This is a genomic window from Polyangiaceae bacterium, from assembly GCA_020633205.1.
Taxonomy (GTDB): domain Bacteria; phylum Myxococcota_A; class Polyangia; order Polyangiales; family Polyangiaceae; genus JAHBVY01.
Genome location: JACKEB010000021.1, coordinates 173,015 through 230,685, shown reverse-complemented (window position 1 = coordinate 230,685; position 57,671 = coordinate 173,015). Strand labels below are relative to the sequence as shown.

Sequence of the window (57,671 nt, the reverse complement as noted above, 5' to 3'; positions counted from 1 at the left end):
CAGCGCCAAGCGCGAGAACCCACTCGAGCTGCTCGACCTGAGCGAGCTCGTCAGGGATGTTCTAGCGGAGCGCCGCCCACACCTTGAGCGCGCGGGGGTGGTGTGCGACACGAGCCTCTCCGAAGCCTGTGAGGTCGTCGGGCGGCGTCACGACCTAAGAGAAGCCGCGCTGGCCCTGCTCACGAACGCCGCCGAGCGTTGCGCTGGAGGCGGCGGAAAGCTCCAAGTCTCCGTCAGCAACACCCCGAGCGGCGTGGCGTTCAGCGTTGGGGACAACGGCTCGCGCCTGTCCCTTGAGGAGCAGCGCAGCCTCGCCTCGGGAGAGCACCGAGCGTGGCTGCAAAAGCTACGCGTGGTTCACGACGTCGTGCGAGAGCTCGCAGGTCACCTCGAGGTGCGCACAACTCGCGGGTATCCGGTCATCCTCACCCTACTGCTACCTTCTGCAAGCGCGGACAGTGGCGTCTTCCAAGTCCCTGACAGTTCGCCAGTGCGCGTAGTGCGGCGAGCCGAAGTGCTGGTGGTTGACGACGATGACGTCTTCACGCGCACGATGCGGCGAGCCCTCAAGCCCCACAGCATCCGCACCGCTAGCAGCGCATCGGAAGCGGAGATCGCGCTGCTCGATCCGTCGTTCATGCCTGACCTGGTGCTTTGCGATATCTTCCTGCCCGGCAGTAATGGCGACGAACTCCATGCCCGAGTGGCCGAGCGGCGCCCAGACGTTGCCGCGCGGTTCGTCTTCATCACCGGAGGCGCGCTGACCTCCTCTCAAGCAGGCTACCTACGCAGCTCCGGTTGCCCAACCCTGCACAAGCCACTCGACATCAATCAACTGCGCGATCTGTTGGTCGAGCGTTGCCCCATGGACGCAGCCAGCGTGCGCACACTGAGTCCTCAAGAGGCGCCGCGCTCACGTCGCGATAGTCAGGGCTGAGCGCACCGGCGCCGCTCCGAGCCGCGCGCGAACCCGCGTTGCTTCTTCACAACTCGAACGCGCGCTGTCCGGCGAGTCTCAACCATCCGCTGACGAGCCCCAGGAACACCGACCGCACCGCCTCTTCGCCACGAGCCACGCCATCCTGGGCCAAGCTCTGGAACAGTTGGCGCAATGTCGACGCGGCGTCGGTGAATTCGAGCACGAGCGCTTCCGGGGCGTGCGTTTGGCGAAGCAACTGCTCCGCGCCCGCGTGGTGGCTGCGCTCGACCGCGCAATCCAACCAAGGCGCGAGGAGCCCCTGGATCTCCTGAAGCGAGAAGCACTCCCGCACGACCCGCAGCCAGACGGATTCATCGGGCGCTTGGCCAACCAGGTCGGGAGACAAGGGCGTACCGGCATAGAACGCCGCGTGTCCGCTCCTCCAACGCACCCCGTCGAGCAGCCGTTCTTCCACTTGAAGCGACACGGCCCTGAGCAGGATTGGTGGTCGCACCGCGTTCATCAGCACGAGTTCCTCGCCCAAGCGTCGGCCGCTCTGGGCGGAGCGCACGAGCGCTTGCTCCAGAATCTCCGGGCGTATGTCCCCCTGTGCGACGAGACGCGCGCCGAGCAGCTCTCGCTGAGCGTTTCCAAGCACACAAACCGCTCTGCCTTGCTTGAAGTAGATGTGCTTGATTCGTGGCGAGAGCGAGGCTGAGTCCTTGAGTTCGACCAGGCCGGAGGCACGTAACGCGGCGATCTCGAACAGCCGAGGTAGTAACGACGCACCAGAGATCTCGATTGACCAGGTTGGCGCCACGTGGGGCGGCTCCAGGCGGTACTCACGCCGGCCAACGATACGGCCGAGCAGGGGCTGCGCTTCCACGGGAGAAAACGCACCGCCATCGAACGCGACACGGCTGCCGCGCGGAATGTGACCCGTAGCCGCCATACCGAGCAACTGCGGCAGACTCAACGGTCCGACCGGAAGCTCCCCAGGCCGCGCCAAGCGCAGCTCCGGACTCTTCGAGGCGGCGTTGAAACGAAGCGGCCCCGCGCCGCTCACTGGACGCGGCGGACGCGGCCGAGAAGCTCCCGACGGTGGAGGTGCAGTACGTGACCGGGCGAGTGCCGCAGACACCTGTTGCTGACTTCGCGGCGCGCTGGAGGACGGCGGAGTCATTTCGGAGCTGGCCGCGAGCTCGCGGCGCACGCGCGCCAGGGCGCCAACAGGCAGCGTCGGCCGTGCCGACTCGCGACGAGAGCTTGGCGGGGGCGGTGGTGGCAAGCGAGCCTCCCGCTCCCCGAACTGCTGACGCCGCGCCCGTGGTGGGAGCGACGGAGCGACGGGACGGAAGCTCGGGCGGGGACCTGATTCTGGCGGCCCGGCGCTGCGTGGCCCACTAGGCGCAATCTGCGCGCTCTCCGCTTCAGGCTGCGCCATCGGGGCCGGCGCCAACGGATCGAACTCCAGGGGAGTGCGATCGGGGTCGAGTGGTTCTGGGTTCGGCAGCCGCGGGCGAGGAACACGAGCTGCGTCCGCTGACACGCGGGGCCTCGTTCCACTCTGGTTCGGTAGCACCCGCGCCTCATGGAGCCAGGGCAGGAGAACGGTGTCGTTCGGCGCCAACCCAAGCCGCGCCATCGCCGCGTGCACTTCCTCCCGGAACTCCCGGGCGCCCGCGAAGCGATCCCGCGGATCCCGCGCTAGGGCGCGCCGCAGTAGCTCATGCAACACCGGAGGCAGCGCGGAGCCGTGGCGCTCAAGCACCCCTAGATCACCGTCGTAGATTCGACTCAGCACGTCCAACTCGTTCCGTCCAGGGAAGAGCGGTCGCGCCAGTAACATTTCCGCGAGGACAATCCCGAGAGTGAACAGGTCACTGCGAGCGTCGACCTCCCCACCGATGACTTGCTCCGGGCTCATGTAGCCAAGCTTGCCCTTGAGCTCCCCTGGCAACGTGCGACGATCAAGCACTTCGCTCTTCAAGATGCCGAAGTCAGTGAGCTTCACTTCGCCGGTTCGCCCGATCAGGATGTTGCCGGGCGACACATCTCGATGCACGAGACCGAGCATCCGACCTTGTTCGTCACAGTGCTCATGAGCGTAGGCGAGACCGCTCAAGACCTCGCCCGCAATATACAGGGCGGCTCCGTGTGGAAACCGCTTCCCCTTGGCGGCCACTGCCCTCAAGAGCTTCGCGCAGGACAGGCCGTCGACGTACTCGAGCGCCATGAAGAGGCGTCCGTCCACTTCCCCAAAATCCAGGACCTGAACCAAGTTCGGGTGGTGCAACGAAGCCATGACGCGGGCTTCATCGCAGAACATCTCCACGAAACGCGTGTCCTGAAGGAGCTCCGGCAACATGCACTTCAGAGCAACGCGCTTGACGAACCCGTGGGGCCCCGAACGAGTCGCGACGTAGACTTCCGCCATGCCGCCGACCCCAAGCCGCTCGAGCAGCTGGTACTCGCCTAGCCGGTCATAATCGACCGACTGACGCGCCACAGATCGAGGCGATGCTGCCGCGTGCGCGCCACGATCGGGTGAAACTACAGAGTAACCCCCAGCGACACTTTCGCGTTCCCCGATGCCAGCACCGTCCAGACGCACACCCACGCCTCGAACACCGACCTCAACCGAGCGATCGCGCGGCTCAGGACCAGTGGAGGGAGGCTGGGAAGGGCGCGGGTGACCCATAGGTTTGGAAGCTGACTTACCTAGTGTGGGTTGATGCGGTTACTTGCTGCGGCCGCTCGCCAGGGTGACTTAACCGTGTCGAACGGCCTGCGACGAATTGATCCAGTCTTATCCTCGCGGATTGAGGCGCGAGGAGCGGTTCTTCCCGCCGGCTGGGAAACTGCGCCGGCTGGGAAACTGCGCCGGCTGGGAAACTGCGCCGGCTGGGTCGTAAAGCGTGATGACCAGGTCACCCAACCAGCAAAACTGGACAGGCCTTAAATCGACCCGGTCTCAAGCATATAGGGTACCGAGCGCGCGTTGTGCGTGCACCCATATTCGCGGTATGCTTTCAAGGTTTGTGGTCGGTCTGCGCACACTCTCGCACGCTGGCCGTCCGCGTGGAGCGCCCCCAAGACCGGATCCCGGAGGAAACTGAACGAGGGGGTGCGGCGAGACCAAACTCGACGACTGGACCAGCGACAACAGCGCCGCTCCAGGGAGCGACTGCCCATCACCGTCGAGCGAGCGTTCCGACGCGAGCGACGATCGCAGCCAAGAATGGCTGGGAGCGCGGCCACGACGCCGGGTGTTGGACGCACGCACCGGACGCTTGTTTGGTTGCAGTGTTTAGGCCTGAATGCGCCCAACCTGGGTGTTCTCTGCCAGCTGACAGCATTGTTGGCCGCAGAGCCGGACTGGCGCGCTATAGGCGCTGCATATGTCACCGCACGGGGTGCTGATCGTCGACAAGCCAACTGGGCCCACCTCCCACGACGTAGTCGCGCGCGCGCGGCGAGTGTTCAAGACGCGCGCCGTAGGTCACGCTGGCACCCTGGACCCGCTTGCGAGTGGTGTTCTGTTGGTGCTCGTCGGCGAGGCCACGAAGCTGTCATCGTGGCTGACCTTGGCGAGCAAGCGCTATCAAACTCGCATGCGCCTCGGCGCTGAGAGTGACACCTTGGACGCCCAGGGGACGCTGCGTGAGGTGCGTTATGCGCAGCCAACTGAGGAGCAAGTGTCTGCGGCGTTGGCCGAGGAAAAGCTGCGCACGAGCCAGGTTCCGCCGAGCGTGAGCGCTATCAAGGTCGATGGTCAGCGCGCGTATGACCTCACCCGCAAGGGCGAGGCTCCGGAACTCCCACCACGAAACGTCAGCGTTCAGGAGCTGGAGCTACTGAGCGCAGACGAGCGGGAGCTGGAGCTCAGACTGACGGTGTCGAAGGGCTACTACGTGCGCGCCTTGGCGCGCGATCTCGCGCAGCGGCTCGACACCGCCGGCTACTTGACGGAGCTGCGGCGCCTCGCAAGCGGGCCGTTCGGGATTGAGGAGGCGGTGGGCTGGCCGCCGGAGGAGCCGCCGGCGCTGTTGAGCGTCTCCGAAGCCGCTCGGCGTAGCTTGCCCGTCGCCGAGCTGAACGAGGAAGGCAACGCCCGGGCCGCTTGCGGTAAACGCCTCGATGGCACCTGTTTCACCTCTCCCCCACCCCTGCACCCAGAAACACCCAGTGCCAGCGAGCCGCCGGTGGCGTGGTATCACGCTTCGCGCTTGGTCGCCCTTGGGCGCGCCGAAGGAGAGCTTTTCCGCGTGGTAAGAGGCTTCAATCCGGAGCTCTGCGGCGAACTCAGCTCACCTCTAGCGCTTCCAGGTTGAGGCCCCGCGCCTCTAGGCGTTGACGTAGGCGCGCTTGCCAGGCGTCGGCATCCTCACCGCCAGGCAACTCCAGGCTCACGCTGACCTGTCCCCCCTCAGCACCAAGTAACAACACCGCGCCCCGCATGCTCCCTCCGAGCTCGAGGCGCAGGGTGCTGCGTCCATCGCTCTTGCCCCAAGCGACCCTGCGGATCATTTCCGCGAGGTTTGGATCGAGCTGAAGAAGGTTCCGTGGGGTTTCGGGGTTTGGGGGAGGCGCGCCGAAGCTGATGGGGTACGCCTGGGCGAGGCTCCTCTCGAGCGGGTCGCGCAGCGGGGGTTCAAGAGCAGGTTGCCTCGACTCACGCCGGGGAGCTTCTTCGCCCGCGTCGAGCGTGGCCAAACCGCGCGCATCGAAGCGCTCCTGGGCGTCGCGCTCAGCGGTCGCTGCGGGAAGCGCGCTTTCATGGCTCGCGGCGCCGGATTTTTTTGCGTGGGGGCTACTGCCCCGAGGCGAGCTGAGTAGAGGTTCGGAGCCTGCCCTGAGCAGCGCGGCAAAGCTGGCGGAGTCATTGCGCTTTTGCCCTCGAGCCGGGACCGTTCGGTGGTCCGACTCGCGGGCTCTTGGACTGGCATGAGGGGGACGGGTGGCGGGTTCAGGCACGCCCTGGCTTCGGCAGAGCCCGCCGTGGGTTGCGTCGGTCGTTTGGGGTCCGCTAGATTTTCGGACGAAGAAAGGGGCGGAAGCGCGTTGGACCCGGCTCCACCACCACATCAGGCTCTCAGTTTAGTCGACGTCATTCTCACTCTGATCCCTGCGCTCGCAGCCGCGGTGTTCTCCGCAGCGTCCGCAGGTATGAACGCGTTGACCACGGCCCGCATTGGAGCGCTCGCCGAGAAGCTGGGAGGAGCACGCGGAGCAGCGTTGTTGCGCTATCGCGCGCACGGTTCGTCGATCCGCACGCGTTGGCTCGTGTGTCGAGTGCTCGGCATCGCGGCTACGGCGATCCTGGCTGCGCGTTGGGTGCCCCTCGAAGGGCCGAGGCTCACCCTCGGCGCGACGCTGTTGTCCTTGGTGTTGTACGGGGTGCCAGCGGAGATTTTCCGTGGTCTCGCGGAGCGCACTGCAGAACGCAGCGCGCCACACCTGTTGCGCGTGCTGCGACCCATCGAGCTCTTGATCTCACCGCTGGCGTTGCCCTTCTATCTGCTTGGCCGCATCGCGACGGGCAGCATCGAGCGCCCGACGCAGCAAGAGGGCGTCACGGAGAGCGAAGTCGAGATCATCGTCAAGGAAGGCGAGGAGAACGGCTCGCTTGGGCATGAGCAGTCGGAGATGATCCGCAACGTCCTCGACTTCAGCGATCTGATGGCCGCGGATGTGATGGTTCCCCGCACTCGAGTGACGACGCTGCCCATTGAGTGCCCCCTCGACGAGGTGCTGCGCATCGTGGGCGAAAAGGGCCACTCCCGTTACCCGGTCGTGCGCGACCGCGTCGACAACGTCGTGGGCTTGCTCCACGTCAAGGACCTGATCCGTTTCCTCTCGGATAACAGCCCCGAGGACTTCCGCGTGGAGCATGTGACTCGCAAGCCCATCGCGTTCGTGCCTGAGGGCCAGGCGTGCTCCAGCGTGCTCGCGGACATGCGCGCCGGGCGCCATCACATGGCGATCGTGATCGACGAGTTCGGCGGGATGAGCGGCATCGTCACGCTCGAAGACTTGATCGAAGAAATCGTCGGCGACATCCGCGATGAGCACGACCAGGAGGAGGCACCCATCGTCGACCTCGGCGACGGCCGCCTGATGGTAAACGCCAGTGTGCCGATCGGCGACTTGAGCCGCTACCTGGGCGTCGAGTTCGAAGATGGCGACTACCACTCCCTCGGCGGCTTCATCATCGACCGCCTGGGTCGCGTGCCTGGAGAAGGCTCCATGGTCAGCGAGTTCGGACTCGACTTCATCGTGCGCGAAGCGGACGAGCGCCATGTGGTGAAGGTGGAGATCATCCGCGAGGCGCCCTCTCCCGACTCGCTGATGCCCCGCAGCAGCAGCCGCAGCCAGTCTGCCGCCTGAACGATGGCGAGCCCTCCCTTCGAGCCTGGCGCGACGGCGCGCCAGCTGGTTCAGGCTCGAGTCAGCGAGACCTGGCCAAGCCATGGCATCGGTTCGTGTAGCGTCATCCAGCGCCAGCTGCCGGAGCTCTCGAGCCTGCCGAGCGGTGCCTGGATTGGCGTCACCGGCGGCCAGCGCGAACGCTCGGGGCTGTGGGCGAAGCTCTTCGACCGCGAGCGCGGCGCTCGAGTACACCTCGCGGTGCGCTGCATGGCCCTACAGCTCGCAGGCTACCGCGATGTGTGCGCAGCGGACGATGTGGCCTTCGGCCGCGTGCCTTGAGTCAGCGAAGGTGTGTGGATCCGCGCGGTAAGCGCGGGAGATAACTACAAACGCAATACGGGAGCTGCCTCTCGGCGGCTCCCGTATTGCGCTTTTGGTTCGCTGCGGCCTACTCGGCGTGGGCGCCGATGGCCTTCAGCTGCTCAACCAGAGACTCGCCCAAGCTGATGAGGCCTGGCTTCTCTTGGTCGGCGGTCTCGCCGGTACGCCCCTTGAGGATCTCTTGCATGCTAGCGACCTCACGGCGCAGTTTGGTCATGGTGTCGTTGGGACACACATCGCCCTGACTACCGGGGTCGACTGGGATGATCTGGGGCTCGCCGCCGCCCTTGGTGGGGTCGCCACCGGTGTAGCGCTTGAGCTTGTAGGCCTTCCCGTCCTGCTTGATCTCGAACTCCTTCGGCCAGGTGTAGTCCTTGGCCTTCTTGTCGTTGACCGCAAAGGAGGCAGGCAGCGGCTGCATCACGGCCCAAGGGCCACGGCCACCGTTGCCCATGTAGACGCTCCAGCGCACCTTGGGGTCGGTCTTCTCTGCCAAGAGCTCGGAGATGACCTTCTTGCTGCCGCCAAGGATCGACTGCAGCGCTTCCTTCTGGTCGTTCGCCTCTTGAGTACGGCTCGAGTACTCGACGAGCTGGGTCACGAGCTGCGGTTTGAAGCGGCCGATGTTGGAGCCTGCCAGGTTCGCGCCTGTGAAGTTGATGCGCAGCTCGCCGAGCTTCGACACCTCTTCGTCGGGGAACTTGTTGGAGCCGAGCTTGGTGCCTGCCGCCTGAAGGACGTCCGCGAGCTGACTCGCTTGGGCGTTGGAGTCGTCGATTTCCTTCGCGAGTCGCGCGGCGTCTTCGATCGCCGCCATCGCACCTTGGTTCTTCGCGGTGCGGTCACCGATGGTGAAGCCGAGCAAGCCACCAATCGCAGCGCCCACGACGCCGATCACCACGAGGACGACCTTGCCCTTCTTCTGGGCAGCGACGACCTCCTCGCTCATCTCGACCTTGATCGCCTGGGGCTCAGCGCGCACCGGCGCTTGATCCGCCTCGATCGCTGCGTACGGATCCGACGCATCAACGCGCGGAGCAGGCCGCGAGGGCGCTGACGCAGGAGCCGCGAAGGGCGGCGCGGGCACGCCTACGGGCTTGGGGATCCCCACGGGCGGCGGCACCGCGCTGGGCGCGCTGCCTCCAACCATGGTCTTTTTGCCAAGGCGGGCCTTGAGGTCGATTTTCGGCTTCTTTTCTTCGGCCATTTGGGCTCCTCGCCAGTCAGAGAGCTACTGCGCGAGCACGGGGGGTGCGGAGTGGGTTGGGGAGTACGAAGGACTGGGCCCGAGCGTCCGACCTACGGCGGCTCGGGGGCGCCACAGTACAGGCCACATTACAGCTCGGCAAGATTGAATGCGCGGGCATAAGCGCGCTCCAGTGGGGCGCGTAAGCGGGCGTTTGAAGCGACAATCGAAGAGCAAGAAGGCTTGGGTGCGCTTGAACTCGAGGAGCATCGCATCTGCCCCACACCGCGCGTCAACCAGGTTTCTCGAACGTCTCCTAGAGGCACGACAAGCGCTTCCCTCCCCCCAAAATCAAGCCGCGAGGTAGCGCTCGATACGCGCTCGATCGGCGTCGTCGATGCCGACGAACTCGAGAGCCTGGTCGGCTTGCTCGCTGCGCACGGCTCGTGCCCAGATCCACACGCTCTCCGGGTCGCCGGGTAGCTGCAGCTCAACCGGGAACGCATCGAGCGTGCTCACCGGCTCCGAGAGCCGCAGCACCTTCATGCCTGTACGTGAGAGGTCGACCGACCTGCAGAGGTAGGGCTGTCCCTCGAGGTACTTGTTGAAATAGACGTCGAACGGCTGGCGAGCGGCCGCCCGGCGTTCCGACTGAGTGAGTTCCGGCATGAACGCGATCGTATCGGAGCGCGCCGTAGATTGAGAAATTGCTGAATGCTCCCCGCCGTGTGGTTGCCGCGAGGCGCGTTGACCCGGTGCCTGCTGGGTGCGAGGCTCCGCGCGTGACCGCCATCCTGGTGATCGACAACTACGACTCGTTTACCTACAACCTGGTGCAGTACCTGGAGACGCTGGGCGCGAGCTGCGACGTGCGACTCAACGACCGCATCAGCGTCGAGGAAGTGCTCGCCCACGAGGCGCGTGGCGTCTTGCTCTCTCCGGGGCCAGGCACGCCGGACGACGCTGGCGTCACCCTCGATGTGATCGCCCAAGTCGGCGGCAAGAAGCCGCTCTTCGGCGTGTGCCTCGGGCACCAGTCGATTGGTCAGCACTTCGGCGGCGACGTGGTGCGCGCGAGCCGTCTGATGCATGGGAAGACATCGCCCATCGAGCACACCGGAGTCGGCGTCTTCAAGGAGCTGCCGAATCCCTTCGAGGCCACGCGCTACCACTCCTTGTTGGTCGAGCCGTCGAGCTTGCCCGACGTGCTGGAGGTGACGGCGAAGACCGCAGAGGGGGAAATCATGGGCCTCCGGCACAAAACGCTGCCCATCGAAGGCGTGCAATTTCACCCGGAGTCGATCCTCACGGAACACGGCATGAAGCTGGTCGACAACTGGCTGAGGTCCCTATGACCACTGAAGAACACGTGCGCTTCGCCGATGCATTCCACGAGCTGGAGCGTAGCGGGCCAGGGCCTGGCAGCGTGGAACGCGTCTTCTCGGCGATCCTGGCGGGCGCATGGACACCGGCCCAAATCGCGGGGTACATCGTCGCGCTACGTATCCGCAAGGAATCCGCCCAGACCATCGCTGAGGCCGCGCGCGCGCTGCGCAAGGCGATGATCCCGGTGAATCACGGGCACCGCGTGGTGCTCGATACCTGCGGCACCGGCGGCGACGGTCAGGCAACGCTGAACATCTCGACGGGCGCCGCGATCATCGCTGCAGCTCACGGGCGCGAAACAGGCCGCTTCGTCGTGGCGAAGCACGGCAATCGCGCGGTTTCGAGCCGCTCCGGTAGCGCTGACGTGCTGGAGTCTCTCGGCATCGACCTTGGCGCTGGCGACGAGATCGCGACCAAGCTCCTCGACGAAGTCGGTATCGCCTTCTTGATGGCTCCGAACCACCACCCGGCGATGCGCTTCGCAGCGCCCGTGCGCCGGGAGCTCGGCGTGCGCACGGTGTTCAACTCCCTGGGTCCACTGGCGAACCCAGCGCGCGCGACGCATCAGCTACTGGGCGCCTACGCGGACGACTTACTTCCAATCCTCGCGGAAACTCTGAGTAGTCTAGGCAGCGAGCGCGCCTGGGTGGTGCGCAGCCAAGATGGCCTGGACGAGCTGAGCCCGTTTGCGCCGACCCGCGTCGTGGCTCTCGACCAAGGGAAATTGCAGGAGTTCAGCGTTTCGCCCGAGGACTTCGGCCTGGAGAAGAGCGCTCCAGGCGCGATCGACGGCGGTGACGCGAGCTTCAACGCCGAGGTGTTGAGGCGCGTGATTGGGGGGGAGGTGCACCCTTCTCGCGATGCGTTCCTCTTGAACGCCGCTGCTTCCCTGGTGGTCGCGCTGGGGCTCGAGCCGCGCGCCGCTACCGCTGCGGCTCGCGCGACCCTCGACTCAGGCGCCGCACGGAAACTCTTGGAGAGCTGGCAGGCGCTGTCCAAGGTCGGCGGCCATGGCTAGCGGAGTGCTCGACGGCATCCTCGCGCAGAAGCGCGAAGAGATCGCACGCATGCAGGCAGCACCAACGCCTGCACCCGGCCCTTTGCCACGACCGCTCCAGCTTGCGAGGCGCGGCGGACCGCTGCGCTTGATCTGCGAGATCAAGCGTCGTTCGCCCTCCGCTGGCGAGCTAGACCAGACGCTCTCCGTCGTGGAGCGCGCCGGGCGTTACGCTGCGAGCGGCGCCGATATGCTGAGCGTGCTGACGGACGAACGCTTTTTTGGCGGTTCATTTGCGCACATCCAGCAAATCCGCGCGGCAACCCCCGAGGTCCCCATCCTGTGCAAGGAGTTCATCCTCGACGAGATCCAGCTCGACTACGCGCGGCACGCGGGGGCTGACGCAGTGCTGCTCATCGTGCGCTGCCTCGGAGAGCGGACCGCTGAGCTCCTGAGGGCTGCGCGGGCGCGCGGCTTGGGCGCGCTGGTCGAGATCGTGGACGAAGCCGAGCGGAGCATTGCGCTCGAAGCCGGCGCTGACTTCATCGGGGTCAACTCCCGCGACTTGGACAAGCTGAACATCGACGTGGGGCGCGCCGCTCGGCTGATCGACACGCTACCGCCGCATGTGGTGGCCGCGCAGTTGTCTGGGTTGCGTAGTGCGGAGGATGTGCGCGCCGTCGCGGAGGGACGCGCCGACGCCGCGCTGATTGGCGAAGCGCTGATGCGTCAACCGGATCCAAGCGCACTGCTTGGTGCAATGCGCGAAGCCGCGGACGGCTGAGCCTCAGCTGCCGCTAGTTCGCGAAGTGGCGGCTCCTCGGGTTAGACTGCGTGAATGCGCTGGGACGCGCTCACGGATCTCTACCTGGACCACTTACGAGTGGAACGCGCGCTCAGTCGCCACACGGTGGCGGCGTACGCCCGCGATTTGACCAAATGGTGCAGCTTCGCGGCAGAACAAGGCCGAGACGAAGCCGAGCAGGGCGATCTGAAGCTAGTCGCTGAGTGGCAGCGCGCGCTGCACCTCGGCGGCCTGGGGCCGCGCAGCAGCGCGCGCCACCTCTCGGCTTTGCGAGGCATGGCTCGCTTCGCCATTCGAGAAGGCGTGCTGCAGCACGACTTCACGGCACTCGCGACGCGCCCCAAGGTACCTCGCCCCCTACCCCACCCGCTGACGGAGAGCGAAACGCTGGAGCTACTGGATGCGCCCGATGGGTCGACGCCGAGCGGACTGCGCGACCGTGCAATGCTCGCGCTGGCTTACGCCGCGGGGCTCCGGGTGTCCGAGCTGGTGAGCCTGCGTCTCGGTGATCTGGACCTGCAGCGAGGCGTAGTCAGCGCCTTGGGCAAAGGCAACAAGCGTCGCCTGGTTCCCATCGCGGATCTCGCGCTCCAGCGCCTCGCGGAGTACCTCGCAGCGCGCAAGGCGCGTCCGCGCGACGGTGACTGGGTGTTCATGTCGCCCCGAGGCGGCGCCCTCACCCGCCAAGCGTTCTGGAAGATCGTGCGCCGCCATGCGCTTTCCGCGGGGCTCAGCCAACGGGTGCATCCCCATCAGCTGCGCCACTCCTTCGCGACCCATTTGCTGCGCGGCGGAGCCGACTTGCGCAGCGTCCAGACGTTGCTCGGTCACGCAGACGTCTCGACCACCGAGATCTACACCCAGGTCACCCGCGATCACGTGCGCGAAGCGCATCGCCGCAGCCATCCCCGCGGCTGACCGCGAGAAAGCCTTCAACTCTCGAGTTGGGGAGTGGTAGGGCGAGTCCCCCTCGGCTAAGGATCCAAGCTCTGTGTCGTCGCTCATCGCCCGCTTCTGTGTGGAGGAACCCACCACCACCGAGACACCCGTCGTGGTGGAGGTGCCCCATGCCGGGCTGCAAGCGACCGCCGAAGAGCTCAACACGTTGATCGCGCCAGCCGGCGCGCTGGCTCGCGACGCCGACTTGTACGTTGACGAGCTATACGCCGACGCCACCAGCGCCGGAGCAACGCTGATCTATTCACGGGTCAGTCGTTACATCTGTGATTTGAATCGCGCGCCTCAGGACATTGACGCGCTCGCCGTCGTGGGCGGAAGGGCCCCAGCAGCTCCTCACGGCTTGGTCTGGCGAAGCACCACGGATGGCACCCCCGCGTTGGTGCGTCCCCTCACGGCTCCAGAACTCGAGCGGCGCCTCGACGAAATCTACCGGCCCTACCACGATGCCCTTGGACGACTGCTTGAGCGCAAGCGCTCCCAGTTTGGCTACGCGATCTTGCTTTGCGGCCACTCAATGCCCAGCCGTGGCCGCCCGGACGCCCTGGGCCGAGCGCCCGAGCGCGCCGATGTGGTTCCTGGCAGCCGCGGTGGCACCAGCGCGCACCCCAGCGTGATCGACCTAGCGGAGCAAATCGCACGTGGGCAGGGCTTCAGCGTCGCTCACGACGATCCGTATCGGGGTGGCTTCTCGACTGCACACTACGGTCGACCAACCGTCAATGTGCACGCCCTGCAGATTGAGCTCGCCCGGCGGCTCTACATGGATGAGCGAACCCTCGCCAGAAAACCCAATGATTTCGAGGCGACCCGCGACTTCTGCAACACCTTGGTGCGAAGTTTGGGCGAGCTTCGCCTGACTTGAGCTGTGCGCGATCGCGCGAAGTCCTTGTGTGAAGCCGCGGAGCGCGCTTAGCTGATGTCACTCCCAGACCCCTTGGGAGTCGCCACGCAGCCTGGTTTTGAGTCGCAGCCTGGTTTGAAGTCGCAGTGTGGTTTGAGTCGTTTTGCGCCGCCGCCATGGCAGTCACCAATCCAGCTCCAAAGCGGGGCCCCACTTCGGGGATCCACAGCGCAGCCAAAGCTCGTGAGAAGCCGATGTTGGCGTCGGAAGCGTTGCGGGAAGATCTCGCGCCTTCGGAGCCTGGCAAACGCCAGTTCCGCTTCTGGCTGATCGGCATTGCGTTCGCATTGGTTGGCCTCGGCTTCGCCTTTCGCAACGGCATCGGCAATCCAGAGCTGCGCTGGCAGGCGGCCACGGTCTCCTTCTCTGCTGCGGGTGCGCTGATCGCGACGGCGGTCCTGCCGTTTGGCTACGGGTTGCGTGCAGCGGTGAGCTTCGTCATCGGCATTGGCCTGATGGCAATGGGGCTGAAAGGTAGCGGTCCGCTCAGCGGCATCGCACTGGACGGCGGCTTCCTGCGGGATCTCACGCGGCTCATCACGCTCACCTTGCTGCCGGCCGCACTGCTATTTCGCGCGCACTATCGCGCCTATCGCCGCGCCCGCTACATGCTGGCGACGGCGCTCGTGCTGGCGTTGCCCTTCGTCGTCACGGAAGGTTTGTTGCTGTTCAACCAGTCAGCCGAGTGGGTCACCCGAATTGCCGCGGGGGTGAACGTGCTGATCGTCGTGTGCAGCCTGTTTGGTTTCACCAGCTCGGCGACCAGCGGCGGCGGCTCCTGGTGGGCGATGTTTGTGCTGTTTCTCGTGCCAGTGGAAATCGGGCTGCGCCAGTTCACGCCCCTAGCAGACGCTGAGACGGGCTACCTGCTCTACCCGGCTACGGCGCTCGGCGTGCAGTGCGCGTCCATGCTCGCGGCGCTGGGGCTGTTCCAGGTGGTTGCGGCGCGGTTTGGTCCCCATGCTCGGGACACCAGCCTGCCCCCGCCGACGAAGCTCACTCCAGTGCCCGTAGGTCCGAAGCCAGAGGCTGAGCTAGCAGCGCCTCATCCGCACCCCGCGCCCGCAGCAGACGCCCCCAAAGCGCTCCGCCAAACCCACTGAACAATTTTTGTGTGGGCGCGCTTGAACAGCCGAAACCCTTGAGCTAGGTTCCGCGCCCTCCAATGGCTAGAAGTGATTTTACCGGCAAGCGGCGGATGCGCGCTCGCAACGTTTCGCACTCCAACATCAAGACCCCCCGCTGGCAGCACGTCAACGTGCAGCGTCGTCGGCTGTGGGTGGCCGAGCTCGGTCGCTTTGTGACGCTCAAGCTCACAACCAGCGATCTACGCACGATCGACAAGATCGGCGTGCTCGAGTACGCGAAGCGCCACGGCGTCAAGATCGCCTGAGCGACGCTGCGTTCTGAGCGACGCTGCAGCCAAAGCACGGGCGGCCACTCCCCTGGCGGAGTGAGCCGCTTTTCGTGTTTCCGCAAGAAAGCGAAAATCCGCATTCAGGACGCGCACCCCAGCCCTACGCGCTGACGTCGGAGCGCAAGTGCCCTTCGGATTCGGGGGTGAGGGGCGCCGCAGCGCTATTTGACGCGGTCCACGCGACGGGTGCCAGCGTCTCGAGTCAACATCAGGCTCGGCACGTCCACCCGCGCCGCCGCCGGTTGGGCGACGACCGACGTCACGGCGCCATTCTCCCCGAGCAAAAGGCCGATGGGCGCGGGTGCGCTGAGCGCGCTCCCCGGCTTCACCCGGGGCACGCCGCGCATCACTGGCTGAGCACCAAGCGGCGCCCGTAGGTCGAGGCCCTCTAGCATCGGCCCCTCGGCGCGCTGAAAGCTGAGCGCCGCGAACCCGCCGTGGACATCGATTGCCAGGACGACTCGGGTGTTTTCGCTCGGCGCCGCGAGCGCTTCGTCTGTGACCCACGGTGGCTCTTGGACGCGTCCGCACTCGGCGTCTCGAACCGACAGCGGAACGTCCAGGCCCTGCTGCGGGACCAGATCCTCGATGGAGACCACGCCGCCTTCCGTCGGCCCCGCCAGCAAGGTGAAGGCGCGCGCGAACAATGGGTCGCGCAGGGCGTTGCCGCCGAGCTGTTTGACGCGCTCGAGGGCATCGATGCGCGCGCCCTCTTTCTTCGCGATCTGCAGCGCAGGCCGCAACACGGTGCTCATGCTGGTGCCTGCCTGGTACGCGCAAGCCACCGCGGCGGCTGCCAGGCCGCAGGGAATAGCAATCCGTGCGGCAACGGGAACTTCGGCCTCGTTGATGAAGCCGCGGGGCCGCTTGACGCCAAGCCCTGGCTGGCGGAGCCGCCCATCGAACGCGCGACCACCCGTGCCCACTCCACCAAGAATGATGGTAACAGGCGAAAACAAGCCTTCTTCGCTCTTCGCAGCCGCCGCAAAGAAGCCGGCGAGGCACGCCCCAAGGGCGCTCTGGCCGGCACTCAAGGCCTCCGCTGCAACCTCATCAACCAGCGCGTCGTTCGCGCATGAGAGGGAGCGACGACTCACTCTTCCTCTCCGTCGTCGTCTTCGTCATCCACTTCGACGCCATCGAACTCGGCCCAGGCCCCAGCGTCGCTCAACAACTCGTGGCGCAGTCCCTTGGCCAGGCTCTTGGCGCTCGCGCCTTCCACCACCACGAACGCCTCCTCGGCATCCGCGAGGCGCTCAGCAATGCGATCTGCCGCGCCGCTCGTGATACGACCGCCCGCCCCCAGCGCACGCACGCGGGAGTAGATCACGTCGGTCGCGGCCGCGGCCTCGAGACTCAAATCGGCCACCAAAGTCATGCTGTGCTCGGCGCAGAACTCCGCGGCCTGTGCGGGCGCCCAAGGGCCGCGAGGCTCCCAGGCAACTCGCACGCCCCACGACTTCGCTTCCTCCACCAACTTGAGCAAGCGCTCGCGGCCGCGCGCACTGGGGGTCACGCCTGGGCCCGTCTGAAGCACGAACCACTCGGCTTCGAGAGAGGCGATTGCACGCTGCGTGTACGCCCGTGCCTTGTCGTGCTCCTCCCCTGGCTCGAGGCTGAGCAACGCCTTGGGTGACAACACGCTGAACACGAAGTCTTCAGGTACGGACACCTTCCACTCGCGCAAGCGCGGCGGACGCGGGAGCGTGCCGACGTCGGCGCGCAGCTCCAGCAGGTTGAAGCTCTGTGCGTAGCGCGCGAGCTTGCCCATCAGGGCTGCTTGACCGATGCATAGGCGCATAAGGTCGCGAGTTGTGCCAAAGACTCCCGCGCCGCGCCAGCTCAGAGCGGCTTTTCAGCTCGAGAGACGCGATTCCTCAGCGCGTGGGCGCGTGGTCCCGAGGCGCGAAGTCGAACCACTGCGTGGGGTAGCGACGGATCCATTCGAGCAGAACGCCGAGCATCCGTTCGCGCTCTGCGGCCAAGTCACTCCGCGCCGCGCGCCGCGGGTAGCGCCGAGGCGCCTCGATTTGCAGGCGATAGTCGAATACGCCCGTGCGCGCCGCAAACACCGCGACCAGTGGCGCTCCCGTGAGCGCGGCGAGCCGGAAAGGACCTTCGGGCACGCTCTCTGGCAGCCCAGAACTCTCAAAGCGGTCGAGCTGAAACGCCAGCGCTCGGCCCGGGCCGAGCGCACTGCGGAGGTTCAGCGCCTCGAGCGGATCGCCGCCTACGTGGAGCACGCGCACGCCACCACTGGCCCGCAAGTCATCGTGGAACGCTCGCGCCGCGCCGTCGCGCTCTCGACGCATCACGATGCTGACCTCGAGATCCCGGCGCCGCGCCAAGAGCGGCGCCGCCGCATCCCAAGGGCCCACGTGCGCCGTCACGAGGATCACGCCCCGCCCGTCTGACAGTGCGTCATCCAGGTGCCCCGCTCCCTCGACGTCGACCCGTGGGCTCACTTCACGCCCAGCAGCCAACGCCATGCCCTCGGCCAAGCACGCCGCGTAGCTGGCGAATGTGCTGAGCGTAGCGATTCGGGAGCGTACCCCAAGCGTCGCCAGGTTCGCGGCGATGTGGCGACGTTGCTCCGGCATCAGCGCGGCGAAGGCGACCCCGATCAGCGGAGGACTGTAGCGAAGCCACCAGTCGGGACCGTGACGCGCACCGAGCAGCGCCAAGCGCCGCAAGCTAAGTGAATCCGCAGAGAGCACGGGCCTATCGTCTATTCGCAGCTTCCGCCGCGATTTTTGGGGGGGAGGAGCGCCGCATGCCTCCAACCAGCAACGCGAAGCACCGCAACTACTCGAGCCACGCAGCTTCATCAAGGACCGTCAGAGGCGCTGTGGGCGGTGGGCGCTCGCGACTCACGTCAAGAACCAGGAGCACTAGCGATGGCGACTCAACTGCTAGCCGCTTTGACTCCAAGGCACTACTTCAGCGCCGCCAGCTTGCGCTTCACGTCCGCCTTGTCGACTGGGCCCTGGGCGCTGAGCGCTCGCTTGTAGGCAGCGCGAGCGGGCCCCTTGTCCTTTTGAGCCACAGCGGTGTCCCCAGCGATCACCCACGCGGGTCCCCACTTCGGGTACTCCTGAGTCGCGCGCTCCGCAAACGCGCGTGCAGTCGTAGGTCGATCGTGCTCGAGACAAGCTTTCGCCGCGTGAACCAAGGGCCGAGGGTCCTCGTGAGCGTAGCCGTAGGCAAGCTCATAGGCTTCGATGGCCACGTCGATATCGCCCAGCGCTGCCAAGGCATCCGCCTCGAGCAGCTTGGCCGCCGCGTCGTTCTTCACCAGCTTCTGCGCTGCCTGAGCTGACTTCAGCGCCGCTTGGTGTTCTCCCTTTTCGAGCTCCACGCGCCCGAGCGCAACTCGCCAATCGCTCCGCTTGCTGTCGAGCTTCAGCGCTTCCGTCAGGCTCTTCTGCGCGTCGTCCAGCTTCTTGAGCGCGAGCAAGGAGACCCCCCGCCCAGCCAGTGCCTCGCCGTAGGTCGGCCGAATCTTCAGCGCCGCAGCGAACAGCCCTTCGGACTCGCTGCCGGGCTTCAAAGCTTCACCCAGCTCCACCAGCACCTCAGGCACGTCCCCGTCAGCCTTCATTGCCGCACGGAACGCCGCGACGGCCTTGACACGGGGCTTGTTCTCTTTGACGTAGAGCTGTCCCAGCTCGTAGTGCGCCTCGTATCTGGCAGAGTTCGCAGCGATCGCGCCCGCCAGCGTGGTTTCAGCTTCGTCCGGCTTTCCGGAGAGCTTCTGTGCACGTCCGAGCGCCACCTTCGCGTCATAGCTTCCGGCGTCCGCGGCGACGGCCTTCTCGGCCTCCTCTAGGGCAAGGCTGGCACGCTTCCACATCAGCTGCGCTTCCGCGCGGCAGACCCGAAAGGTGACCTCATTGCCCTTTAGACCGGCGCACTCCTTGAGAGCACGCTTGTACTCGCCTTGTGACTGCAAGCTACGCGCGGCTTCCAGGCGCAGGCTAGCGCTGCTCGGGGATGGCCGAAGATAGGCCTTGCGCAGCACCTGGTACGACTCATTGAAGAGCCCAGCCCGACGCAGCGCTATCCCCAACTCGAGGGCTTTTTGCGGGTCTTTGGGCTGAGCTTTCGCGGCGTCTCGCAGCTCCTTTTGACTGTACGACCAGAGCTGTACGCCGTTCAAACCAGCTGGGCTCGCGGCTGCGGATACCGCTCCTACGCCCATGCCGAGGGCCAGCGTGAGTAGGCTCACGATCAGCTTGCGGGGGTGGGATGAAGTAAGCATGGGGTCTCCACGAGGCAGCTTCAAAGCCTTGGGGCTGTGTGTTGGACGCAAACCGCCCAGAGAATCATCACTTTGCCAAAGGCGCAGCCCTTTCACTACCCCTTCTGCGCCCAACATCGGTCTTTCGAGGTGATTCCGCACGCGATCGGAGCCTCTCGGTATGTGAGATGCAGGGTGGTGTGTGGCGGAGCTGAGGAGGTGTTCGGTCGTTCATGACGCGTGGTTGCTGGCTTTTTTGGGGAGCGCTCTTCTGTTTTGAGCCGTGTTTTGCTGAGCCGTGTTTTGCTGAGGCGTCGTTTGCGCCGCTTCTTTGGTCGCTGGCGTCAACCAGGCAAGACGTGATCTGGCAGGTCGATATCGGCCTGAAACTCCACGGCTTTCGTCCTCGCCGGCGACTGCGCTGCTTGCAAGAGCCGCTGCAACCATCGCGAGCTTGCAGCCGTCGCGAGCTGTAGCTGCCGCAAGACTCAGCCACCGCGAGCTGCAGCCGTCGCGGGAAGCCGTTGTCAGGCGCGACCGCTGCAGGATGCGGTCATCGCCAGGCGCGGTCGTTCCCAACCGCAGTCGTTCCAAGGCGCGACTTTTGCCAAGTGCAGTTGCCCAGAAGTCGTGATTGCCAACGCCCGCCGTTTCCAAGAACCCGCTGTCGCAGAATCACGGGTTGCGACATTGAGGCGCCAGCGCTCGCCAGGCGCCGGATCGGCGTTCCATCGCCCCCCGCCGCAGACCACTGCGCGCCCACCCCGCCGCCGGAGTGTTCAGGACCGCACATCCACGCGGAAACGGCCCAACTGACCTCACGATGACCCAAGCGGGCCCGACGCATGCTTCTCGCTGGGTCGCTCCGGGCCTCACACGGCCGCTTCAGCTCCTGGATGACTCCGCCCTAGCGTCCGCGACGTCAGCTGCGACGTTCGCGCCTCGCGCCTCGTCTCGGGCCGCGCCCACACCCGAGTTTCGCTGGCGGGTACGGGGCGCCCCGCTCGAGCGTTTTCCACTGACGCGGGCTGCCGCCCGCGCTCGCCCGTGTCTTCTAGCTCCCTCGGCACCCGTGGGCCGTGTCTCCCGCGCCTCGCCCCGACTCTGACGCTCGCCTGCGCCCCGCGTGCGCTTGCGCGGGCGAGCATTCGCTGCTGCCACGGGCTGTTGGGCGCCTTTGAGCGACTACTTCGCTCAAGGCGGGGACGACTCAGCGGGGTTCAAGAGCGCCCGTTCGTCAGCCATGGCGCGCCCTCCCCCCCAATCAAAAGTAGCGAGGACGAGACGCCGAGATCGCCCACGCAGGCCCCAGCAAAGTAGCCCTAACGCGACGCACAAAGTCGTTCGCAACTAAACCAACCAAATGTTCATGCGAGCCGTGGGACGTTTGGGTTAAGTTCCAAATCCGGGTCTGCGTCCGACGCCGACCGCTTTTGCGCGCTTGCGCAATGAATCTCGAACACGAACTGAAGGTGGAACTCATGCGCTTTGGCTTTCTCTGGCTTGCTCCCGCGCTCTGTGTCGCGGTGGCTTGCGGAAGTGACGGAGGAGACTCCGGCGGCAACAACGGCGGCAACGGTGGCAACGGTGGGACCGCCGGTGGTGGCACAGGCGGCGCGGGTGCCGAGCCCTCCTATGCAACCAATGGCCCAGGTGCATGCACGGGAACGTGGCGCGCCGCGAACGACGACTTCTGCCACGCCGACTGCACGATCGATGACTGCAAGCGCGCGTCCCAACGACCAGTTGATTCGTGCTGTGTACTCGTCGGTGAGCCGGGCAAGGGCACCTCACCCAACATCACACGCACCACGGACACCATCGACTATTCGGATCCGACGGGCGCTCCTCCAAACCTCTCGTGCTTCGAAGGCGACGCACCAGGGACGAAGCCAAGCAAGCTGGTGACGATGAAGGGTATCGTCGAAGCGTTCAGCAACGGCTGTGATCTGAGCAACGTCAAGATCGAGGTCTACACCGTCGACAACGATCCAAACTCCGCGACCTACCGCGACAAGCTCGAGTTGATCGGAACCCCCGTGGTCACCGACGACTTTGACGTCGTTCAGGAAGCCGACGACGACTGCCCGGACGAGCTCGTAGACAACCGTACCTACACCTATGCGGATGTGCCGACCTACACCGAGCTGATGGTCATTACCAAGAGCTCGGATGAGAGCGGCGCGGGCGGAGCGCCGCTGTGGCGAACGCTCTACACCTACAACCTGTACATCACGGAAGAAGATCCGGACTTCGATGCAGGGAGTAACACCTACACCCGAGATCAGCGTGCCCTCGCGGACAGCGACTTCCAGCTAATCCCCACGGTAGCCCTCGGCTCACCCATTTCCTCAGGGAATGGGGCTATCGGTGGTGAGGTGCACGACTGCGACAACATCCGCATCCAGAACGCCCGCGTCGACATCAACACGGTGCGCGCCGCGGTGAGCTACTTCAACGACGACGAGTACAACCCGCTCCCCGAATCCGGCCGCAACGAAGTTGGCACGGGACGCACCGCGATCTACTCGGCGCTCAACGTGGAACCTGGCGTCGCCCGCGTCGCCGCAACGGGCCTGATGGACGTGGATGGAACGCAAACACTGGTCACCCTTGGCTACTACGACGTACGCATCTTCGCCGATGCGGTGACGAGCCTGACCTTCCGCGGCCGACGCCCTTTCCAGTGATGTCCCAGCACGGGGGTCTCTGACCAGGAGTCCCGCCTGCTACCGCCAAGCGCAGAGGCCTCGCGAGCCGGACGACCGGACCAAACTCGCGAGGCTTCGACGCGTCAGAGCCTGCTCCAGAGGCGCGAAGGATCGCTAGTTGCCGAGCAGCCGCCAAAACGTGATGGCAGCCGCAGCGCGCACGCTCAGGTGATTGAAGCCATCTTCCCGTGGTGAACCGATCGGCTCGAGCGCGCGCTTGGCTCGCTCTTCAACGCTGCTTGGCAGGCCCCACCCGGTACCGAACACAAGCAGAACTGGCGGGCCAGCGTCCGTAAGCAGTTGCCGCGCGGAATCGTAGCTTGTGTTCTCTGGCCGCACCTTCGCGCTGGTGGTCCAAAGCTCGGCATCAGGCCCAAGGGACTCGAGAGCCTGGTCCAAGGACTCGACGATGCGCAGATCGCGCATCGGTGGCTGGCGGTCCGGGATGCGCTTTCCGCCAGGGCCATGCAACCAGTGGTCGCGTACGCGCGCCGCTAGCTCGCGCTGCGCTGCCACCGGGTGCACCAGGAAGTAGTCGCTCAGACCGAACGTGTGGGCGCTCCGCGAGATGTCGTGGATATCGAGATTGGTGATCGCCGTGGTGACGATGCCACCCTGCCGGTCGAGCACTGGGTAGTGCACCAGCGCTGCAGCGACCCTGCGCTGGTTCTTCACTCTTGCTCCTCGTTCAGCAGATCTGGTCGGCGCACCCGGGTTCGCTCGGCCGCCTGGGAGTGGCGCCACTCAGCGATCTTCCCGTGATCACCGCCCTTCAGGATCTCGGGGACTCTTACGCCTCGAAACTCTTCGGGCCGCGTGTATTGTGGGTACTCGAGACCACCCGCGTTCTCTTCCGCGAAGGATTCCTCGCGGATAGAATCAGCGTTGCCAAGCACACCCGGGATCAGGCGCACGCTCGCCTCAATCACGGCCATTGCCGGCACCTCCCCCCCAGTAAGCACGAAGTCCCCGAGGGAAACCTCTTCGTCCACGTGATCGCGAACACGCTCGTCGAAGCCTTCGTAGCGGCCACAAATCAAAACCAACCGGCTGAGCGAGGAGAAGCGCCAAGCGGTAGCCTGGCGGAAAGGACTCCCCTGGGGAGTCATCAACACGCGATGAGCGCGCCCGCCCAAGCGCGCCTCCAGCGCCTCGATTGCGCTAATCACGCAGTCAACCCGAAGCACCATGCCCGAACCGCCCCCGTAGGGTGTGTCGTCGACGCTGCGGTGCTTGCCAAGGCCGTGCTCACGTAACCACTCAAACTGGAGGTCCAGTGCTCCCTGGTTCTGAGCACGCCCGACGAAGCTCGTCTCCGCGAAGGTAGCGAAGAGCTCCGGAAACAACGTGACGACGCCGAGCTGCACGATACCCCGTCGCTAGATCAGGCCGTCAAGGCTCGACAGCACCAATCGTTTCCCCGCGGTATCGACTTCAGCCAACCAAGGCTCTGCAAGCACCTGCTCACGCAGCTTGCCGTTTTGCATGCGAATAACCACGGCGTCGACGCTGGGATGCGTCCGCAACTCGATGACCTCACCGACTTGCTCCCCAGCGCACTCCACCCGGGCTCCCAAAAGGTCAACCAGGTAGTACTCGCCCGGCTCGAGCTCGGGGAGCAGCTCCCGAGGCACGCACACCTCGGCGCCCTTCAACAGCACGGCGGCATTGCGGTCGTCGCAGCCGAGGTCCATCAGCAAGGCCTTGTTCGAGCGCCGCACGCCGCGAACGGCGACCTCCTGGATGCCCGCTTTGCTGCGTAACCAAAGCACGTCAGCGGTCTCGAGGGTGTCTCCCTCGACCCAATAGGGAGTGACCCTCACTTCCCCACGGATACCGTGGGGGCGAGCGATTCTACCGAGACCGATCATCTCGGGCTCCGGCGCGCCGCCCCGGTCGTCGCTATGGGATTTGGACACGCGTCAGTCGACGATGTCTAGGTGCGCGCGACGGCCCAACTTCGTGGACGCCGCGGTGAGGATGGTCCGCATCGACTGAGCCGTGCGGCCGTCCTTTCCGATGACTTTGCCGATGTCGCCCTTGGCGACCTTCAGCTCAATCAGCGAGTTATGATCGCCCTCAATCTCCGACACCTCGACGCTGTCGGGGTCGTCGACCAGGGCCTGGGCGATAGTCGCGATCAATTCCTTGAGTGGCATGGGGGAACTCCGCTGTCGCTGGCTCCCTCCCCTGAAAGGGTTGGGAGCCCGAGGTATCAAGCAGTAAGCCAGCCAGGAACCACTACGCGCTCACTCACGAACAAGCGCGAGCCGGGCGGTGCCTGAGCCTGGAAATCAGGCCTGAGCCGCCGTCCCGACCTTCTTAAGCAGCCGCTCTACGGTATCCGAAGCCTTAGCTCCCTGGCCCTTCCAGTAGTCGATGCGACCCTGGTCCAGCTTGAGCTGCTCCGGCTTGGCGGTGGGGTTGTAGGTCCCGACGGTCTCGATAAACCGGCCATCACGCGGGTTGCGGTGGTCGGTGACTACTACGCGGTAGAAGGGGGACTTCTTGGCGCCGTGACGAGCAAGGCGGATATGAACGGCCATTTCTTTCCTCTGACTGCGGACGGTTTCCGCGGATCGCTGAAGCGGGCGATGCCCGTAGTGACTATGGTTCGCGCCCGTTTTCGGCGCACACGTACAACCTGAACCGGTCCCCTCTTCCCCGTTCGCCCGCCCACAGTCCCGCGAAAAGCGAGCGTGAGAGGTACTGCGGCCCGAAGAAAGGGCCCCACGACCGAGGCCACGGAGGCCGCATCGAAACACTAGCACCCGGCGAGCGGTGCGCCAGCTGACGCGGTGCCCTGGCTTGGGGGGCGGGACCGTAAAGAACGTCGTCCCCCCGGTCAAGCCGGAAAGCAGCATTGCCTCTTCCTCCTGCGCTGCGCTTGGGCTCCTCCCCCTGCTGTGCTTTCGCCGTCCGCCCGTCAGGAAGCGGCGGAACCTGGGTTTGAGCAAACCCAGCGTGCTAGTCTGCGCCCCTCCCATGAGCGAGCCGGTACTCAAGGTCATCCAGGACGTGCTGCTACCACTGGTCACTGCGGACGGCGGCGAGCTGTACCTCGTGCGGGCGGCGGATGACGAGGTTCAGCTCCACTTGGCGGGGCGGTTCGCTGGCTGCCCGGGCAACACCTTGGCCACTCGGCGCGTGATCGAACCGTTGATCCACAAGGCAGCGCCCAATGCTCGAGTGAGCGTCACGTCAGGGGCGATCATCCCGAAGAACGCCCAGCGTCTCTAGAGCGAGTCGCAAATGACAAGCGCCCTCCAAACCGAAGGTTTGGAGGGCGTTTTGGTTTCGCACGTGTGCAGACAACGCAGCCTTCGTTCGAAAGCTGCGTTGCCGCCCGCCTACTTGCCCTTCTTCTTGGGGGCCTTGTCCGCGGGATTCGTCGCAGGTGGTTCGTCAGACGCGCCGCTTGAACGGGTCACCATCTTGATGTCCTTGGACAGCTTCGTCGGGTCTTCCTTCTTGTGTTTGCGATACGAAGCGATGTTGGACTGCACGTCCTTCGACACGTAGACCAGGCCAACTTGCTTCTGGAACTCGCGGTTGACGAGTCGGATGATGATCTCGTCGTTCATCCACACCGCTTCGTCGAAGCGACGTCCCTCGTCCGCGTTGGGCTCCAACATGATTGGGCCGACACCCATGGTCTTGGTCAGTCGCTCTACAGCGGTCTTGAAGTCCTGACCGAGCTGGCTGCCCTTGCGCAGGGGCCGCTCGTCGTAGATCTTCCAGAGTCGATTGCTGAAGAAGAAGAAGTGACGCGTCGTCCCGCTCCGCAGGGTGATGCGGGACATCGATTCCTTGTTTTGGTAGGTGTACTCGCCAGCCAGCGGCGTCTCGTCGATGCCCGTCGCCGTCTTTCCGAAATCGATGACGCTCCGACGTAGCCGGCCCTTCTTGTTCTCGAGTTCCGCGTCGAGAGCCGCCATGCGCGGCCCTGGGCTCACTCGCTTGTACAGCGGCACGAACTCTTGCTCGAAGACCTTGTCGTAGAGCTTCGCGATCTGCTCATTGCTCATCCCAAAGCGAAGACCCTTGGGAGAAAGCCGGATCTTCTTGCGGAGCTCGCCAGGCTTCGCCGGCGGCTCCTTCTTCTTGGCGTCCTTCGCCGCGGCCTTGGCTTTGGCCTTGGGTGCGCCGAGCACTGAGGGAGATTTGGCTACGGCATCCTGCGCAAGGCAGGTGCCAAGCACAGCGACCGACAGCAGAGTGGCGAGCTGAGTCGCGCGGCTTGCCTTGATGATCATCGTTGGTACTCCTCCAAGAACGTGGTCGATCTACCACCGCAGAGAGCCCGGAAACAAGCGGGGCGCTCCCCAAAAGACCAGCGCGGAAAGCACGGGATCTGCCCCGCGCGTAGCGCGCTATGCAACGGCGGACTTCAGTGGAAGGCTGCCTGTCTCAGTCCCCAAGGGACCAGGACGACCGCCAAGGCGTAAAATCGGGCAGCCCTAGCGGATCACACGCAGTGGGATCGTGTTTTAGACGCAGCAGACGAGGAATCGATGGAGCCAGTGCGCTGTTCCCCGACTAACAGACGCTTCATCCAAGTCCCCTCGAGGCCGCCGCGCAGCAGTAGCTTGCCACATCACCCGGGAGCAGACCAACGGACGCCGACCTGGTGCTCAGACGGCGAGCGTACTAAGTAGCCCTCCCCCGCTGTGATGACACATCGACTCTTGCTGGCCGCCTCCCTAGCCCTGGTAGCTTGCGGCCCCGCCCTCAGTGAGCAGCCTAGCGGGCTGCCACCCTACACCGCGACATCCGCCGGCCTATTCGACGACACGCTGGCGAGCGAGATCTTCGATATGCCGTCGGCGGAGCAAACGCCCGCCCAGCAGCAACGAAGACTACGGGGTCGCGTAACCGAAGCCGATCTCGTCGTGCAAGTGCGGGTCAGCACGGTGACTCGAGATGGGACGGGCGAAAACGTGCGCTACAATCTCAGCCTCACACCGGTCGCCGCCCCCTTGAAGGGCCAGGTATCCGGCGCAATCGAGGTCGAAGTGGGCCCAACGAGCCCCTCCTTCGCCCTGGTCAGATCCGAGGATACGCGGCTCGTGGGCCGTCAGCTCCTGCTCCTATTGAAGCGCTTCGATGAATCGGGCGCCGTAACCAACCACTTTCGCGGGGAGGCGGCGACTCCAGAGAATGCCGACCAAATCCGCAAGATGATGGCGCTGGACGAGCTAAACGCGTCGTAGCAAACGAGAGAAGCCCGAGATGCGTTTCAAGAACAACTCAATCGAGATCAAATCCGCCCGGGAAATCGACGCGATGCGCGAGGTGTGTCGGCTGGCCGCGGACACGCTGATGCGCGTCGGACCGATGATCAAACCCGGGATCACGACGGAAGAGATCAACACCTTCGTGCATGAAGACACGCTGGCGAAGGGCGCGATCCCCGCGCCGCTGAACTATCACGGCTTCCCCAAGTCGGTCTGTACCTCGCTCAACGAGGTCGTGTGTCACGGCATCCCAACCCCCAAGCAGCGCCTGCGTGAGGGCGACATCATCAACGTCGATGTAACCCACATTTACGAAGGATTCCATGGGGATACGTCAGCGACCTTCTATGTGGGAGAGGTCAGCGATCGGGCGAAGTTGGTGACCGAGGTCTCAAGGCGCTCGCTGGAGCTCGCGATTGCCGAAGTGAAACCTGGGGCGCGGCTTGGAGACCTCGGTGCGGCGATTCAGGAGTTCGCCGAACCCCTTGGCTGCTCCGTCGTCGAGGCGTTTGTTGGCCACGGCATCGGCCGCAAGTTCCACGATGAACCCAAGGTGTCCCACGTGGGCACCCGCGGGCGCGGCGCTCGCCTCCGACCGGGAATGACGTTCACCATCGAGCCCATGATCAACCTCGGCAGCAAAGAGGTGGACATCCTGGACGACGACTGGACCGCGGTGACGATCGACGGTGAACTGTCCGCTCAGTTCGAACACACGGTGCTCGTGACCGAGACGGGCGTCGAGGTGCTGACCGCTCGTTGGGAGCCGCTCTCCAATAGCGAGGTGTTTCCCGACTTCTGGGACAAGCGCGGCTCTTGACGAAGCGGCCGACGAACCACTAGTTTGCGGCCTGGCAAAAACCGTTCAGTTTCAGTGCAATCCGAGGGACTTCGGGCTGCCGCGCGTCGCATGGGCGTTCGCACACGGACTCGACTTGGGGAAGCGACACACGGAACCAAAGGCAGGGTCGCGGGGGCTCCGCGGAACCAGAATTCGCGCTCTTCGCAGCGCGAACACGCAACAATTCCCTCGCCTAACTGGGGTACGGCATGGTCTATTCGCGGCGCATTGGGGGGCGATTCGCTACGAGTTCACCCACCGGCCAACAAGTGGCCGGCCGCGGCACCGCCAGCCCCAGAGCAAAAACGAAAAATTTCGCGCTCTTGAGAGCGCAACGGAAGCACCTCTTTCGAGCCTAGCAGGGCACGAACCGACCCCGTAAGTCTCGCGCTAAATGGCGCACTAACCGAGTTGAGCGCAGATCGCGCGCAAAGACCACGATTCGTTCACAGATGGCCGCACGAACCAGCAAGAAGGGCGCTTCGAGGCCCAAGGTCACCGGGCAGGCGAAGGCCAACTCCAAGGCCGGCAAGGCCGTAAAGAGCACGGCCGCGAAGCCCAAAGCCAAAGCCAAGACCGCAAAGCCGGTTAGCAAGGCGGCGGCCAAGGCGAAGACGTCCGCAACACCCAAGGCTAAGCCTAAAACCGCAAAGAAGGCGGCGGCTAAGACCAAGCCGAAGCCTGCGGCTAAAAAGGTTGCGACGGCGAGCAAACCCTCCGCTGCCAAGCCCAGCAAGCCTGCGGCCAAGCCCAGCAAGCCTGCGGCCAAGCCCAGCAAGCCTGCGGCAAAGCCCAGCAAGCCTGCGGCAAAGCCCAGCAAGCCTGCGGCAAAGCCCAGCAAGCCTGCGGCGAAGCCGAAAGCGGTGGCGAACGCCAAGGCTAGCGCGGCAAAGGCAGCAAAGGGCAAGGCCAGCGCTTCGAAGGCCCGAGCCGCAGACGCCAAGCGCAGCGCCGATGCCAAGCGCAAAGCCGACGCCCAGGCGAAGGCGAAGGCGAAAGCCGAAAAGGCCAAGCTAGCCAAGGAGCAGGCGCGCGCCGCGGCGAAAGCCAAGGCGCAGGAGGCCAAGGCCGCGAAGGCGCTGGCAGCCAAAGAGAAGGCAGCCAAGGCAAAAGCCGATGCGCTGGTGAAGGCTCAAGCCAAAGCCGCCGCGGACAAGGTCCGCGAGCAGGAACGCAAGGCCAAGGCGAAAGAACGGGATCGCCTCCTCAAGGAGAAGGCGAAGGTCAAGCAAGCCCTGCTCGCTGAGCGAGAGAAGCTGAAGAAGCTCCAGGCGCGGGAGAAAGAACGCCTCGCCAAGCAGAAAGAGGCTGAGCGTCTTGCCAAGCAGAAAGACGCGGAGCTCGCCAAGGCGCAACGGGAGCAAGCGAAGCTCCTGGCCGCCAAGGAGAAAGAGAAGCTCCGCGCCCTGCAGGCGAAGGAAAAAGAAAAGCAGCTTCTCCTGAAGGAGAAGGAAAAAGAAAAGCAGCGGCTTCTCAAGGACAAGGAACGCCAGGACGCTGCCAAGCGCAAAGCCACCGAGCTTGCGCTGAAGCAGAAGGAAAAAGAGCGCCTCGCCAAAGAGAAGGAAAAGGAAAAGGAGCGCCTCCAGAAGCTCAAGGAGAAGGAGCGCCTCGCCAAAGAGAAGGAAAAGGAGAAGGAGCGCCTTCAGAAGCTCAAGGAGAAGGAGCGCCTCGCCAAAGAGAAGGCGAAGGAGAAGGAGCGCCTCGCCAAGGAGCGCGACCAAAAGAAGCTCGAGCAGCAAAAGCTGCGAGATCAGCAGAAGGCCGCCAAGGAGGCTGAGCGCGAGCGACTCAAGGCTGAGCGCGAGCGGCAAAAGGAAGAGGAGCGTCAGCGGCGCGAAGAAGAGCGCGCCCAGCTCAAGGCCGAGCGTGAGCGTCAGCGTGAAGAAGAGCGGAAGCGGCGCGAAGAAGAGCGCCAGCGCATCAAAGAAGAGAAAGAGCGCATCAAGGAAGAGCTGCGCCGCCAGAAGGAAGAAGAGCGCCGCCAGAAAGAGGCGGAGCGCGAAGCCTACCGTAAGGCCAAAGAGGCCGAGCAAGCACGCATCCGCGCGGAAAAGGAAGCGCAGCGCCGCGCCTTGGAGGTCAAGATCGCGCGCCAGACCGGCAGAAGCCGTGGCGGTTCACGCCCCGCGCTCGCGGCCCGCGCATACCGCGCTGACGCGATTCCGAATCAGTCGGGGACGTCGCGTAACCCCGACGGCTCGCTGGCCAACGCCTCCAAGTTTGCGAACCTACGCCAGCCCGACCAGCTTCCGCGCACCGACGGCGAAGAGATTCAGCCCTACCGCCCCCCAACCGTAGCGCCGCCTCCCCCGCCGCCGCCGGAGCGGCTCGACGAACGACACTCGTCGATCGAGGAGCGTCTTGCGGACACCTCGGAGGAGTTCCGGAGGGACTACAAAGAGAAGTTCGAGATGTCGTGGATTCACCACGACAGCGCTTTGGAAGGCGTGGTCTACACCTTCCAAGAGCTTCAAACTGCGATCGATCCGAGCATCACCATCGTTCCGGACTCCAGCCTCCAGCCCGTGTGCGAAGAGATCCGACGCCACAAGCAGGCCATCGACTTGGTCTACGAGATGGCTGAGAAGAAGCGGGCGCCGGTCACTCTCGATCACGTCAAACGCATCTACCTGACGTTGCACCCAGAAGAGGGCGACCTCAAGACTGTGAAATACCGCAAGGATATTCCACAGCACCGTCTGTACTTCCATGAGTACGCACCGCCGGACAAGATCGCCTACAAGGTTCGGCAGATCATCGACTGGCTAAACGGCCCCGAGCCGAAGAAGTTGCGTAACCCTGTGCGGGTGGCAGCACGCGCCCACTACGAACTCTTGCGAGTGTTCCCCTTCCCCAACGACAGCGGGAAGGTCGCGCGCCTACTCATGAACTTGATCCTGCTGAAGTCCGGCTACCCCCCCGCCATAGTTCACGCGGCGGAGAGGCAGCGCTACTACGAGGCTCTCAAGGGCAACCTCAGCATCATCGTGCGCATGGTGAACGACTCGATCACCAACGGCTTCCAGTCGATCGAGAAGAAGCTGGACGAGTACGAGACCCGCAAGCGCTCGTTCAACGCTTGAGCCGGTACGTCAGCGCCCAACGCCAGCCTGACGGGGAGTTCGAAGTGAGTTCCCCGTCAGCGCGCGAAAACCGCGCTCGGCTCTGGTAGTCGTCGCCTGGCATGGCAGGATGCCGGCCATGTCGACTGAGACGAAGCCGCGGCGCATCCTGGTGACCAGCGCCCTCCCCTACGCGAACGGCCACATCCACCTGGGGCATATGGTGGAGTACATCCAGACTGATATCTGGGTGCGTTTCATGCGCATGCAGGGTCACCAGGTCCGGTACTTCTGCGCCGACGACACCCACGGAACCAGCATCATGATCCGTGCGGAACAAGAGGGGCGGTCTCCTGAGGCGCTGATAGCCGACATGAATCAGGCGCATCAGCGCGATTTCCAGGATTTTCAGGTGGGGCACGATTACTACGGCTCCACGAACTCCGAGGCCAACCGACGACGTTGTGCTGATATCTGGGGCAAGCTTCGCGACGCCAAGCTGGTGACGGAGAAGGATGTCACCCAGCTCTTCGACCCTGAGAAGCAGCTGTTCCTCGCGGATCGCTTCGTGAAGGGCAAGTGCCCGAACTGCAAATCTGCCGATCAGTACGGCGATAGCTGCGAGAAGTGCGGTGCGACCTATTCAGCTTCTGAGCTAATCGATCCCTTCAGCACGCTGAGTGGGGCGACACCAGACATGCGCACGGCGAAGCATTTGTTCATCCAAATCGAGAGCCTCCACGGTTTCCTCGAGGAATGGACTCAAGCCGAGGGCCACCTTCAGCCCAGCATCGCCACGTACCTCAAGGGTCAGTTCCTCTCCAAGGAGCTGCGGGACTGGGACATCTCTCGCCCCGCGCCATACTTCGGCTTTGAGATCCCCGACAGCCCAGGCAACTACTGGTACGTCTGGTTCGATGCCCCTATCGGCTACATGGCGGCCACCGAAGAGTGGTGCCAGCGCGAAGGTGAGAACTTCGACGATTGGTGGCGCAGTCCAGACACGGACATCTATCATTTCATCGGCAAGGATATCACGTATTTCCACGCGCTATTTTGGCCAGGCATGCTCAAGGCGTCTGGATATTCCCTGCCACGACGCGTGCAGGTGCACGGTTTCCTGCAGGTCAACGGCGAGAAGATGAGCAAAGCGCGAGGCACGTTCATCCAAGCGCGCACCTACCTTGACCACCTCGACCCGGCCTACCTGCGGTACTTCTACGCGACCCGCCTTTCGGACAAGGTTGACGACTTGGATCTCGATTTGAACGAGTTCGTGACCAAGGTGAACAGCGACCTCGTGAACAAGGTCGTCAACCTCGCGGCGCGTTCCGCGGGCTTCGTCAAAGAGGGCCTCAGCGCGAGCTACCCCGACGACGGAGGGATGTTTCAAGCGGGCATCCAGCTCGGAAAGCAAATCGCAGAAGCCTACGAGCGCTGCGACTATGCAAGCGCTACGCGCTTGATCATGAGCCACGCCGACAAGGCCAACGCCTACTTCGACGAGCAAGCTCCCTGGAACTTGAAGAAGCAGGGCAAGCTGAGCGAGGCACAAGCGGTCGGCACGGTGGGCCTGAACATCTACAAGCAGCTCGTCACCTACCTCGCTCCGATCTTACCGAAGCTTGCCAGCGACTCCGCAGACTACTTCGGGGAGACTCTCAGCCAGTGGAGCCACGCGGAAACGCCTATAGTAGGAAAGCAGCTCCCCAAGTTTGCGCACTTGATGCAACGGGTAGATCCCGACGCAGTCAAGCGCGTGCTCGAAGCCACCTCGAGCGCAGCGGCCGAGGCTCAGGCCACACGCAATGCGGCTAGTGCTCCCGCAGACGACGGCCAACCGCTAGTCGACGAACCTCTGAGCGCCGAGTGCACGATCGACGACTTCATGAAGGTCGACTTGCGCGTCGCTCGCGTAGTCACCGCGGAGCAGGTGAAGGAAGCGAAGAAGCTCTTGAAGCTCACGCTTAGCTTGGGGGGAGAGGAGCGACGCACGGTCTTCGCGGGTATCAAAGAAGCCTACGAACCCGAGGCGCTGGTTGGCCGGCTGGTGGTGCTGGTCGCCAATCTGAAGCCGCGCCAGATGAAGTTTGGGCTGAGCGAGGGCATGGTTGCAGCCGCTGGGCCAGGCAAAACCGAGGTCTTCTTGCTGTCACCGGATAGCGGGGCGAAGCCCGGTCAGCGCGTGCACTAGCGACCGAAGTAGAGCGTCAGGGCCCGCTAGCGGGCCCTTCGCTCGGCATGGCAGCTTCCCACCCGGTGGCGGTCGCTAGCTGAACGATAGCCATGTTGTAGGCGTAGATGGCGCTCATCTTGGCGAAGCGCTTGAGCGCGTACTCCTTCGCCGGGTCGACGATGTCTTCCTCGTCCATCGTGCCGAGATCGATGCCTTGCTGCACCTGGATCAGCCACTGCTTCGCGTATAGCGAGGCCTTGGAGTACGCCTCGAGGCGCTTGGATGCGGCGCGCGCACCGTTGTAGGCCGTCTCGACCTCGTGCGCGACGCCACCGATGGCGTACTGCTCGGTCGCGCGCATCTCCTCCAGATCTGCTTCGGTTTGCGCGACCCGCGCGTGATTGGGGAGTAGGTCGAGGTTCCAGCGCAGCACGAGCGCTGCACCGTACGCGAGAGAGTTCGCCTGATCGTAGACGAAGGGGTTCTGTTGATCGGTGACTTCCGGCGCGCGCGTGTATTTCGCCGACAGGCCAAGGCCGAGATCCGGGAAGTACTTCGCGCGCTGTAGCCTCACCTGCGCCTGACGCGCGCGCACCCCAGCACGCGCCATGTTTATTTCCGGTCGGAATAGCCGCGCGGCGGAAAGGTAGCGCGGCAGCGGCGCCAGACGATGGTCCACCGGCTTGAGCGGCGTATCGGCTACGTCGAGGGATTTCACTCCGCTGAGGAATCGCAGCGCGCTCAGCGCTTGCGCCGACTTCTCTTCCGCCTCGCTCTCGCGTCCCTCTAGATCCGCACGGTTCATCTTCAGCTTGAGTAGCTCGATGGTGTCGCCCTCGCCGTCGTCGACCTTCTTCTGCAGGGGTCCGATGTACTTGTCGATGCGCGACGCCGCGTCTCGCACCAAGGCCAAGCTGTCGCGCGCCAGCTTGAGACCGAAGTAGGCCTCGTAAACGAGCTTGCGTACTGCCTGACGCTCTTTCTGCACCTCGTGTTTACCAACGTCGATCTGGGCGTCTGCCGCGTCCCACAAGTTGCTGATCTTGCCGAAGGTCCAGAGCGGGATGACGCCTTCGATTCCAATCTGCCAGGCGAGCCCCATGTCCTCGGAGAGCGAGGTGTCGGTGTTCGGGCTATAGATAGGCGTTCCGGACACGGTTGGGGCCAACGCCACGCCGCCTTTGACTGTCCACTGGCTGAAGGGCGCTGTGTGCGCCTCACTGAGCTGCGCCTGGTACTTCTTGAGCTTCGCTTTGGCTGAGATCACCTTCGGGTAGTTGATCTCAGCCAGCTCCAGGCAACGCTTGAGGCTGTAGGTCCGCTTGGGTGACGCCGCCTTCGCCCCGGCCGGCTGAAACCGGCGTGCTGCGTTGGGCACACGGGTCGGCTCTGCAAGCGCCCGCGGCGCCAGCAGAGCGGCACACAAGGTCACGAAAAGCGCGGTGGCGCCGCGCAACGCTGGAGAGCTTAGGGCCGGGATCGTGGGAGTTCTAACCAAAGCAAAACCTGAAAGGCGCGAGACGGGGAACCTACGCCGAAGCCAAAGCGTAAGCCACCCCTACGTCACTCGTCTCTAAGCGCCCAAGCCCCGGGCGGCCAGTAGCTGAGCAGCGCTATTTGAGGCTGCCAACCGCGCGCTTCGCAGCACGACGGAAGTTCGATCGATCGAGGCCGGCCTGGCGTGCCGCCTCGGAAACGTTGCCCCCAGTACGCTGAAGCAGGTGGCTGAAGTAGGCGCGTTCGAACTGCTCGAGCGCCTGGCTCTTGGCGTCGCGGTACGTCAGCTCGAAGAAGCTGGGCGAAGCTTCGAGGCCGCTCGGCGCGGCGCCGGGCGCTTGCGGGGCTGGTACGCCACGGCTCGACTCCTGTAGAGCAAACGGAAGGCACACTGGGGTGATGGTGTCGTCCTTGCAGAACACGACCGCGTGCTCGATCGCGTTCTCGAGTTCACGCACGTTCCCAGGCCAGGGCTGGGCGCACAGCGCTTCAATTGCGTCTGGAGAAATGCGTCGTACATCGCGTCCAATGCGTGTCGCTGCCTTCTTCAGAAAGTGGTAGGCCAGAAGCGGGATGTCTTCGACACGCTCCCGCAACGCGGGTAGCTGGATCACGATGACGTTCAGTCGGTAGTATAAATCCTCACGGAACCGACCCTTGGAGATAAGCGAGCGCAGATCCACGTTGGTCGCGGCAACAACCCGTACGTCGACGGATCGCGTCGCGTCGGAACCGACCGGCTTGATCTCTCCCTCCTGAAGCGTGCGCAAGAGCTTCACCTGAGCCAAGAGCGGCAAGTCACCAATCTCGTCGAGAAAGATCGTCCCACGATCAGCGGCCTCGAATAGGCCCTGACGCGTGGTCGTAGCACCGGTGAAGGCTCCCTTCACGTGCCCGAAGAGTTCGCTTTCGATTAGGTTCTCTGGGATTGCCGAACAGTTGAGCGCAACAAAGGGCCGGTTGGCCCGCGCGGAGTGCTGGTGCACCGCGCGGGCGGTGAGTTCCTTGCCTGTACCGCTTTCCCCGAGGATCAGCACTGTTGAGGAGGTGCTCGCGACTCCCATCGCGAGCTGATAGACGCTGCGCATACCCGCGGAGTTGCCGATCAGGCCGCCGAACTTGTCGCGCTCTTCCAGGGCCTTTTCCAGGGTTGCTGCCCGCGCCAAGAGCCTGCGCCGCTCCGCTGCCTTGCCGATTTGCAGCGCGATTTCGTCGTTGGATCGAAATGGCTTCGTGAGGAAGTTGTAGGCGCCCGCTTGCACCGCTTTGACCGCCGTTTCGACGTCGCCGTAGGCGGTCATGATGATCACTTCGATTTCGATGCCATGGCGCTGCAAGTGCTCCAGCAGCTCGAAGCCACCGAGCTTCGGCATCATGAGGTCGACCAACGCGACATCGATCGATTGGGTCTGCAGAACGGCTAGCGCGGCTTGGCCGTCTTCCGCAGTGTGCACCTGCATCCCTCTGGCAGAGAGCATGCGAGCCAGCGTGCGTCGGAGGCTGGGTTCATCGTCAGCAACCAGCACACTCGTAGGGCGAGCCGTTGAACCGGTTGTGGGCTCTCGTGGTTCCGCGCGGCTAAGGCTCGCGCCAGTTGCACGGGGCGCCTGTTCGTCCAGCCCCATGCTCATCAAGCCTCTCCGTCATGCTTCTCCGCGCTGGCCCGCTCAGTGGTGCGCTCGCTGCGTGCCGGCGCTTCCGACGCGCCAGTGGCCGGAGTGTAGAGGTAGCCCTCTTGCTGGAAGACGCAGATGCGGTTTCCGCCGTCGCGCTTGGCCTGGGCAAGCGCGGTATCTGCCGCTCTTAGCAGCGCATCCTTCGTACGCACATCGCGTGACGGATAGAGCGCGACCCCAACGGAAATCGTCGCGCGATGTGCGGAGTCTTCGAAGCGCGCCGCGCCCACCTCTCGCCAGATCCGCTCAGCGACAGTCACCGCTCCCGCGAAGTGGGTGCTCGGGAGCACGATCAGGAACTCCTCCCCCCCAAACCTGGAGACGACGTCCACTTCCCGTACGGAGTTCGTGATGGCTTTGGCAACACCCTTGATGATGGTGTCGCCGAGGGTCCTGCCGCCAACGGCGTTCAGGCTCTGCAGGCGATCGATATCCATCACGATGCACGACAGCGGATCGTGATAGCGCTCGGCACGCTTGAACTCCTCGCTCAAGCGCTCGTGAAGGTAGCGGTAGTTGTAGAGGCCAGTGAGTTCATCGTGAATGGATAGCTCCGCCAAGCGCGCGCGCGCCTTCGCGACGTGATCGTGGAGCTTCTTGATCCGCAGCATGGCCTCGACGCGCGCAATCAGCTCTTGGTCGTCGAAGGGTTTGCAGACGTAGTCGTCCGCACCAATCTTCAGACCCTCTACACGACTGGCGGTGTCCGTCTTCACCGTGACCAGTACGACAGGCAGGAATGTGTCGCTGGTCATGCCCTTGAGCAGACGGCATGCCTCTAGGCCCGAGAGGCGCGGCATCATGATGTCGAGCAACACGAGATCCACGCCGCCACGCGCAACGCGTTCGACCGCTTCTTGGCCATCGACGACCGTCTCGACCTTGAACCCGTGGGAGCTCAAGATGCTGGCGAGGAGATCACGCGTGATGCGATCGTCGTCGGCAACGACGATGCGCGATCCGACCAGCGCTTCGCCAGTCGTAGGGTCCACGCTACTCGAGTTCGACGCGCCCCCAGTTGTCGGATCCCTCGACACCAGGCAAAGCGTACCTGAACCCGCAACGCCTGCCCACAGGCGTTCGCCCGCTCGCGAGGCTCCGTGCACTCGACCGCGCTCGTGGGGTGAGGTGTTGATTCAGGGAAGCACAGGCCGTTGCGGCGCTGCATCGAAGAGTTCCACTCCTACCGAGACGTCAAACGCCCTGAATGGCTCATCGATCGCCGCGTGCCGCCCCAGGCGATGGGAGAGCAGCGTGTGCACCGCGAGACACCCGCAAGGGTGACGGTATGCGCCACCCCAGCTGCCAAAGAGCCAGGTGGGCATGGAACTACCGAGCGTATCCAGCTCGAACACGGATGAAACACGGGTCGCGAACCTGCGCCCCAAGGGTACCCACAGCTCGCTGCCGAGGCTGGCGCCAAGCCCGGCGTACGGGCTAGCCCAAGGCACCGAGCTGGCTTGCACGATGGACGCGGCACCGAACGCGTCGATTCCCGGTCGTAGCAGACGCCACGAGCGGCCAAGCGACTGGTCAAAGGCAATGTTGAGGTGCAAGGCCGACGTGCGTCCCAGGCGAACGCGCTCCATATGGCTGAGGACGGACTCGCCTTCGCCCAGATCGGCGATGCCGGCGACCGTTGCGTGAAGTCCAAGCCAGCGCCCGCCAGCCAACATATCCGCCCGGAAATAATCCAGATCGGCAGCAGCAGGAAACTCGCCGTTCAGTTTGCCAAGCGCGAGATCCAACCCAGCCTCCACCTGCCCGCGCGCTGGTCCACCGAAGCGCTGTTCCAGCGCAGCTTCGGCCTGCACCCACCGCACGTCCCCAACCCTCGCGGAGGCGGCCAGTTGCGGCTCCACCCAGTGACGCCACGCGCCGAACTGCCGGGTGAGCGGCATGCCAACGCTGGAACTCAGCTGCGCCGAAGGGTCACTGCGTGGGACGTCAGGCCTTCCCACCTCCGAGGTCGCCGGAAGCAGGACGTCGCCCGAGCTCGCCTCTCCCTCTCGGAGCATCCACCGAAGCTCCGCGCCCGCACTCACGCTGAGCACTCCAAGGGAGGAACCGACGTCCAGTGCCAAGGCCTGATGGAGCAACCCCAGGCTGGATTGCCCGTCGCGATTGAGACCCAACACATCCGCGTCCCATTCGAGTCGCCAGGAGTCACTCTGCAGCAGCCGCAGGGCGAAGCCCGAGGCCGCGCCCCAGCCCCAATCCTCCGTCAGAGTGGCTCCCCGTTGACTATCCCCACGGATAAGTCCGTAGCTCAGGATGCTCGCATCAGCGCTCATCACCGCGACGCGAGCGCGATCCCGCGGCGCGATCACTCGAGCGAACTCCAGTGGTGCCAGCAGCGCACGCTGGCCCCGTGCGGCGTCCACCCGCAGCGCTACAACAACATCTCGGGTCACGTGAGACGAGTAGGAGTCGATGTCGAGCATCCCGCCGTCTAGCGATTCCCAGGCGACGTGCGAGCGCCCGCCTGGTTCGGAGACGTCGACCTCTACCCTGCCCCCGTCAATCACGCGTCCAAAGTCTGAATACGCGCCGCCTCCAAGTCTCAGTTTTGCTCCACGGGATTTCCCTGCGGTACGTAACAGCGGCAACTCCACACCCGCACCAAGGTACGCGCCGTCCCTCCCGGAATAGCTAGCCCTGGGAGGCAACAACCCGGCGCTATTCGGTCCACGCAACATGAGACGGGGCAAGTAGAGCAGCGTGGTGTCTCCGCTCATCAAGCGCGGAGCGCGCAAGTCGACGTCGCCATCTCGGCTGATTTCTGCAGCATCAAAACCGAGCTCGAGAGGCGGCTCCTCGCAGCTGCAACCACTGAGCTTTCCGGGCCCCTCGACGCGCGCACCGTCAGGCGTCTCTTCCAGGCGCAGTCGGGGTGCGCGCAAGCGCAGCGGGCCGCGACGCACGACGACGTCCCCCTCGAGCTCCGCACAGCGCGCCTCGATATCAACCTCAGCTTTCCGCGCGGTAAACTCTACAGGCTGCGCCAAGCCCGTTCTGGGTAGCAGATAGAGGGCGACGCCGAGGAGCAGCGCGGCGCGTTGCTGGGCGCCACGGGACGCGCTGCGCTGCACTCAGCGCCCCTCGACGGCAGCGTAAGAGCGCTCGCGAGCTACTGACGCGTCGCCGGCAAGACCGCCAGCGGCACCCGCTGCTCGGCCTTCACGAACTCTTGACGAGGTGCGGGGATGCTCACACGAAGGATCGAACTGCCGCGAGGCCCGACCTCTAGGCGCGACTTCACGTCGGCTGCCTCCCGCAGAGTCAGTACCAACAGAGTCTCGCCCTTCTTTCCGCGCTTCAGCCGCGCGCTCGAAAGCGGCGTGTTGAAGTGCGTGGTGATCAACGGGTAGGTGTTCGTCGTCCAGCGCACATAGGTCTCGCTGAGCACCAAGGTGACGCTGCGCTCCGCCTTGCGGACGTCGACGCTCACCTTCTTGCTCAGCCACACGCTGACTTCGCTGCTGCCGTCTTGCAGCATGCGGAAACCCGGAAACGTCGCGATGGCCCATTTGGGATCGATCTTCACCGGACGATAGCGGCGGCGAGGTTTGTCCGTCCAGCTGTAGCCACCCGTCCTGCTCGCCTTGGTCTCTTTGCCCTCTGCAGCGTCCCCTTTGTCGCTCGACTTGTCGCCGCCGGTATCCGCTTTCGGAGGGGGTGCGTCGCGCTTGATCTCGACCTTGTATCCGCCATCGTCGGTCTTCGTGACCTTCTCCTCAGCAGAGCCAGTCGTCGCGAGTCCCATCCCTAGCAGTGCAACGGCCCACGGCAGCATGCGGCGTGACATGGCTCTCAGGATCGCACGAAGCATCGCTCAAGGCCAGACGGGTCGCGCGGCCGCACGTTTCGTGCGCTTAGTGAAACGCTTCAATCAGCGCGTTGACGAATTGGCGCGCTGGCGAACTGGCGACTGGCAAGAATGCAGAAAGCCTCGCTCTCTACAGAGCGAGGCTTGCGTTTCCTCAAGCTACCGAGGTCAGCGGCTTGCGGTTTGAACCGGCTTCTTCTGAGCGGTCTGGCTGCTTTTGCTGCGGCCCGACAGGTTGTCGTAGATGGCGTCGATGTGCCCAACCAGGCTCAGGTAAACGCGGGCGTCGGGGCTGTACAGGATGTTGCGGCGAGCGCCGTCCTCACCGAGCTGCAGCGTGCCGTTGGCGTAGCCCACGGCGAAGCTGAACTCAGGCAGCACCTGCATCCCCAGCTCGGACGCGAAGATGGTCACGACGCTGAAGTTGGTCGGGTTCTTCTCCGCAGAGGTGACGTCAGTACAGCCAGTCACGGTCTGCACGCAGTCGACCTCGGCCGCGTCGTACTTCCACGTGGGGCGCCAGCTGAAGCTGTTGGTCCAGCTGATGGTCTTGGTCACGCCGATGGTGCCCGCCAGGGTGAGCGACGCCTGGTGCTTCGCGAGGTAACCCGTCGAGAGCTGATCGGAGACCTCCGTCTGACCACCAGGGGTGATGCGGCTTCGCTCGAAGTCGCCGTTCACCGAGGTGGTCGCCTGGGTGAAGGTGTGGTTGTAGCCGGCGATCCCGGTGAGCGTGAAGGTCTGCAGAGCGTCCGCGCCGCTGCCCAAGAGTGGCACCGTCTGGCCGAGGGATAGCGAGCCGCCGAGCCCCAAGATGCGGCCGGTGTTGGCGCTGATCTTGGAGGTGGGGAAGGTCAAAACGGGCAGGCTGAGGCCGAAGGTCGTAGCCATATCGCCGTCGCTGGCGAGCACGCGGTTGTAGGCTGTGAAGAGCTTGGCGTCGGATAGCGACCACTCACCACGCTTGGTGGTGATGTCGCTGTTCGTGAACTCACGGAAGGCCCCGATTTCACCAGCGACGGAGAAGCTCCATTTCTCCTCGGAAATGATCTTGTACGCCGGCTTGAGCGTGAACGTCATGTCATAGGTCGGGTCTTCCGACTGACGATCCTGGCCGATGCCAACGGTGTCTGTGGTGGCGCTCTGATCCCAGATCAGCTGTAGGCTCCACGGGAGTGGCTTGGGCTTGCCTGGCTCGTTCGGCTCGTCACCGGGGCCGGTATCCGAGATCGCGTCACCGGTGCCACCCAGCCCAAGCTGGAAACCACCCGAGGCCTGACCAGCAGGGGGCGCGGCAGGAGTCGCCGCAGGTCCCTCGGGAGCGGGCGCAGCGGGAGCGGGCGCGGGCTCGGCGGGCTGCGCAAAGGCAGAGGCGGTGATCAAGCTCGCGAAAGCGAAAGTGGCTCCTAAGATTCGGCGCTTCATATTCTGGCGGCTCCGTAGTGTTTCGTCCGCGCGCCCGCCGGGGCGCGCGTTGTGGCCGGGAGAGTGGCCGTTCATTCCAGTGAGAGTGAAGTGGCGTTCTGCCCATTCCTCTGGCGTTTGCCAACCCGAAAACAGTGCCGGACTGTCACACGCTGTAGGCTTGTGTCAATCAGACTCGTACCCGGACTCGATGGACTTTAGCGGGCGGGTAGAAGCAGGATCTGTTCCGCTTTGTCTCACATCGTCAACCTGTTGTTTTTCTGACGTTTTTTCGGGCGGGGGTGAGGGGTGTTAGTCCATACACGGCTTCGGGCCCTCCGAGCTCCGTCGCGAACCTAACGCACACCCGTACAGTGGTTCTCGAGCTATCCGCCCAACTCGCAATCGCCGGAGCCACGCTGGTGCCTGGCGGCCGTCCTCTCCTTCGATCCGGCTCCCGCGAGCTGGTTTGCAACCCCGCCTGGCTGTGATAGCTCCTCGGCTCCGATGACCGATCAAACGGCGCTTCCTGCCAGCGAGATCACAGCGCTGCTGGGGCGCGGCACCCGCTTCGAAGGCAAGCTTCATTTCACGGGTCGGGTCCGCATCGACGGCACGTTCCGCGGGGAGATCCGCAGTGATGACGTGTTGATCGTTGGCGAGGGCGCGGATGTGGAAGGGGAAATCCGCGTGGCGACGGTGATCATCCGTGGAGGCCGAGTGGACGCCCGAGTGCTTGCGGAGCGCGCGATCGAGCTCTACGTGCCTGCCCAAGTGACCGGAAGCCTGCAGGCGCCCGAGATCTTCATGGACAAGGGTGTGCAGTTCAGTGGCTCGTGCACCATGGCTCCCGTGGAGCCCGAACCGGGCTGAGGTCGCTTGGGGTCGGACTGCCGGCCCGGGAGCCGGGGAAGGTTCCCGCTAACACTTCGTAAGCCGGGAGCATGTGTCGCTGTTGCGCCACTCACCGTGAACGGAACTTCGCCGCCACAGTCGCGTGCACTTTCCGTGGGAGAACCCCAGACGACGCGGGATAGCAGTAGCGGAGCGTAGCCAACGGGCCTAACCCCCGAAAAAAACCGTAAGAAACCTGAGTATCGCCCGTCCAACCCCTGAGCTTGGGAGCCAAGACCGCCAGTCTCGGCACGCAGCGTGCAAACCACTCGGCAGCTCACCCAGCGAGCCTTCCGTGTCCCGCCTCCCCAGGAGAACCATCGAATGCAGCTTTCTCGTCGCAGCCTCTTGTTGAGCACCGGTGCCATCGGCGTCTCCTTCAGTCTCCCCGCGTGGGCCGAGAGTGAGGGCGAACGCCTCAAGAAGAAGAAGGACTCGGAGCGCTACGAGAAGAAGACTGACAGGAGTGATGTCAAAGCGGGCTGCGCGCGGATCGCGATCAAAGCGAAGCCAGAGACGGTTGAAGACGTCGTGACCGACTTCAAGAACTACGCGCGCTTCATCTCGAAGTTCAAGAAGGCTCGCGTCGTTGGCAAGGAAGGGGACGACACCTTGGTCTACCTCTCGGTGCCCATCCTGCATGGCGCGGGGAAGATCTGGGCGGTCGTCCGCTTCAAGCCCGTGAAGAAGGACGGCGACGTCCGCATCCTGAGCGGCAGCATGGTCAAGGGCAACGTCAAGCGCTTGGATGCAGACTGGCGTATCGAGCCCATCGACGACGAGTACACGCAGCTGAACTGTGAGCTGCTGATCGTTCCGAAGCTCCCGGTTCCTGGTTCGGTCGTCACAGGCGAGGTTGCCTATGCGGCCGACGAAGCCGTAAGCGGCTCTGCCAAGCGCGCGGAGAAGCTTCGCCGCCGCAAGAAGCGCAAGAAGCACTGACTTGACGCGGCCGCATGGGGCCGTCTACTCGGCGTTGAGTGGACAGTCGCCCCATGCATCGCTTTTCGTATCTAGCCTTTGCGTCGCTGCTCGCGGCGTGTGGCGGATGCAGCAAGACACCAAGCACCGAGACGCAAACCCAAGACGGCGCCGCACAACCCAGTGCAGCGCCGTCTGCCGTTTCGAGCGCACCTTCTGCCAGCGCTAGCGCCTCCGCGGAGCCAGCGCCGTTGCCGCCCGGATGCTACGACGAGATACAGGATGAGACGGGCAAAGCAGCCCTGAGCAAGCTCGAAACTGCGTGTGCGACGGGCATGGACGCACTCCTTCCCCAAGTGCTCGAAGTGGAGCTTGAGCCAGGCGGGCGCCGCGAGATCCCCGTCACAGTGATCGACACCGGCAAGTGCTTGCGGGCCGCTGCTGCTGCCGAGGGCGACGCCGAACTCCGGCTCGAGCTGAAGAGCCGGGATGATTCGAGCGTCGCCCAGGCGAAACTTGGGAGGGGGTACGTGGTGCTCAACGGCGACGGCCCAATCTGCGTCGCCAGCCCCGGACAGTACCGAGTCATTATCCACATGGATAAAGGCAAGACCAAGGTCTACGCGCAGGTTTGGCAGGGGAAGTAACTCAGTCGCCTTTGTACTTGGCTAGCAACTTCTGGTAGCGATTGTCGCGTCGCAGCTTGACGAACTCGCTCTGAGTACGTGAGCGGCTTACCCAAGACGCAAGAGAGTAGTGGCTCCGTAAGAAGTCAGGCTTCTTCAGCGCCTTGGCGTTTACGAGTGTCTTCTCGAAGTACGCGACGCACTCGTCGACATTATCCTCGCGGCAATAGGCGCGCGCGATGTTGTAGAACAGGCCAGATGAGTTCTTGAACTCCTTCTCGGCGGCCTTGAGATGGGCCAACGCCTGCTTCCCGTCCTTCTTCCGCAGGTACGCATAGCCAAAGCCCATTCGCAGGTAATAGCGCTCGTAGTCTGGTAGGCCGCATCCGTCCTCATGCAGCTTGAGTGCCTGCTTGTAGAAAACGAGGCTTTCGTCCGCCGCTTCGCTGAGCGGGGTCTTGCTGTCGAACAACGCGGCGTCGCCTTGCCAGACGCGCACACTCGCGCTGTGCTCGTACTTCTTCGCCAGCGCCTCCAACAACCCCTTGGCCTTGGGGTAGTCCTTGTCCCGGAACGCGTTCTGCGCGGGTTTGAACTCGGAGTTCGGGGGGTCTTCGCTCTTGCCGTCGGCGCACGGTTTCGGAGGCGCTGCGCTTGCAGCGACCTCTGGCGGTGGGGGCGGCGGATCCTTTCCGCAGGCGACGCTGACCACTCCAAGCATCAAGCAGACGAGAGGAAGGGCGCGGGCCTGGCTCAGCTTCGAAACGTGCCCGGCAATGTACCCAACCATCGTCCTTGGAGATAACAGACACGGCTTCGATATCCCAAGTCCGTCCGCTGGCGAAGGTACGAAACATTCTAGAAACCTTCCGCAGTTAGCCTGCAGCCGGGCAGTCATCAGCTGCCCTAGTACCCAAGGCCACCACCGCCACCAGAACCACCGGACCGGCGGGGCGCGGCCCCATCCACCGCGAGTCGAGAACGCACAAAAATCGGCGTAATCGGCTCCTGGCGTCCCGCCAGGGCTACCCCCTGCGCGCCGGAGTTGGGTACCGCTCCAGGATTGACGTGTCGACGCTTGCGCGGCGCGTTAATGCATGGCCCAATAAACCTCGGCGGCACTGAATTTCCGGTCCGCCCGTTCGATCAGTACTGCTTGTTCGCGTCGCTCTGGCGCGAGTGCCGCCCACGCGTTGCGTAGGCAGCACCAAGCGAAGCTTGCCGTCCCCCCCTCCCCGGTCAGCCGTGCTTGGTGCAAAGCGAAACCTGCTGTGCGCAAACGCGCGCAGTGCCCATCAGCGAACCCCCCTTTGGAGGCCGCGAGCATGAGTCTCCCCGAGAAGTCTGGACTCTACGATCCTCAGTTCGAGCACGACGCGTGTGGCGTCGGGTTCGTGGCGAACATCAAGGGGGTGGCCTCCCACGAGATCGTGCGCCAAGGCGTGCAGATCCTCCTGAACCTGGTGCACCGTGGAGCCGCGGGCAGTGACCCTCTGACCGGTGACGGCGCGGGCATCCTGATTCAGCTGCCTCACGCGTTCTTCGAGCAGGAGTGCGCGAAGCTCCAGATAAAGCTCCCCGCTCGGGGCCGCTACGGCGTGGGCACCGTCTTCCTGCCCCAGTCCCGCGAAGAACGCCGCCGCTGCATGCAAATCGTCGAGGACAAGATCGGCGGTACCGGGCAGCGCTTGCTCGGTTGGCGCGACGTACCCGTCGATGTGGAAGCGTGCGGACCGCTCGCCCGCGAGAGCGCGCCAATCATCCGGCAGGTCATCGTCGGTTCTACCGTGAACGACCAGACGGTGTTCGAGCGCAAGCTGTTCGTGATCCGGAAATGGATCGAACGCACGGTGCGTGAGAGCGATTTGCCGAACCGCGCGAAGAAGACGTTCTACATGCCGAGCCTGTCGTCGCGCACGCTCATCTACAAGGGCTTGCTCCTCGCAGAACAGCTGTCCGTGTTCTATTCGGATCTGAACGACCCGAGCATGGTCAGCGCCCTGGCCATGGTGCACCAACGGTTCAGCACCAATACCTTCCCAACCTGGCAGCTCGCTCAGCCGTTTCGCACCCTGGCTCACAACGGCGAGATCAACACGGTGCGCGGCAACATCGCATGGATGAAAGCACGCGAAACGCTGTTCGCCGGCGAGATCTTTGGGGAAGATGTGCGCCACATCCTGCCGGTGGTGACTCCCCGAGGAAGCGACTCGGCAACCCTCGACAACGTCGTCGAGATGCTTGTACACGGCGGTCGGCCGCTACCCCACGTCATGATGATGTTGGTGCCCGAGGCTTGGCAAAACGACCCCGCGATGCCTCCGCACAAGCGCGACTTCTATGAGTACCACTCGTGCCTGATGGAGCCGTGGGATGGACCGGCAGCGCTGGCGTTCACCAACGGTCGCCAGATCGGTGCGATGCTCGATCGCAACGGGCTACGTCCTGCGCGCTGGATGCTCACCCACGACGGCATCGTCGTGATGGGCTCCGAAACCGGCGTCCTTGAGTTCCCCGCGGAAAGGGTCGAGCGCAAAGGGCGCCTCGAGCCGGGGAAGATGTTCATGGTCGACCTCGAACAGGGTCGCATCGTGGAGGACGAGGAGATCAAGCAGGACATCTGCACCCGGCAGCCGTACGGAAAATGGCTGCGCGACAACAAGATCAACCTACGCGACATCGAGACCGTCCCTTCCACGCGGCCGACGGAGCAGCACACGTTGCTCGAGCGTCAACAGGCGTTTGGCTACACCCAGGAGGACTTGCGCCTACTGATCGCGCCGATGGCCAAAACCGGCGCCGAGGCGGTGGGTTCCATGGGCACCGATACACCCCTCGCGGTGCTGAGCGACGAACCCCAGCCGCTCTTCAACTACTTCAAGCAGCACTTCGCTCAGGTCACCAACCCACCGATCGATCCAATTCGCGAAGAACTGGTGATGAGCCTGAAGAGCTACATCGGCGGTGAAGGTAACTTGCTCTTCGAGCTGCCCGATCAAGCTCAGATGCTCGAGCTCCCTCACCCGGTGCTGAGCAACGAGGACATGGTCAAGCTGCGTCACACGCACATGATCCAGCTGCGTATGCCGGCGACCCTACCGATGCTCTACCCAGTGTCGGATGGTGCGGCCGGGCTCAAGGCGTCCCTCGACGAGCTGTGTCGCCAAGCGTCCGTGGCGGTGCTCAACGGCCACAGCTTGATCATTCTCAGTGACCGCGGTTGCTCACCACATATGGCGCCCATCCCGGCGCTGCTGGCAACTGGCGCGGTGCACCATCACCTGACGCGCAACGGGACTCGAGTCAAAGTAGGCATCCTCGTGGAAACGGGCGAGGCACGCGAAGTCAATCATTTCGCGCTGCTCTGCGGCTTCGGCGCGGGCGGCGTGAACCCGTACCTCGCGATGGAGTCGATCGAGCAACTGTGCCGCGACGGACAGATCCCCGGTCTAACTGACCCCACGACGGCCAAACAGAAGTACATCAAGGCGGTCTGCAAGGGCTTGCTCAAGGTGATGAGCAAGATGGGGATCAGCACGCTGCAGAGCTATCAGGGCGCCCAGATCTTCGAAGCGCTCGGACTCGACGAAGAGGTCATCGACCGCTACTTCACCGGCACAGCCAGCCGCATCAGCGGAATCGACCTCGGCGTCATCGCCGAAGAAGGCCGGATGCGTCACCAGCGCGCCTTCCCGCGCCGCGACGGCGGAGCCCAGCAGCTGTCGGTAGGCGGTCAATACCACTATCGCGCCCAAGGCGAGCGGCACCTCTGGAGCCCGCGCACCATCGCGTCTCTCCAGCGCGCGGTACGCCAAGAGGACGTCAAGAGCTATCAAGAGTACTCGGAGCTGATCAACAAGCAGACCGAAGGCTTGATCACCCTGCGTGGCATGTGGGAGCTGAATCCCCGAGGCAATGCCATCGACATCTCGGAGGTCGAGCCTGCCGCGGAGGTCGTAAAGCGCTTTGCGACAGGGGCGATGAGCTTTGGCTCCATCAGCGCGGAGGCTCACGAGAACCTCGCGGTGGCAATGAACCGCATCGGCGGCAAGAGCAACACTGGAGAAGGCGGCGAAAAACCCGAACGTTTCCGTGATGAACGAAGGAGCGCGATCAAGCAGGTGGCATCCGGCCGCTTCGGCGTGACCACCCACTACCTGGTCAGCGCCGACGAGCTGCAGATCAAGATAGCTCAGGGCGCGAAGCCCGGTGAAGGCGGGCAGCTACCCGGCCATAAGGTGGACGCAATCATCGCGAAGACGCGCTTCTCCACGCCAGGTGTTTCGCTCATCTCCCCTCCACCCCATCACGACATCTACTCGATCGAGGACTTGGCCCAGCTGATCTTCGACCTGAAGATGGTCAACCCCCGGGCGCGCATCAGCGTGAAGCTGGTGGCAGAAGCCGGCGTGGGTACCGTGGCAGCTGGAGTCGCCAAGGCGCACGCTGACGTGATCCTGATCTCTGGACACGACGGCGGCACCGGTGCATCGCCCCTGACCTCAATCAAACACGCTGGTGTTCCCTGGGAACTCGGCCTCGCGGAAACGCAACAGGTGTTGGTAAAGAACAACCTGCGCGGCCGGGTCATCTTGCAGGCCGATGGTCAGTTGCGCACGGGTCGCGACGTGGCGATCGCCGCGCTGCTGGGCGCCGAGGAGTTCGGTTTCGCGACCGCGCCCTTGGTCGCATCGGGTTGCATCATGATGCGCAAGTGCCACCTCAACACCTGCCCCGTTGGCATCGCCACTCAGGACCCGGAGCTGCGCAAGAAGTTCACTGGGCAACCGGAGCATGTGATCAACTTCATGTTCTTTGTGGCTGAGGAGCTGCGGTCGCACATGGCAGCCCTCGGCTTCCGCAAGCTGAGCGAAATGGTCGGGCGCGTCGACTGCCTCCGCACCCGCGACGTCTCGCAGCACTGGAAGGCATCGCGCCTGGACTTCTCCGACGTGCTGATGCCAGCACCCGCAAAGCCCGGGGTGGCGCTCTCCAAGTCCGTACAGCAGGAGCATGGGCTAGAAAAGGCCTACGATCGCGAGTTCATCCCCGCCTGTGCGCCCGCCTTGGAGCGCAAGGAACCGGTACGCCTCGATTTACCGATTCGCAATGTACACCGAACGGTTGGAAGTATGTTGGCCGGGGAGGTCGCGAGACGCCACGGCGACGAGGCGCTTCCGCCGGGTACCATCGTGCTGAACTTCTCGGGTTCCGCCGGTCAGAGTTTTGGCGCCTTCGCCGTCCAGGGCATGGAGCTACACCTGGAGGGAGACGCAAACGACTACACCGGCAAGGGCCTCGCCGGCGGCATCTTGAGCGTGCGCCCACCGATGGGCAGCAGCTTCCGCGCGGATGAAAACGTCATCGTTGGAAACACCGCACTCTACGGGGCCACCGGCGGTACGGCGTTCTTCTGCGGCCGCGCCGGCGAGCGTTTCGCGGTGCGAAACAGCGGAGCCACGGCGGTAGTCGAAGGGGTGGGCGACCACGGCTGCGAATACATGACGGGCGGCTTGGTCGTCGTGTTGGGTCCGACGGGACGCAACTTCGGCGCTGGTATGAGCGGTGGCCTCGCCTACGTCTATGACGAGGACGGCCACTTCTCGGAGCGCTGCAACCGCGAGCTGGTGAGCCTGGAAGCGCTCAGCATGGAAGACTCCTCGCTGCTCGCGGAGCTCTTGGAGCGTCACCAGCTGCAAACTCAGTCGAGCAAGGCGCGCAACTTGCTCGCCACTTGGGAGACGACGCTTAGTCGCTTCATCAAGATTTTCCCCCTGGAATATAAGCGTGTGCTCGCAGAGCAAGAAGAGAAGCGGGCTTTGGAGGCTCAGAACAACAGTATTCCCCCGGAGTATGAGCCTCAACCGGAAGCAATCGTGGGTGGGCCACGCAGCGCGGAGGTGGACTGAGCCATGGGCAAGGTAACCGGTTTCATGGAGTATCGGCGGCAATCAGCCGATAAGCGCCCCACCAGTGAGCGCGTGAAGGACTACCGCGAGTTCGAGCTACCCGTGGTGGGACAGGAGCTGCAAGAGCAGGCCGCGCGCTGCATGGACTGTGGCGTGCCGTTCTGCAACACAGGGTGTCCGCTGGGCAACCTGATCCCCGACTGGAACGATCACGTCTTCACCAACCAGCCGGAGCGCGCGAGCCTGGCGCTGCACGCAACCAACAACTTCCCCGAGTTCACGGGGCGGGTGTGCCCGGCGCCCTGCGAGGCTGCTTGCGTGCTCGGCATCAACGATGACCCGGTGAGTATCAAGCTGATTGAGCGCTCAATCGCTGATCGAGCCTGGAACGAAGAACTTGTCCAGCCGGAACCTGCCAGCCACCGCACCGGAAAGAAGGTGGCAGTCGTGGGCTCTGGCCCAGCGGGCCTAGCGGCAGCCCAACAGCTCGCTCGCGCGGGTCACGATGTGACGTTGTTCGAGCGGGACGATCGTCTCGGCGGCCTGCTCACTTACGGCATACCGGACTTCAAGCTCGAGAAATGGCTCGTCCAGCGACGGGTGGAGCAGATGACGGCCGAAGGGGTGACCTTCAAGACGGGGGTAAACGTCGGGCGCGACGTCACTGGCGCTGAGCTCAAGGAGCAGTTCGACGCGATCTGCCTCTGTCACGGCTCCCGCAAGCCACGAGATCTGCCGGTGCCAGGCCGCGAACTCGCCGGCATCCACTTCGCGATGGATTTCCTCGAGCAGCAGAACCGTCGAGTCGCCGGCACACCGATCCCCGGCGAAGACATTCTTGCCACAGGGAAACACGTGGTGGTACTCGGCGGCGGCGATACGGGCTCTGACTGCATCGGGACCTCGCACCGCCAGGGCGCGGCGAGCGTGACCAGCTTCGAGATCATGCCCCGCCCCCCAGACGAAGCGGCGAGCAGCACGCCTTGGCCGCTGTGGCCGCTGAAGCTACGCACCAGCAGCTCCCACGAGGAAGGCGGAGAGCGCGACTGGGCGGTATCGACGGAGTCCTTCGTTGGCGATGAATCCGGGAACGTGAAGGCGCTCAAATGCGTGCGCGTCCGCTTCCAGAACGGTCGCTTCGAGCCAGTGGCCGATTCACAATTCGAGGTGAAGGCTGACCTCGTGTTGCTCGCGATGGGCTTCGTGCATCCAGAGCACGGAGGAGTGCTCGACCAACTCGGTGTGGAGCTGAATCAACGCGGAAACGTTCAGGTAGACGGTCAGATGATGACCAACGTCGCCGGAGTGTTCTCCGCCGGAGACATGCAGCGTGGTCAAAGCCTCGTGGTGTGGGCCATCGCAGACGGCCGGCGCGCGGCTCAAGCCATCGACCGCTACCTGAGTGGTGAGACCGCCCTCACTCAACCGGGCCGCGCGGGTCGACTTCGTTAAGTGACTTCCCGCTCCGACACGCTCCGTCGTCCCCACCCCTGACTACAGTCACCGCGCACCGCCTCGCCAACCCGGCCGAAGCAGCGAGGCGTACTCGAAATCCGGCGCGCGAGGCGCTATTCGCGCAGAAAATCGCGGTTACGGACTGGCATCGAGCGACGAGACCTCCTCGGTCTCCGCATCTCCCTTCGCCTGCGCCCTACCGGAAGCACGCGAGGACGCCGCCCTCAAAACGCGGAAACAGCCGCCACCGTATCTCTGGCGTCGGATCGGCCGGTCATGGCTATTCGATGCTTTTGGGCGAGCCCTCGCTTCCGCCCCCGTACCCGCGGTACACTCGCGCTAGTGGCTCGTCGTCGCCGAAGCAAAAGTGCCAATCCCCCCAGGCGCCCTCTCGTGTCGGGCCCTGAGATCCGCGTCACTCACGGCCCCGCTGGCAGGGACACCCTAGCCGCCATCGCGTCGGAGCTGATGCAGACCGCGCCCGCGCGCTTCGAGTCGATGCCCGAGATCGAGATCGGCCAGAGCACTGCAGGTCACGAGACTCTCGCAGCGATTGCTGAAGAGGTGCAGCGCGAAGCCGCTCAGATCGCGCGGGATCGCGGCTGGAACGGTGATGAGGGTGAAGAGGCCCGCAGTTCCGTGCGACCGAAGATGACCACGATGAGCTTCGAGGAGCGTCCGCGCCGCGACAGCTCGTCACCCGAAGTGATCACCATCAGCGAAGCTCCCATCGGTCGCAGCACGATGGAGGACCTCGAGCGGGATGCAGTGGCGGACGCACTCGGACGCGGCCTGCGCGTCTCTGAACCGCCCCGGCGCACCGCCCAATCCCAGACCGCAATGAGCGCACCGCGCATCTCGCAGAAGATGGAGGTGTTCGAGATGATCACCTTCGTGGTGCGAGCAAACGACGCTGGCCGCCTGTCATCGATGCGCAGTCGCAAAGATTTCGTTGCGGAAAAGCTGATGCATCGCTTGCCGATCGAGAGCCCCGACGACATCGAGCGCGTCGACGTCACGCCGTGGACCGAAAAGGGCACTGTGATCCTGCGCGTGTGGTGTCGCGTAGCCTCCGACTGAGAGGCCAGGGGCTCGCCGCGCCCCTGCATAACGCGCTGCGAAAGGCCTCAATCGGGCTGTCATCCAGGCCTCCCGCGAAACCCGCCGCGAGTCGCCCGGCGTTGGTTGAAGCGTAGTACCCTCCCCCGTGAATGAGGCCGGAAGACCGCGAACGCATTCAGCTCGAGGTAACGAGTCGGGTTCTGGAGCGCCACATGGCGCGCTCCGCCAGCGGGCCTGACTACCTAGAAACGCTGATCAACGACACCATCTACCACGAGCGCCGACGCCTCGAACGCGATCCCCCGAAGGGAGACGAGGCCAGCTTCTACGCTGGCCTCGCCAAGCGCCTGCCGAAGGCATCGCAGGTCGAGCTGAAGCAGATGCTCGAAGAGATGCTGCGGCGTTTCGTTGCGGAAGTGGTCGGCAACTTCGACGAACGCGTATACAGGCTCTCTACGAGCGTCGTACCAACCGGCCTCTCGTTGCTGCTCAAGGCGTCGAGCGCCGCTGGTCCGAGAGACCTTTTGTCCTTGGATGGCATCAGCGTCGTGCGCGACCACATCGAGCTGCAAGGTGAGGTCGACCACGTCAAGCGCTTGCTCAACAAGGGCACCCTCATGGTCGTGCCCACGCACTCCTCGCACCTCGACTCCATCGTGCTCGGCTACGCCGCACACCTGATGGAGCTGCCGCCCCTGTTGTACGGCGCGGGTCTGAATCTGTTCACCAATCCGCTGATTTCGTTCTTCATGAACAATCTCGGCGCCTATCGGGTGGACCGCAAGAAGACCGCGGGCATCTACAAGGAAGTACTCAAAGAGTACGCGACGGTGGCGATGGAGATGGGCTACCACAACCTCTTTTTTCCGGGCGGAACTCGAAGTCGCTCCGGGGCGGTGGAAGGCAAGTTGAAGAAGGGCCTGCTCGGCACCGCTGTGACGGCCTACATCAACAACCTCAAGCACGAACGCATGCGGCCGAACGTCTATATCGTCCCCTGCACCATCAGCTACGATCTGGTGCTGGAGGCGGAGACGCTGATAGACGACTACCTCAAGGAGGTGGGAAAGAGCCGCTACATCATCGAGGACGACGAGTTCAGCAAGCCGCGACGCATCCTCAACTTCATGAGCGAGATCGCCTCCTTGGATGGGCGCATCGCGGTCACCTTCGGGCGCCCCCTGGACATCGTGGGGAACTACGTTGACCAGGAGGGGCGCAGCCTCGACCCAAGAGGCCGGGTCGTTGACACCCGGAGCTACGTACTGAAAAACGGCGTGCCTGAGCACGACCACCAGCGTGACCAGGAATACACCCAGGAAATCGCTGACGCGGTGGTTCGGGGCCTGCGCGAGAACAACGTGGTGATGAGCACCAATATCGTCGCCTTCAGCCTGATGCGCATGCTCAAGCAAAAGAACCCAGGGATGGACCTGTATCGCCTGCTACGCACGGGCGGCAGCACACCGTCATTTCCCCACGGCGACGTCGTCCGCGAAACAGCCGCCACGATCGAACTGGTGCAGGCCGCGGAGCAACCGCGACTCGCCGACGAGGTGCGCTCTGCGACCGCGCTTGCGGTGGTGGACGACGCCTTGCGGCACTTCGAGAGCTATCACACGCACCCTGTCGCCGAGCGGCGAGGTGACCGCGTTTTCCACGAGGATCGCAACCTCCTCTTGTACTACGCGAATCGCCTGTCAGGGTACGACCTCACGCGCCAGGCGTCCCTGAGAGTAGATGGTGGAGCTCAAGCTTCCGCGGCGGAGCAAGGAGCAGCACGATGACCGAGAGTCTGAAGGTTGGGGTGATCGGTGCTGGCAGCTGGGGGACCACCCTGGCGAAGATCAGCGCCGAGAACGGCCACCCCACTTTGCTCTGGGCGCGCCGCGAAGAACAGGCAAACCGCATCGCGGAGGAGCGCTGCAACACCGAGTACCTGCCCAACATCGATCTCCCGCTGAACCTGGAGACAACCGCGGACCTCGAGCGCATCGCGCAGTTTAGCGACTTGCTGGTGCTGGTCGTACCAAGCCACGGCCTGCGGGGAATCGCGCGCCAGCTCGGCGAGTTCGTCGACGGAAGCCAGTGTCTGGTCCACGCGACCAAGGGCCTCGAACAGGGGACGCACCGGCGCATGAGCGAGGTGATCCGCGAGGAAACTTGCCTGCGCAAGATCGGAGTCATCGCGGGACCGAACTTGGCGCGGGAGCTCGCGCAGAGCGGCCCCGCCGGCACGCTGGTGGCCAGCCACTACGACGAGGTCTTTCGCAAGGGGCACGCCGCGTTTGGCAATCACTACTTCCGCGTCTACTGGGGGCACGACGTGGTCGGAGCCGAAGTCGGAGGTGCTTTCAAGAACGTGGTCGCCCTCGCCGCCGGGGTACTGAGCGGCCTCGGATACGGGGAGAACTCCCGCTCCCTCTTGATGACTCGAGGCCTGAGCGAGATGGCGCGCCTGGGTACGGCCATGGGAGGCAGCCTCGTCACCTTCGGAGGCATGGCTGGCATCGGGGACCTGATCGCGACTTGCTCGTCGAGCCTAAGCCGGAACTTCCAAGTCGGGTCGCGGCTGGCCGCGGGGGACACTCTCCCCCAAATCCAGGCGGATATGAAGATGGTCGCCGAGGGAGTGAAGACTTCCCTCGCCGTGCGCGAGTTCGCAGAGCAGCACCATATCGACCTGCCCATCGCGGGCGCGATTCATCGCCTGCTACATGAAGGCGGCAGTGTCCCCGAGCTGTTGGCGGACTTGATGGCTATCCCAACGGGGGCCGAGTTCGCCGAACTGGCCCGCTAGGCGTCGACCGGCGCTCAGCCTTGAACGCCAGCCCGACCGCTAACCGACGCACTCGCCTCCACGCTCACCTGAACGCGGACCGATGCCTTGACGCTCGCGTCCGCTGCAGCGCCAACGCAAGCCAGCGCCTGCAAGCCGGCTTGCCCGATGATCTTCGGCAGCTGCGCTCCCACCTGAACGACGACCTGGGCGTCGTTGATCAAGCGCTTGCCCAGAGCAAACTCCGCCTGCAGCAGCTTCGGCAGGTTCGCTTGCAAGGTTGCAGCCAGCGCCGCCGCGCTCTGCCCGTCAGGCCACGTCTGGACGTAGACCTCTGCTGGCGTACAACTCGCGCGGAAATTCGCTTGAGCGGTGCAACTGGCGTTGCACTCGGCGTCTGCGCTGGGTGGACGCACCGTGCCCTCGCACTGCGGCGCCTGCCATTGACCCTGGCAGCTCACATGACAGGTCGCATCGCAGCTTCCGTTGCAGTCTCCATTGCACTGACCAATGCACTGGCCGGTGGCGTCAACCTGGGAACATTGCCCGTTGCACTGACCGGTGCAGCGCCCTTCGCAACGCCCGACGCAGCGCCCCTGGCAGTAGCCTGAGAGCTTCGCCGGTTCGCAGCTCGCAATCACCTGCCCTGGGTCCACGCTCACGTCACATGCGCCTTCGCAGCGCGCCTTCGCCTGCAGGTCTGCTTGGCACTGCGGCAGGTTGGCCTGAACACGCACGCCGATGCCCTGTGATAGCACAGCATCCATCCGCGCGGAAAAAGCTCCACACGCCGCCTTCGCCGCAGAACCCGGCTTGTCATCCACGGGCTGCAGCTCCGCCTGCGTAGCGCCCATGTCTAGCGCCATCCGCGAGCACGCTTCGACGGTCATCGACTCCATCTGCAGCGAGAGCTGCATCAGGTCCTTGGAGGCAGAGACGAAGGTGCGGATCTTCGCATTGGCGCGGGCGTCGGCGCTGAAGTTGGCCGTGAGCGGGTCCCCGGAGTTCCACGCAGGACACGCCGCACCCAGCCCGCCAAACCCAGCGCCCTGACAGGCACCAACACCAAGTCCTGCGGCGGCGATCAACGCTCCACTGCTCAAACCTCGAAGAAAGGTTCGTGAACGCTGTAAGGAAACGCGGTCAGAGACCACTTTGGGGGAGGACGAAGCCATAGTCATTTTCCCTTGGGATTTTTGGGGGGGAGGTCAAGCGGGGAGGTGCTGCGAGATGGCCGCACGCACTCGTTGAATCAGCTGCGTAAGGTGTTCGCGATCGACAGCGGATGTGTCAACCGGCTCGCTGAAGGTCACACGGACTGTCTGACCCTCCGTTACAGACCTTCCCTTTGCCACCAAAGTGCGGCGCGTGCCATCGATCGTCACCGGAAGGATCCGGACGCCGGCGTCGATGGCCATGCGGAATCCTCCCTTCTTGAACGCTCCCAGACAGCCGTCAGGGCTTCGCGTTCCCTCCGGGGCAATCCAGATGCTCATCCCTGAGCGCAACGCCGCCGTGGTGGCGCTCAACGTGGCAATCGCTCGCTCCGTCCGCTTGCGGTCCAACGCTGGAAACCCCGCTGCCCGCATCGCGCTGCCCATGACAGGAATGCGAAACAGCTCCTGCTTCGCAACCATGCGAATCGGCTTGTCGTAGCACTGAAACAGCACCGGGATGTCATAGTGGGACTGGTGATTGCTGATCACGACGAACGTCTCGTCGCCCAGCATGTGCTGCTTGCCGCGCACTTCGATACTTATCCGTGCGGCATCCACCAGTCTGCGGGACCAGCGGTCGATGCGTGCGTCGCAAACGGATCTGTCGACGCGCCCCAGAAAGGCGTCCGCAATCGTGGGCAGGCCGGCTTCGCAGGTCACGAGTCCAGCGTGGATCATGTGTCTCCAGGTCATGCCGCCCCGAAGCGAAACACGAGCCTTGAAGCCGCGCCAGACGGAATGCCCAGCCCTTGGCAGCGTGGTGATTTGTTCGGCGAGTCACAGACTCGCCTCATTTGCGGGGTGCTGA

At 64.3% G+C, this 57,671-nt stretch carries 48 protein-coding genes (1 of these 48 cut by a window edge); 25 read left to right on the top strand and 23 right to left on the bottom strand.

Going from position 1 to position 57,671, the window contains the following annotated elements; all coding sequences use genetic code 11:
• Positions 1-937, top strand: the 3' portion of a protein-coding gene (locus H6718_33565; GenBank protein ID MCB9590388.1) for a hybrid sensor histidine kinase/response regulator. 746 nt of this gene lie to the left of the window's left edge; 937 of the gene's 1,683 nt are visible here — the last part of the coding sequence; its start codon lies beyond the left edge, outside the window; its stop codon occupies positions 935-937.
• 46 nt (positions 938-983) lie between these two features.
• Here the strand turns inward: H6718_33565 and H6718_33560 are convergent, their stop codons facing one another.
• Entirely contained in the window at positions 984-3,428 is a 2,445-nt protein-coding gene (locus tag H6718_33560) for a protein kinase (protein ID MCB9590387.1), read from the bottom strand.
• 892 nt (positions 3,429-4,320) lie between these two features.
• Between H6718_33560 and truB the strand changes: the two genes are divergently transcribed.
• Positions 4,321-5,253 (top strand): tRNA pseudouridine(55) synthase TruB, encoded by a 933-nt coding sequence (truB, locus tag H6718_33555; protein MCB9590386.1) that lies wholly within the window; start codon positions 4,321-4,323, stop codon positions 5,251-5,253.
• Here the strand turns inward: truB and H6718_33550 are convergent.
• Entirely contained in the window at positions 5,225-5,635 is a 411-nt protein-coding gene (locus H6718_33550) for a hypothetical protein (protein MCB9590385.1), read from the bottom strand. The genes truB and H6718_33550 overlap by 29 nt on opposite strands.
• Before the next feature lie 429 nt (positions 5,636-6,064).
• Between H6718_33550 and H6718_33545 the strand changes: the two genes are divergently transcribed.
• The gene (locus tag H6718_33545; protein ID MCB9590384.1) at positions 6,065-7,309 is read left to right on the top strand and encodes an HlyC/CorC family transporter; all 1,245 of its coding nucleotides are present in this window, start codon (positions 6,065-6,067) and stop codon (positions 7,307-7,309) included.
• Positions 7,310-7,312: 3 nt separating this feature from the next.
• Entirely contained in the window at positions 7,313-7,630 is a 318-nt protein-coding gene (locus H6718_33540) for a hypothetical protein (protein ID MCB9590383.1), read from the top strand.
• A 109-nt stretch (positions 7,631-7,739) separates the two neighbouring features.
• On the opposite strand, the gene H6718_33535 is transcribed toward H6718_33540, so the two are convergent.
• Together H6718_33535 and H6718_33530 are read right to left on the bottom strand one after the other, a co-directional pair.
• Entirely contained in the window at positions 7,740-8,879 is a 1,140-nt protein-coding gene (locus H6718_33535; protein ID MCB9590382.1) for a hypothetical protein, read from the bottom strand.
• A gap of 330 nt (positions 8,880-9,209) precedes the next feature.
• The gene (locus tag H6718_33530; protein ID MCB9590381.1) at positions 9,210-9,527 is read right to left on the bottom strand and encodes a PilZ domain-containing protein; all 318 of its coding nucleotides are present in this window, start codon (positions 9,525-9,527) and stop codon (positions 9,210-9,212) included.
• A 113-nt stretch (positions 9,528-9,640) separates the two neighbouring features.
• On the opposite strand from H6718_33530, the gene H6718_33525 reads away from it, so the two are divergent.
• The 7 genes from H6718_33525 (at position 9,641) to rpmB (ending at position 15,300) form a co-directional block, all read left to right on the top strand.
• Positions 9,641-10,213: an aminodeoxychorismate/anthranilate synthase component II gene (locus H6718_33525; GenBank protein ID MCB9590380.1), complete on the top strand. Its 573-nt coding sequence runs from the start codon at positions 9,641-9,643 to the stop codon at positions 10,211-10,213.
• Entirely contained in the window at positions 10,210-11,262 is a 1,053-nt protein-coding gene (trpD, locus tag H6718_33520; protein MCB9590379.1) for an anthranilate phosphoribosyltransferase, read from the top strand. The genes H6718_33525 and trpD overlap by 4 nt, the downstream gene beginning before the upstream one ends.
• Positions 11,255-12,025, top strand: coding sequence for an indole-3-glycerol-phosphate synthase (locus tag H6718_33515; GenBank protein ID MCB9590378.1), 771 nt, complete (start codon positions 11,255-11,257; stop codon positions 12,023-12,025). Before trpD ends, H6718_33515 begins: the two co-directional genes overlap by 8 nt.
• 54 nt (positions 12,026-12,079) lie before the next feature.
• A complete protein-coding gene (locus H6718_33510; GenBank protein ID MCB9590377.1) occupies positions 12,080-12,964 on the top strand; it encodes a tyrosine recombinase XerD in 885 nt (294 codons plus the stop codon).
• A gap of 73 nt (positions 12,965-13,037) precedes the next feature.
• Positions 13,038-13,868, top strand: coding sequence for an N-formylglutamate amidohydrolase (locus tag H6718_33505; GenBank protein ID MCB9590376.1), 831 nt, complete (start codon positions 13,038-13,040; stop codon positions 13,866-13,868).
• 155 nt (positions 13,869-14,023) lie between these two features.
• Positions 14,024-15,010, top strand: coding sequence for a hypothetical protein (locus H6718_33500; GenBank protein MCB9590375.1), 987 nt, complete (start codon positions 14,024-14,026; stop codon positions 15,008-15,010).
• A 62-nt stretch (positions 15,011-15,072) separates the two neighbouring features.
• Complete coding sequence (gene rpmB / locus H6718_33495) at positions 15,073-15,300, top strand: 50S ribosomal protein L28 (GenBank protein MCB9590374.1); 228 nt, start codon at positions 15,073-15,075, stop codon at positions 15,298-15,300.
• A 185-nt stretch (positions 15,301-15,485) separates the two neighbouring features.
• On the opposite strand, the gene H6718_33490 is transcribed toward rpmB, so the two are convergent.
• From H6718_33490 to H6718_33475, 4 genes are all read right to left on the bottom strand, one after another.
• The gene (locus tag H6718_33490) at positions 15,486-16,421 is read right to left on the bottom strand and encodes a hypothetical protein (protein ID MCB9590373.1); all 936 of its coding nucleotides are present in this window, start codon (positions 16,419-16,421) and stop codon (positions 15,486-15,488) included.
• A complete protein-coding gene (locus tag H6718_33485) occupies positions 16,418-17,125 on the bottom strand; it encodes a DUF72 domain-containing protein (GenBank protein MCB9590372.1) in 708 nt (235 codons plus the stop codon). Before H6718_33485 ends, H6718_33490 begins: the two co-directional genes overlap by 4 nt.
• Before the next feature lie 76 nt (positions 17,126-17,201).
• A complete protein-coding gene (locus tag H6718_33480; GenBank protein MCB9590371.1) occupies positions 17,202-18,041 on the bottom strand; it encodes a lysophospholipid acyltransferase family protein in 840 nt (279 codons plus the stop codon).
• A 218-nt stretch (positions 18,042-18,259) separates the two neighbouring features.
• Entirely contained in the window at positions 18,260-19,585 is a 1,326-nt protein-coding gene (locus H6718_33475) for a tetratricopeptide repeat protein (GenBank protein MCB9590370.1), read from the bottom strand.
• Positions 19,586-21,012: 1,427 nt separating this feature from the next.
• Here H6718_33475 and H6718_33470 point away from each other — a divergent pair.
• Positions 21,013-22,254: a hypothetical protein gene (locus H6718_33470; protein ID MCB9590369.1), complete on the top strand. Its 1,242-nt coding sequence runs from the start codon at positions 21,013-21,015 to the stop codon at positions 22,252-22,254.
• 135 nt (positions 22,255-22,389) lie between these two features.
• Here H6718_33470 and H6718_33465 read toward each other — a convergent pair whose 3' ends face one another.
• The 5 genes from H6718_33465 to rpsP form a co-directional block, all read right to left on the bottom strand.
• Entirely contained in the window at positions 22,390-22,950 is a 561-nt protein-coding gene (locus H6718_33465) for an RNA methyltransferase (protein ID MCB9590368.1), read from the bottom strand.
• Entirely contained in the window at positions 22,947-23,642 is a 696-nt protein-coding gene (gene trmD, locus H6718_33460; protein MCB9590367.1) for a tRNA (guanosine(37)-N1)-methyltransferase TrmD, read from the bottom strand. The genes H6718_33465 and trmD overlap by 4 nt, the downstream gene beginning before the upstream one ends.
• Before the next feature lie 12 nt (positions 23,643-23,654).
• The gene (gene rimM, locus H6718_33455) at positions 23,655-24,194 is read right to left on the bottom strand and encodes a 16S rRNA processing protein RimM (protein ID MCB9590366.1); all 540 of its coding nucleotides are present in this window, start codon (positions 24,192-24,194) and stop codon (positions 23,655-23,657) included.
• A gap of 3 nt (positions 24,195-24,197) precedes the next feature.
• Positions 24,198-24,434, bottom strand: coding sequence for a KH domain-containing protein (locus H6718_33450; GenBank protein MCB9590365.1), 237 nt, complete (start codon positions 24,432-24,434; stop codon positions 24,198-24,200).
• 135 nt (positions 24,435-24,569) lie between these two features.
• Entirely contained in the window at positions 24,570-24,821 is a 252-nt protein-coding gene (gene rpsP, locus H6718_33445; protein ID MCB9590364.1) for a 30S ribosomal protein S16, read from the bottom strand.
• Between the two features lie 439 nt (positions 24,822-25,260).
• Between rpsP and H6718_33440 the strand changes: the two genes are divergently transcribed.
• Positions 25,261-25,515, top strand: a complete 255-nt coding sequence (locus tag H6718_33440) for a NifU family protein (GenBank protein ID MCB9590363.1) — start codon at positions 25,261-25,263, stop codon at positions 25,513-25,515.
• 110 nt (positions 25,516-25,625) lie between these two features.
• Here H6718_33440 and H6718_33435 read toward each other — a convergent pair whose 3' ends face one another.
• Positions 25,626-26,531, bottom strand: coding sequence for a hypothetical protein (locus H6718_33435; protein ID MCB9590362.1), 906 nt, complete (start codon positions 26,529-26,531; stop codon positions 25,626-25,628).
• A 417-nt stretch (positions 26,532-26,948) separates the two neighbouring features.
• On the opposite strand from H6718_33435, the gene H6718_33430 reads away from it, so the two are divergent.
• The 4 genes from H6718_33430 to metG all read left to right on the top strand — a co-directional run bounded on the left by H6718_33430 (position 26,949) and on the right by metG (position 33,612).
• Positions 26,949-27,488, top strand: coding sequence for a hypothetical protein (locus H6718_33430; GenBank protein ID MCB9590361.1), 540 nt, complete (start codon positions 26,949-26,951; stop codon positions 27,486-27,488).
• Between the two features lie 19 nt (positions 27,489-27,507).
• Positions 27,508-28,332, top strand: coding sequence for a type I methionyl aminopeptidase (gene map / locus H6718_33425; protein MCB9590360.1), 825 nt, complete (start codon positions 27,508-27,510; stop codon positions 28,330-28,332).
• A 473-nt stretch (positions 28,333-28,805) separates the two neighbouring features.
• Positions 28,806-31,439, top strand: coding sequence for a Fic family protein (locus H6718_33420; protein MCB9590359.1), 2,634 nt, complete (start codon positions 28,806-28,808; stop codon positions 31,437-31,439).
• 118 nt (positions 31,440-31,557) lie between these two features.
• Entirely contained in the window at positions 31,558-33,612 is a 2,055-nt protein-coding gene (metG, locus tag H6718_33415) for a methionine--tRNA ligase (GenBank protein ID MCB9590358.1), read from the top strand.
• Positions 33,613-33,628: 16 nt separating this feature from the next.
• Here the strand turns inward: metG and H6718_33410 are convergent, their stop codons facing one another.
• From H6718_33410 to H6718_33385, 6 genes are all read right to left on the bottom strand, one after another.
• Positions 33,629-34,972: a TolC family protein gene (locus H6718_33410; GenBank protein ID MCB9590357.1), complete on the bottom strand. Its 1,344-nt coding sequence runs from the start codon at positions 34,970-34,972 to the stop codon at positions 33,629-33,631.
• Positions 34,973-35,207: 235 nt separating this feature from the next.
• The gene (locus tag H6718_33405) at positions 35,208-36,716 is read right to left on the bottom strand and encodes a sigma-54-dependent Fis family transcriptional regulator (GenBank protein MCB9590356.1); all 1,509 of its coding nucleotides are present in this window, start codon (positions 36,714-36,716) and stop codon (positions 35,208-35,210) included.
• Between the two features lie 5 nt (positions 36,717-36,721).
• Positions 36,722-37,759: a diguanylate cyclase gene (locus H6718_33400; protein MCB9590355.1), complete on the bottom strand. Its 1,038-nt coding sequence runs from the start codon at positions 37,757-37,759 to the stop codon at positions 36,722-36,724.
• Positions 37,760-37,903: 144 nt separating this feature from the next.
• A complete protein-coding gene (locus H6718_33395) occupies positions 37,904-39,859 on the bottom strand; it encodes a hypothetical protein (GenBank protein ID MCB9590354.1) in 1,956 nt (651 codons plus the stop codon).
• Positions 39,860-39,897: 38 nt separating this feature from the next.
• A complete protein-coding gene (locus H6718_33390) occupies positions 39,898-40,575 on the bottom strand; it encodes a hypothetical protein (protein ID MCB9590353.1) in 678 nt (225 codons plus the stop codon).
• Positions 40,576-40,764: 189 nt separating this feature from the next.
• Positions 40,765-42,021, bottom strand: a complete 1,257-nt coding sequence (locus H6718_33385) for a hypothetical protein (GenBank protein ID MCB9590352.1) — start codon at positions 42,019-42,021, stop codon at positions 40,765-40,767.
• A 486-nt stretch (positions 42,022-42,507) separates the two neighbouring features.
• On the opposite strand from H6718_33385, the gene H6718_33380 reads away from it, so the two are divergent.
• The 3 genes from H6718_33380 (at position 42,508) to H6718_33370 (ending at position 44,462) form a co-directional block, all read left to right on the top strand.
• The gene (locus tag H6718_33380) at positions 42,508-42,873 is read left to right on the top strand and encodes a polymer-forming cytoskeletal protein (protein ID MCB9590351.1); all 366 of its coding nucleotides are present in this window, start codon (positions 42,508-42,510) and stop codon (positions 42,871-42,873) included.
• Positions 42,874-43,218: 345 nt separating this feature from the next.
• Positions 43,219-43,836 (top strand): SRPBCC family protein, encoded by a 618-nt coding sequence (locus H6718_33375; GenBank protein ID MCB9590350.1) that lies wholly within the window; start codon positions 43,219-43,221, stop codon positions 43,834-43,836.
• 53 nt (positions 43,837-43,889) lie between these two features.
• Positions 43,890-44,462 (top strand): hypothetical protein, encoded by a 573-nt coding sequence (locus tag H6718_33370; GenBank protein ID MCB9590349.1) that lies wholly within the window; start codon positions 43,890-43,892, stop codon positions 44,460-44,462.
• A gap of 1 nt (position 44,463) precedes the next feature.
• On the opposite strand, the gene H6718_33365 is transcribed toward H6718_33370, so the two are convergent.
• A complete protein-coding gene (locus H6718_33365; GenBank protein MCB9590348.1) occupies positions 44,464-45,231 on the bottom strand; it encodes a hypothetical protein in 768 nt (255 codons plus the stop codon).
• Positions 45,232-45,766: 535 nt separating this feature from the next.
• Here H6718_33365 and gltB point away from each other — a divergent pair.
• The 5 genes from gltB (at position 45,767) to H6718_33340 (ending at position 55,667) form a co-directional block, all read left to right on the top strand.
• Positions 45,767-50,350 carry a glutamate synthase large subunit gene (gene gltB, locus H6718_33360; GenBank protein ID MCB9590347.1) on the top strand — a complete coding sequence of 1,528 codons (4,584 nt, stop codon included), beginning with the start codon at positions 45,767-45,769 and terminating at the stop codon, positions 50,348-50,350.
• Between the two features lie 3 nt (positions 50,351-50,353).
• On the top strand, positions 50,354-51,802 hold the full coding sequence (locus H6718_33355; protein ID MCB9590346.1) for a glutamate synthase subunit beta: 1,449 nt from the start codon (positions 50,354-50,356) through the stop codon (positions 51,800-51,802).
• A 396-nt stretch (positions 51,803-52,198) separates the two neighbouring features.
• Positions 52,199-52,885 carry a hypothetical protein gene (locus H6718_33350; GenBank protein ID MCB9590345.1) on the top strand — a complete coding sequence of 229 codons (687 nt, stop codon included), beginning with the start codon at positions 52,199-52,201 and terminating at the stop codon, positions 52,883-52,885.
• A 131-nt stretch (positions 52,886-53,016) separates the two neighbouring features.
• Positions 53,017-54,654, top strand: a complete 1,638-nt coding sequence (locus H6718_33345; GenBank protein MCB9590344.1) for a 1-acyl-sn-glycerol-3-phosphate acyltransferase — start codon at positions 53,017-53,019, stop codon at positions 54,652-54,654.
• On the top strand, positions 54,651-55,667 hold the full coding sequence (locus tag H6718_33340) for an NAD(P)-dependent glycerol-3-phosphate dehydrogenase (GenBank protein ID MCB9590343.1): 1,017 nt from the start codon (positions 54,651-54,653) through the stop codon (positions 55,665-55,667). Before H6718_33345 ends, H6718_33340 begins: the two co-directional genes overlap by 4 nt.
• 14 nt (positions 55,668-55,681) lie before the next feature.
• Here the strand turns inward: H6718_33340 and H6718_33335 are convergent, their stop codons facing one another.
• Together H6718_33335 and H6718_33330 are read right to left on the bottom strand one after the other, a co-directional pair.
• The gene (locus H6718_33335; GenBank protein ID MCB9590342.1) at positions 55,682-56,749 is read right to left on the bottom strand and encodes a hypothetical protein; all 1,068 of its coding nucleotides are present in this window, start codon (positions 56,747-56,749) and stop codon (positions 55,682-55,684) included.
• 105 nt (positions 56,750-56,854) lie between these two features.
• Entirely contained in the window at positions 56,855-57,541 is a 687-nt protein-coding gene (locus H6718_33330; protein MCB9590341.1) for a 1-acyl-sn-glycerol-3-phosphate acyltransferase, read from the bottom strand.
• Between the last annotated feature and the right edge of the window lie 130 nt (positions 57,542-57,671).

Coding starts and splice junctions, on each gene's coding strand:
- truB (MCB9590386.1), top strand. CDS start 4,321: ATGTCACCGCACGGGGTGCTGATCGTCGACAAGCCAACTGGGCCCACC.
- H6718_33540 (MCB9590383.1), top strand. CDS start 7,313: ATGGCGAGCCCTCCCTTCGAGCCTGGCGCGACGGCGCGCCAGCTGGTT.
- H6718_33535 (MCB9590382.1), bottom strand. CDS start 8,879: ATGGCCGAAGAAAAGAAGCCGAAAATCGACCTCAAGGCCCGCCTTGGC.
- H6718_33530 (MCB9590381.1), bottom strand. CDS start 9,527: ATGCCGGAACTCACTCAGTCGGAACGCCGGGCGGCCGCTCGCCAGCCG.
- trpD (MCB9590379.1), top strand. CDS start 10,210: ATGACCACTGAAGAACACGTGCGCTTCGCCGATGCATTCCACGAGCTG.
- H6718_33515 (MCB9590378.1), top strand. CDS start 11,255: ATGGCTAGCGGAGTGCTCGACGGCATCCTCGCGCAGAAGCGCGAAGAG.
- H6718_33510 (MCB9590377.1), top strand. CDS start 12,080: ATGCGCTGGGACGCGCTCACGGATCTCTACCTGGACCACTTACGAGTG.
- H6718_33500 (MCB9590375.1), top strand. CDS start 14,024: ATGGCAGTCACCAATCCAGCTCCAAAGCGGGGCCCCACTTCGGGGATC.
- rpmB (MCB9590374.1), top strand. CDS start 15,073: ATGGCTAGAAGTGATTTTACCGGCAAGCGGCGGATGCGCGCTCGCAAC.
- H6718_33485 (MCB9590372.1), bottom strand. CDS start 17,125: ATGCGCCTATGCATCGGTCAAGCAGCCCTGATGGGCAAGCTCGCGCGC.
- H6718_33475 (MCB9590370.1), bottom strand. CDS start 19,585: ATGCTTACTTCATCCCACCCCCGCAAGCTGATCGTGAGCCTACTCACG.
- H6718_33470 (MCB9590369.1), top strand. CDS start 21,013: ATGAATCTCGAACACGAACTGAAGGTGGAACTCATGCGCTTTGGCTTT.
- H6718_33450 (MCB9590365.1), bottom strand. CDS start 24,434: ATGCCACTCAAGGAATTGATCGCGACTATCGCCCAGGCCCTGGTCGAC.
- rpsP (MCB9590364.1), bottom strand. CDS start 24,821: ATGGCCGTTCATATCCGCCTTGCTCGTCACGGCGCCAAGAAGTCCCCC.
- H6718_33440 (MCB9590363.1), top strand. CDS start 25,261: ATGAGCGAGCCGGTACTCAAGGTCATCCAGGACGTGCTGCTACCACTG.
- H6718_33435 (MCB9590362.1), bottom strand. CDS start 26,531: ATGATCATCAAGGCAAGCCGCGCGACTCAGCTCGCCACTCTGCTGTCG.
- H6718_33430 (MCB9590361.1), top strand. CDS start 26,949: ATGACACATCGACTCTTGCTGGCCGCCTCCCTAGCCCTGGTAGCTTGC.
- map (MCB9590360.1), top strand. CDS start 27,508: ATGCGTTTCAAGAACAACTCAATCGAGATCAAATCCGCCCGGGAAATC.
- H6718_33420 (MCB9590359.1), top strand. CDS start 28,806: ATGGCCGCACGAACCAGCAAGAAGGGCGCTTCGAGGCCCAAGGTCACC.
- metG (MCB9590358.1), top strand. CDS start 31,558: ATGTCGACTGAGACGAAGCCGCGGCGCATCCTGGTGACCAGCGCCCTC.
- H6718_33405 (MCB9590356.1), bottom strand. CDS start 36,716: ATGGGGCTGGACGAACAGGCGCCCCGTGCAACTGGCGCGAGCCTTAGC.
- H6718_33390 (MCB9590353.1), bottom strand. CDS start 40,575: ATGTCACGCCGCATGCTGCCGTGGGCCGTTGCACTGCTAGGGATGGGA.
- H6718_33385 (MCB9590352.1), bottom strand. CDS start 42,021: ATGAAGCGCCGAATCTTAGGAGCCACTTTCGCTTTCGCGAGCTTGATC.
- H6718_33380 (MCB9590351.1), top strand. CDS start 42,508: ATGACCGATCAAACGGCGCTTCCTGCCAGCGAGATCACAGCGCTGCTG.
- H6718_33375 (MCB9590350.1), top strand. CDS start 43,219: ATGCAGCTTTCTCGTCGCAGCCTCTTGTTGAGCACCGGTGCCATCGGC.
- H6718_33370 (MCB9590349.1), top strand. CDS start 43,890: ATGCATCGCTTTTCGTATCTAGCCTTTGCGTCGCTGCTCGCGGCGTGT.
- H6718_33365 (MCB9590348.1), bottom strand. CDS start 45,231: ATGGTTGGGTACATTGCCGGGCACGTTTCGAAGCTGAGCCAGGCCCGC.
- gltB (MCB9590347.1), top strand. CDS start 45,767: ATGAGTCTCCCCGAGAAGTCTGGACTCTACGATCCTCAGTTCGAGCAC.
- H6718_33355 (MCB9590346.1), top strand. CDS start 50,354: ATGGGCAAGGTAACCGGTTTCATGGAGTATCGGCGGCAATCAGCCGAT.
- H6718_33345 (MCB9590344.1), top strand. CDS start 53,017: ATGAGGCCGGAAGACCGCGAACGCATTCAGCTCGAGGTAACGAGTCGG.
- H6718_33340 (MCB9590343.1), top strand. CDS start 54,651: ATGACCGAGAGTCTGAAGGTTGGGGTGATCGGTGCTGGCAGCTGGGGG.
- H6718_33330 (MCB9590341.1), bottom strand. CDS start 57,541: ATGATCCACGCTGGACTCGTGACCTGCGAAGCCGGCCTGCCCACGATT.